The organism is Mycobacterium sp. DHQP2018-32-09 (assembly GCF_058148405.1).
This window is the reverse complement of record NZ_JBYVYK010000034.1, coordinates 4924-60620: the sequence shown is the minus strand read 5'-3', so window position 1 is coordinate 60620 and position 55697 is coordinate 4924. Positions and strand designations below refer to the sequence as shown.

Annotated in this window: 61 protein-coding genes (1 of these 61 running past the window's edge); 23 read left to right on the top strand and 38 right to left on the bottom strand. The window is 70.9% G+C overall.

The genetic code is table 11. The features are described from left to right. From AC30CM_RS17410 to AC30CM_RS17370, 9 genes are all read right to left on the bottom strand, one after another. Positions 1-962: the 5' portion of an FUSC family protein gene (locus AC30CM_RS17410; RefSeq protein WP_490118149.1), read on the bottom strand. It extends 112 nt beyond the left edge of the window; only the first 962 of its 1074 coding nucleotides appear in the window; its start codon is at positions 960-962; its stop codon lies beyond the left edge, outside the window. Continuing rightward, entirely contained in the window at positions 949-1458 is a 510-nt protein-coding gene (locus AC30CM_RS17405; protein ID WP_490118148.1) for a (2Fe-2S)-binding protein, read from the bottom strand. Before AC30CM_RS17405 ends, AC30CM_RS17410 begins: the two co-directional genes overlap by 14 nt. After that, positions 1451-2335 carry an FAD binding domain-containing protein gene (locus tag AC30CM_RS17400; RefSeq protein WP_490118147.1) on the bottom strand — a complete coding sequence of 295 codons (885 nt, stop codon included), beginning with the start codon at positions 2333-2335 and terminating at the stop codon, positions 1451-1453. The genes AC30CM_RS17405 and AC30CM_RS17400 overlap by 8 nt, the downstream gene beginning before the upstream one ends. Then, positions 2332-4680, bottom strand: coding sequence for a xanthine dehydrogenase family protein molybdopterin-binding subunit (locus tag AC30CM_RS17395; RefSeq protein ID WP_490118146.1), 2349 nt, complete (start codon positions 4678-4680; stop codon positions 2332-2334). Before AC30CM_RS17395 ends, AC30CM_RS17400 begins: the two co-directional genes overlap by 4 nt. Beyond that, a complete protein-coding gene (locus tag AC30CM_RS17390) occupies positions 4677-5468 on the bottom strand; it encodes an ABC transporter permease (RefSeq protein ID WP_490118145.1) in 792 nt (263 codons plus the stop codon). The genes AC30CM_RS17395 and AC30CM_RS17390 overlap by 4 nt, the downstream gene beginning before the upstream one ends. Next, positions 5465-6307 (bottom strand): ABC transporter permease, encoded by an 843-nt coding sequence (locus tag AC30CM_RS17385; protein ID WP_490118144.1) that lies wholly within the window; start codon positions 6305-6307, stop codon positions 5465-5467. The genes AC30CM_RS17390 and AC30CM_RS17385 overlap by 4 nt, the downstream gene beginning before the upstream one ends. Then, on the bottom strand, positions 6304-7104 hold the full coding sequence (locus AC30CM_RS17380; protein ID WP_490118143.1) for an ABC transporter ATP-binding protein: 801 nt from the start codon (positions 7102-7104) through the stop codon (positions 6304-6306). The genes AC30CM_RS17385 and AC30CM_RS17380 overlap by 4 nt, the downstream gene beginning before the upstream one ends. A gap of 52 nt (positions 7105-7156) precedes the next feature. Beyond that, complete coding sequence (locus AC30CM_RS17375) at positions 7157-8161, bottom strand: ABC transporter substrate-binding protein (protein WP_490118142.1); 1005 nt, start codon at positions 8159-8161, stop codon at positions 7157-7159. Between the two features lie 354 nt (positions 8162-8515). Beyond that, positions 8516-9568 carry an LLM class flavin-dependent oxidoreductase gene (locus tag AC30CM_RS17370; protein WP_490118141.1) on the bottom strand — a complete coding sequence of 351 codons (1053 nt, stop codon included), beginning with the start codon at positions 9566-9568 and terminating at the stop codon, positions 8516-8518. 104 nt (positions 9569-9672) lie between these two features. Between AC30CM_RS17370 and AC30CM_RS17365 the strand changes: the two genes are divergently transcribed. Beyond that, positions 9673-10293: an SRPBCC family protein gene (locus AC30CM_RS17365; protein WP_490118140.1), complete on the top strand. Its 621-nt coding sequence runs from the start codon at positions 9673-9675 to the stop codon at positions 10291-10293. On the opposite strand, the gene AC30CM_RS17360 is transcribed toward AC30CM_RS17365, so the two are convergent. After that, the gene (locus tag AC30CM_RS17360) at positions 10268-10762 is read right to left on the bottom strand and encodes a RidA family protein (RefSeq protein WP_490118139.1); all 495 of its coding nucleotides are present in this window, start codon (positions 10760-10762) and stop codon (positions 10268-10270) included. The two genes, AC30CM_RS17365 and AC30CM_RS17360, sit on opposite strands and share 26 nt — an antisense overlap. Further along, complete coding sequence (locus AC30CM_RS17355; RefSeq protein WP_490118138.1) at positions 10759-11481, bottom strand: GntR family transcriptional regulator; 723 nt, start codon at positions 11479-11481, stop codon at positions 10759-10761. The genes AC30CM_RS17360 and AC30CM_RS17355 overlap by 4 nt, the downstream gene beginning before the upstream one ends. 197 nt (positions 11482-11678) lie before the next feature. Between AC30CM_RS17355 and AC30CM_RS17350 the strand changes: the two genes are divergently transcribed. Next, entirely contained in the window at positions 11679-12644 is a 966-nt protein-coding gene (locus AC30CM_RS17350; RefSeq protein ID WP_490118137.1) for a hypothetical protein, read from the top strand. A gap of 27 nt (positions 12645-12671) precedes the next feature. Here the strand turns inward: AC30CM_RS17350 and AC30CM_RS17345 are convergent, their stop codons facing one another. The 3 genes from AC30CM_RS17345 to AC30CM_RS17335 all read right to left on the bottom strand — a co-directional run bounded on the left by AC30CM_RS17345 (position 12672) and on the right by AC30CM_RS17335 (position 16105). Then, the gene (locus AC30CM_RS17345) at positions 12672-14360 is read right to left on the bottom strand and encodes a ribonuclease J (RefSeq protein WP_490118136.1); all 1689 of its coding nucleotides are present in this window, start codon (positions 14358-14360) and stop codon (positions 12672-12674) included. Next, positions 14357-15205: a 4-hydroxy-tetrahydrodipicolinate synthase gene (dapA, locus tag AC30CM_RS17340; protein WP_490118158.1), complete on the bottom strand. Its 849-nt coding sequence runs from the start codon at positions 15203-15205 to the stop codon at positions 14357-14359. The genes AC30CM_RS17345 and dapA overlap by 4 nt, the downstream gene beginning before the upstream one ends. 123 nt (positions 15206-15328) lie before the next feature. Then, complete coding sequence (locus AC30CM_RS17335) at positions 15329-16105, bottom strand: FadR/GntR family transcriptional regulator (protein ID WP_490118135.1); 777 nt, start codon at positions 16103-16105, stop codon at positions 15329-15331. Between the two features lie 87 nt (positions 16106-16192). Between AC30CM_RS17335 and AC30CM_RS17330 the strand changes: the two genes are divergently transcribed. The 3 genes from AC30CM_RS17330 (at position 16193) to AC30CM_RS17320 (ending at position 18894) form a co-directional block, all read left to right on the top strand. Continuing rightward, positions 16193-17101 (top strand): proline iminopeptidase-family hydrolase, encoded by a 909-nt coding sequence (locus AC30CM_RS17330; RefSeq protein WP_490118134.1) that lies wholly within the window; start codon positions 16193-16195, stop codon positions 17099-17101. Further along, positions 17098-18480, top strand: coding sequence for an APC family permease (locus AC30CM_RS17325; RefSeq protein ID WP_490118133.1), 1383 nt, complete (start codon positions 17098-17100; stop codon positions 18478-18480). Before AC30CM_RS17330 ends, AC30CM_RS17325 begins: the two co-directional genes overlap by 4 nt. 159 nt (positions 18481-18639) lie before the next feature. Next, entirely contained in the window at positions 18640-18894 is a 255-nt protein-coding gene (locus AC30CM_RS17320; protein ID WP_490118132.1) for a hypothetical protein, read from the top strand. Positions 18895-18898: 4 nt separating this feature from the next. Here AC30CM_RS17320 and AC30CM_RS17315 read toward each other — a convergent pair whose 3' ends face one another. The 3 genes from AC30CM_RS17315 to AC30CM_RS17305 are packed head-to-tail and all read right to left on the bottom strand — an operon-like array spanning position 18899 to position 21400. Further along, positions 18899-20107, bottom strand: coding sequence for a winged helix-turn-helix domain-containing protein (locus AC30CM_RS17315; RefSeq protein WP_490118131.1), 1209 nt, complete (start codon positions 20105-20107; stop codon positions 18899-18901). Next, positions 20104-20589 (bottom strand): dihydrofolate reductase, encoded by a 486-nt coding sequence (locus tag AC30CM_RS17310; RefSeq protein ID WP_490118130.1) that lies wholly within the window; start codon positions 20587-20589, stop codon positions 20104-20106. The genes AC30CM_RS17315 and AC30CM_RS17310 overlap by 4 nt, the downstream gene beginning before the upstream one ends. Before the next feature lie 10 nt (positions 20590-20599). After that, a complete protein-coding gene (locus AC30CM_RS17305; protein WP_490118129.1) occupies positions 20600-21400 on the bottom strand; it encodes a thymidylate synthase in 801 nt (266 codons plus the stop codon). A gap of 41 nt (positions 21401-21441) precedes the next feature. On the opposite strand from AC30CM_RS17305, the gene AC30CM_RS17300 reads away from it, so the two are divergent. Together AC30CM_RS17300 and AC30CM_RS17295 are read left to right on the top strand one after the other, a co-directional pair. After that, positions 21442-22179: a dienelactone hydrolase family protein gene (locus AC30CM_RS17300; RefSeq protein ID WP_490118128.1), complete on the top strand. Its 738-nt coding sequence runs from the start codon at positions 21442-21444 to the stop codon at positions 22177-22179. Between the two features lie 62 nt (positions 22180-22241). Further along, positions 22242-23159 (top strand): HpcH/HpaI aldolase/citrate lyase family protein, encoded by a 918-nt coding sequence (locus tag AC30CM_RS17295; RefSeq protein ID WP_490118127.1) that lies wholly within the window; start codon positions 22242-22244, stop codon positions 23157-23159. A gap of 110 nt (positions 23160-23269) precedes the next feature. On the opposite strand, the gene AC30CM_RS17290 is transcribed toward AC30CM_RS17295, so the two are convergent. The 4 genes from AC30CM_RS17290 to dapB are packed head-to-tail and all read right to left on the bottom strand — an operon-like array spanning position 23270 to position 25454. Next, the gene (locus tag AC30CM_RS17290) at positions 23270-23737 is read right to left on the bottom strand and encodes a hypothetical protein (protein ID WP_490118126.1); all 468 of its coding nucleotides are present in this window, start codon (positions 23735-23737) and stop codon (positions 23270-23272) included. A 49-nt stretch (positions 23738-23786) separates the two neighbouring features. Then, the gene (locus tag AC30CM_RS17285; RefSeq protein WP_490118157.1) at positions 23787-24188 is read right to left on the bottom strand and encodes a flavodoxin family protein; all 402 of its coding nucleotides are present in this window, start codon (positions 24186-24188) and stop codon (positions 23787-23789) included. Positions 24189-24235: 47 nt separating this feature from the next. Then, positions 24236-24715, bottom strand: coding sequence for a hypothetical protein (locus AC30CM_RS17280; RefSeq protein ID WP_490118125.1), 480 nt, complete (start codon positions 24713-24715; stop codon positions 24236-24238). A gap of 4 nt (positions 24716-24719) precedes the next feature. Further along, positions 24720-25454 (bottom strand): 4-hydroxy-tetrahydrodipicolinate reductase, encoded by a 735-nt coding sequence (gene dapB, locus AC30CM_RS17275; protein ID WP_490118124.1) that lies wholly within the window; start codon positions 25452-25454, stop codon positions 24720-24722. Positions 25455-25569: 115 nt separating this feature from the next. Between dapB and AC30CM_RS17270 the strand changes: the two genes are divergently transcribed. Continuing rightward, positions 25570-26478 carry an NAD-dependent epimerase/dehydratase family protein gene (locus AC30CM_RS17270; protein ID WP_490118123.1) on the top strand — a complete coding sequence of 303 codons (909 nt, stop codon included), beginning with the start codon at positions 25570-25572 and terminating at the stop codon, positions 26476-26478. A gap of 13 nt (positions 26479-26491) precedes the next feature. Here the strand turns inward: AC30CM_RS17270 and AC30CM_RS17265 are convergent, their stop codons facing one another. Together AC30CM_RS17265 and aldR are read right to left on the bottom strand one after the other, a co-directional pair. Next, positions 26492-27295: a hypothetical protein gene (locus AC30CM_RS17265; protein ID WP_490118122.1), complete on the bottom strand. Its 804-nt coding sequence runs from the start codon at positions 27293-27295 to the stop codon at positions 26492-26494. Continuing rightward, a complete protein-coding gene (aldR, locus tag AC30CM_RS17260; protein WP_490118121.1) occupies positions 27292-27807 on the bottom strand; it encodes an HTH-type transcriptional regulator AldR in 516 nt (171 codons plus the stop codon). Before aldR ends, AC30CM_RS17265 begins: the two co-directional genes overlap by 4 nt. 95 nt (positions 27808-27902) lie before the next feature. On the opposite strand from aldR, the gene ald reads away from it, so the two are divergent. From ald to AC30CM_RS17245, 3 genes are all read left to right on the top strand, one after another. Further along, a complete protein-coding gene (gene ald, locus AC30CM_RS17255; protein WP_490118120.1) occupies positions 27903-29018 on the top strand; it encodes an alanine dehydrogenase in 1116 nt (371 codons plus the stop codon). Positions 29019-29123: 105 nt separating this feature from the next. After that, the gene (locus tag AC30CM_RS17250) at positions 29124-29681 is read left to right on the top strand and encodes a DUF4334 domain-containing protein (RefSeq protein ID WP_490118119.1); all 558 of its coding nucleotides are present in this window, start codon (positions 29124-29126) and stop codon (positions 29679-29681) included. 22 nt (positions 29682-29703) lie between these two features. Further along, the gene (locus AC30CM_RS17245; protein WP_490118118.1) at positions 29704-31395 is read left to right on the top strand and encodes an MOSC domain-containing protein; all 1692 of its coding nucleotides are present in this window, start codon (positions 29704-29706) and stop codon (positions 31393-31395) included. A 4-nt stretch (positions 31396-31399) separates the two neighbouring features. On the opposite strand, the gene bla is transcribed toward AC30CM_RS17245, so the two are convergent. From bla to AC30CM_RS17215, 6 genes are all read right to left on the bottom strand, one after another. Continuing rightward, complete coding sequence (gene bla / locus AC30CM_RS17240; RefSeq protein ID WP_490118117.1) at positions 31400-32296, bottom strand: class A beta-lactamase; 897 nt, start codon at positions 32294-32296, stop codon at positions 31400-31402. After that, entirely contained in the window at positions 32293-33594 is a 1302-nt protein-coding gene (locus AC30CM_RS17235; protein ID WP_490118156.1) for a M16 family metallopeptidase, read from the bottom strand. Before AC30CM_RS17235 ends, bla begins: the two co-directional genes overlap by 4 nt. Beyond that, positions 33572-35869, bottom strand: a complete 2298-nt coding sequence (locus AC30CM_RS17230) for a polyribonucleotide nucleotidyltransferase (protein ID WP_490118116.1) — start codon at positions 35867-35869, stop codon at positions 33572-33574. Before AC30CM_RS17230 ends, AC30CM_RS17235 begins: the two co-directional genes overlap by 23 nt. 263 nt (positions 35870-36132) lie before the next feature. Beyond that, positions 36133-36630, bottom strand: coding sequence for an LppU family putative lipoprotein (lppU, locus tag AC30CM_RS17225; protein ID WP_490118115.1), 498 nt, complete (start codon positions 36628-36630; stop codon positions 36133-36135). A 52-nt stretch (positions 36631-36682) separates the two neighbouring features. Next, positions 36683-36952 (bottom strand): 30S ribosomal protein S15, encoded by a 270-nt coding sequence (gene rpsO / locus AC30CM_RS17220; RefSeq protein ID WP_490118114.1) that lies wholly within the window; start codon positions 36950-36952, stop codon positions 36683-36685. Between the two features lie 131 nt (positions 36953-37083). After that, positions 37084-38061 (bottom strand): bifunctional riboflavin kinase/FAD synthetase, encoded by a 978-nt coding sequence (locus AC30CM_RS17215; RefSeq protein WP_490118113.1) that lies wholly within the window; start codon positions 38059-38061, stop codon positions 37084-37086. 80 nt (positions 38062-38141) lie between these two features. Between AC30CM_RS17215 and mntR the strand changes: the two genes are divergently transcribed. Continuing rightward, on the top strand, positions 38142-38834 hold the full coding sequence (gene mntR / locus AC30CM_RS17210) for a manganese-binding transcriptional regulator MntR (RefSeq protein ID WP_490118112.1): 693 nt from the start codon (positions 38142-38144) through the stop codon (positions 38832-38834). A gap of 7 nt (positions 38835-38841) precedes the next feature. On the opposite strand, the gene AC30CM_RS17205 is transcribed toward mntR, so the two are convergent. Then, the gene (locus tag AC30CM_RS17205) at positions 38842-39282 is read right to left on the bottom strand and encodes a type II toxin-antitoxin system Rv0910 family toxin (protein WP_490118111.1); all 441 of its coding nucleotides are present in this window, start codon (positions 39280-39282) and stop codon (positions 38842-38844) included. 100 nt (positions 39283-39382) lie between these two features. Here AC30CM_RS17205 and AC30CM_RS17200 point away from each other — a divergent pair, with 100 nt between their 5' ends. Continuing rightward, on the top strand, positions 39383-39820 hold the full coding sequence (locus AC30CM_RS17200) for a type II toxin-antitoxin system Rv0910 family toxin (RefSeq protein ID WP_490118110.1): 438 nt from the start codon (positions 39383-39385) through the stop codon (positions 39818-39820). A gap of 10 nt (positions 39821-39830) precedes the next feature. On the opposite strand, the gene truB is transcribed toward AC30CM_RS17200, so the two are convergent. The 3 genes from truB to pptH are packed head-to-tail and all read right to left on the bottom strand — an operon-like array spanning position 39831 to position 42348. After that, the gene (gene truB, locus AC30CM_RS17195) at positions 39831-40733 is read right to left on the bottom strand and encodes a tRNA pseudouridine(55) synthase TruB (protein ID WP_490118109.1); all 903 of its coding nucleotides are present in this window, start codon (positions 40731-40733) and stop codon (positions 39831-39833) included. Continuing rightward, the gene (gene pptT, locus AC30CM_RS17190) at positions 40730-41389 is read right to left on the bottom strand and encodes a 4'-phosphopantetheinyl transferase PptT (protein WP_490118108.1); all 660 of its coding nucleotides are present in this window, start codon (positions 41387-41389) and stop codon (positions 40730-40732) included. The genes truB and pptT overlap by 4 nt, the downstream gene beginning before the upstream one ends. Beyond that, entirely contained in the window at positions 41386-42348 is a 963-nt protein-coding gene (pptH, locus tag AC30CM_RS17185; RefSeq protein WP_490118107.1) for an ACP phosphodiesterase PptH, read from the bottom strand. Before pptH ends, pptT begins: the two co-directional genes overlap by 4 nt. Positions 42349-42452: 104 nt before the next feature. Between pptH and AC30CM_RS17180 the strand changes: the two genes are divergently transcribed. From AC30CM_RS17180 to AC30CM_RS17170, 3 genes are read left to right on the top strand one after another with little or no spacing between them, the layout of a single operon-like run. Continuing rightward, positions 42453-43040: a DUF3558 domain-containing protein gene (locus tag AC30CM_RS17180; RefSeq protein ID WP_490118106.1), complete on the top strand. Its 588-nt coding sequence runs from the start codon at positions 42453-42455 to the stop codon at positions 43038-43040. A 51-nt stretch (positions 43041-43091) separates the two neighbouring features. Continuing rightward, a complete protein-coding gene (locus tag AC30CM_RS17175; RefSeq protein ID WP_490118105.1) occupies positions 43092-44807 on the top strand; it encodes a CocE/NonD family hydrolase in 1716 nt (571 codons plus the stop codon). Further along, positions 44797-45162 carry an MmcQ/YjbR family DNA-binding protein gene (locus AC30CM_RS17170; protein ID WP_490118104.1) on the top strand — a complete coding sequence of 122 codons (366 nt, stop codon included), beginning with the start codon at positions 44797-44799 and terminating at the stop codon, positions 45160-45162. Before AC30CM_RS17175 ends, AC30CM_RS17170 begins: the two co-directional genes overlap by 11 nt. Before the next feature lie 9 nt (positions 45163-45171). Here AC30CM_RS17170 and AC30CM_RS17165 read toward each other — a convergent pair whose 3' ends face one another. Both AC30CM_RS17165 and AC30CM_RS17160 read right to left on the bottom strand, forming a co-directional pair. Then, the gene (locus AC30CM_RS17165; RefSeq protein WP_490118103.1) at positions 45172-45732 is read right to left on the bottom strand and encodes a DUF1802 family protein; all 561 of its coding nucleotides are present in this window, start codon (positions 45730-45732) and stop codon (positions 45172-45174) included. Continuing rightward, on the bottom strand, positions 45729-46010 hold the full coding sequence (locus AC30CM_RS17160; RefSeq protein ID WP_490118102.1) for a DUF2277 domain-containing protein: 282 nt from the start codon (positions 46008-46010) through the stop codon (positions 45729-45731). The genes AC30CM_RS17165 and AC30CM_RS17160 overlap by 4 nt, the downstream gene beginning before the upstream one ends. 45 nt (positions 46011-46055) lie before the next feature. On the opposite strand from AC30CM_RS17160, the gene AC30CM_RS17155 reads away from it, so the two are divergent. Beyond that, positions 46056-46811 carry an enoyl-CoA hydratase gene (locus tag AC30CM_RS17155; RefSeq protein WP_490118101.1) on the top strand — a complete coding sequence of 252 codons (756 nt, stop codon included), beginning with the start codon at positions 46056-46058 and terminating at the stop codon, positions 46809-46811. Between the two features lie 17 nt (positions 46812-46828). Next, positions 46829-47185, top strand: a complete 357-nt coding sequence (locus AC30CM_RS17150) for a hypothetical protein (RefSeq protein ID WP_490118100.1) — start codon at positions 46829-46831, stop codon at positions 47183-47185. On the opposite strand, the gene AC30CM_RS17145 is transcribed toward AC30CM_RS17150, so the two are convergent. Genes AC30CM_RS17145 through AC30CM_RS17135 form a run of 3 tightly spaced genes read right to left on the bottom strand, consistent with a single transcriptional unit; the run spans position 47169 to position 50394 of the window. Then, a complete protein-coding gene (locus AC30CM_RS17145; RefSeq protein ID WP_490118155.1) occupies positions 47169-48020 on the bottom strand; it encodes a sugar phosphate isomerase/epimerase family protein in 852 nt (283 codons plus the stop codon). The genes AC30CM_RS17150 and AC30CM_RS17145 overlap by 17 nt on opposite strands. A gap of 17 nt (positions 48021-48037) precedes the next feature. Beyond that, positions 48038-49246 carry a dihydrodipicolinate synthase family protein gene (locus AC30CM_RS17140; RefSeq protein WP_490118099.1) on the bottom strand — a complete coding sequence of 403 codons (1209 nt, stop codon included), beginning with the start codon at positions 49244-49246 and terminating at the stop codon, positions 48038-48040. After that, entirely contained in the window at positions 49243-50394 is a 1152-nt protein-coding gene (locus AC30CM_RS17135; protein ID WP_490118098.1) for a Gfo/Idh/MocA family protein, read from the bottom strand. The genes AC30CM_RS17140 and AC30CM_RS17135 overlap by 4 nt, the downstream gene beginning before the upstream one ends. 170 nt (positions 50395-50564) lie before the next feature. Here AC30CM_RS17135 and AC30CM_RS17130 point away from each other — a divergent pair, with 170 nt between their 5' ends. The 5 genes from AC30CM_RS17130 (at position 50565) to AC30CM_RS17110 (ending at position 55649) form a co-directional block, all read left to right on the top strand. Beyond that, a complete protein-coding gene (locus AC30CM_RS17130; protein WP_490118097.1) occupies positions 50565-51590 on the top strand; it encodes a LacI family DNA-binding transcriptional regulator in 1026 nt (341 codons plus the stop codon). 130 nt (positions 51591-51720) lie between these two features. Continuing rightward, entirely contained in the window at positions 51721-52623 is a 903-nt protein-coding gene (locus AC30CM_RS17125) for an ABC transporter permease (RefSeq protein ID WP_490118096.1), read from the top strand. 19 nt (positions 52624-52642) lie between these two features. After that, complete coding sequence (locus AC30CM_RS17120; protein ID WP_490118095.1) at positions 52643-53680, top strand: ABC transporter substrate-binding protein; 1038 nt, start codon at positions 52643-52645, stop codon at positions 53678-53680. A 9-nt stretch (positions 53681-53689) separates the two neighbouring features. Then, entirely contained in the window at positions 53690-54499 is an 810-nt protein-coding gene (locus tag AC30CM_RS17115; RefSeq protein WP_490118094.1) for an ABC transporter ATP-binding protein, read from the top strand. 190 nt (positions 54500-54689) lie between these two features. Then, the gene (locus tag AC30CM_RS17110; protein ID WP_490118093.1) at positions 54690-55649 is read left to right on the top strand and encodes an alpha/beta hydrolase; all 960 of its coding nucleotides are present in this window, start codon (positions 54690-54692) and stop codon (positions 55647-55649) included. The last annotated feature ends 48 nt before the right edge of the window (positions 55650-55697 follow it).

The following is a 55697-nucleotide window of genomic DNA, read 5'->3' as shown; positions in this document are numbered from 1 at the left end:
ATCACGGCGCCTGCCAGGTTCATCGCGAGCCGCACCCCACCCTCGTACCAGGGGAACAGGTCCGGGTACTCGCCGATCACCAGCAGTACCGGCGGACCGGTGACGGCCCACCACGTGTAGTTCACCGGACGCAGCGCCATCGCCGCCGCGAACAACGCCACCGACACCCCGGCGACGACCGGCAGCCCCGGGTGCGCCCCCAGCAGCACCGCGGCGATCAGCGCGCCGACGGCGTTGCCGAGCAGTCGCTGCGCCATGCGCAGTCCGGTGTCGACGGCGTGGGGTTGCACCGTCAGCAGGACACTGGTCACCAACCAGTGACCACCCACCCAGTCGCCCGGCAGCGCCCCCGCCAGCAGGACGGCGGCCCCGACGGCCACGCCCACGCGCCCTGCGTGAGCACCCCTGGCCGGCACCGGGTCCGGGACCGGTTGCGCACCGGAACCGTCCGCGCCGCGACGCACCGCACGGGCGCCCAGGTACCAGAACACCCACGCGACGCCGACGGTCAGCGCACCCGCCACATACGGCATCACGGCCGCCGCCGACGGCTGACCCGCAGGCACGTCGATCGACACCAGTACCACCGCCAGGGCCGCCGTGGGGCCCACCCGCTCGACGTACGCGCCCACGACCGCCGCGACGACCGTGACCGCACCCAGCACCACGAGGTGGTCGACGACGGCCATCGCGACCGCCGCACCCAGCACCACGGTGACGCCGCGCGTCAGCATGGTGGCCGACGCCGGCCGCCACGTCTGCGGGAGCGCGGGCACGGCCGTCAGGACCACCGAAAGCGCCATCGCCGAACCCCATTCGGGATGACCCGCTGCCGCGCCGCCGGCCAGCACGCCACCGAGACCCGCTGCCAGACACGCCGCCATCCCCCAGCGGCTGCGGCCCACCGGGCGCAACACGTCGGCCGCCCGCCACCCTCCGGCGGCAGGCTCAGACGTCGTCACCGTCGGAATCGTCGAGAGGTTTCGCGGCGTCGAGGACCGCCTCGACGATGCCCTGGTATCCCGTGCAGCGACAAATGTTGCCGGACAGGGCCTCCCGCACGACGTCGGCGGTCAGCGGCTTGGAGTCGGGATCGCGCAGCAGTTCGGTGGCGCTCACCAGGAACCCGGGCGTGCAGAAACCGCACTGCAGTCCCCCGCGTTCGGACAGCGCCCGACGCAGCCGCGCGGCTTCGTCGAACTGGTCGAGGCCCTCGACGGTGTCGACGCGCGATCCGTCGACCTGGACCGCCAAGGTCAGGCAGGCGCGCCCCGACCGACCGTCGACGAACACCGTGCACGCCCCGCACACACCGTGCTCACAGCCCAGATGCGTGCCGGTGAGCCCCAGTTCGTCGCGCAGGAAGTCCGCCAGCAGCAGGCGCGGGGGCACCGATCGCCGCACCGGCGTGCCGTTCACCGTCACGGTGATCGACACCCGAGGCACACCGTCAGTCACGAGGTCCTCCTGCTCTGCTTCCGGCCCGCCGAGCGGCGTCGCCCATCGCCTCGGCCAGCGCTGCCGCACACAGCAGGCGGGCATGGTCGGCGTCGTCGGCGGCGGGCTCGGTGGTGCGGGCCCACCGCTGCGCCAGATCCGTGAACAGCCGCTCCGACGGCACCTGCCCCACCACACCGCCTGCCTCGTCGTCGCCGGTGAACAGCAGTGGCCGGTCGGCGACGCTCAGCACACCGGCGCGCAGGGCGCCGATGCGGCCGTCGGCGCGTAGCGTCAGCAGGCATCCCGCTCCGGCCAGACCGTAATCACCGTGCTGATGGGCGTATTCGACGAAACCCCAGCCCTGGTCGGGTTGGATGGCCGGCACCGAGACCCACGTGATCAGCTCACCGGGATGCAGCCCGCTGGTGTAGAACGACACGAACATCTCCTCGGCGGGCACCTGGCGCCTGCCCGTGGCCGACTCCACGTGGAACGTCGCCCCGGCCACCAGGGTGGCCAGGGGCAGCTCCGCCGCGGGATCGGCGTGCGCCACCGAGCCCCCGAGCGTGCCGCGGTTGCGGATGCCGACGTGGCCGATGTGACGCGCCGCGTCGGCGAGCAGGGGGGCGCGGGCGGCGATCAGCGGATCCACCTCGAGGGTGCGGTGCGTCACCAGCGCGCCCAGGACGAGGTCGTCGGTGTCGTCGAAGATGCGGGTCAGCTCGCCGAGCCCACCGATGTCGACGAGCGCCGACGGCCGCGCCAGCCGCAGGTTCATCAGCGTGAGCAGCGACTGCCCGCCCGCAAGCACCTTGGCGTCGGGGTCGGCGGCCAGCAGCGTCAACGCCTCGGCCACCGATTTCGGCCGGTGATAGTCGAATTCGGCGGGTTTCACGACGCGGACCTCGCCAATGCCCGGCACAGGTCACCGGTGTCGATGGGCGTCGAGGTCACGTGGTGGTCGCCGCCGAGGGCGTCGTCGACCGCGGCGGCGACGGCCGCGTACACCGCGATGGTGCCGCTCTCCCCCGCCCCACGGACGCCGATCGGGTTGGCGGGCGTGTCGACGTGCAGATGGTTCACCACGACGGCGGGCACGTCGGTGGTCAGCGGCAGGTGGTAGGCCGCGAACGTGGTCGACGTGGGCTCCCCGGTGTCGGAGTACCGCCACGCCTCGAACAGCGCCCCGCCGATGCCCTGGGCCACGCCACCGATGATCTGGCCCTCGACGATCTTCGGGTTGATCTCGCGGCCCCCTTCGTGAGAGACCGCGTATCGCAACACCTTCACGATCCCGGTGCGGCGGTGCACGCCGAGGATCACCGCGTGCACGCCCATGGTCCAGGTGACGGTGTCCACGGAGAAGACGGTCGAGACGTCCAGCGCCGCACCGTGTCTGGTGGTGGCGGCGACGTCGTCCCATCCCGTGGAGCGCGAGCCGGCGGTGAACCGGCCTGCGGCGTAGTCCAGCTCGTCGGCGTCGGGGTGCAATCCGAGCAGCTCGGCCGCGCGACGGCGCGCCAGCGCCACCAACTCGCGGCAGGCCTGGTGGACGGCGGACCCGGCGAGGATGGCCGACCGACTGGCGAACGTGCCGATGCCCTCGGGCAGTCGCTCGGTGTCGGCGGCCACGTAGCGGACCCGGGCCAGCGGCAGGTCCAGCGCCTCGGCGGCCACCTGCGCGAACGCGGTCTCGTGACCCTGACCCGCCGACGCCGCACCCGCGGTGACCTCGAAGGTGCCGTCGGCGAGCAGACGTACGCGGGCGGTTTCGTGCGGGCCGCGGCCGGTCGCCTCGAGGTAGGCCGACAGGCCGTAACCGATGCGGTAGTCGGGATGTCCGGCAGCGCACGCCGCGACCTCGCCGGGAGGCAGCGCCGTGACCACCGACTCCAGGCAGGCCCGGTAGTCGCCGCCGTCGTAGCGGATCGCGACGCCGTCGCGGTACGGGATGGGCCGGTCGTACGGCAGGTCGGCGGCGGTGAGCAGGTTGCGCCTGCGGATCTCGGCGGGCGTCAGTCCCAGCGCCGCCGCGGCGGCGTCGAGGCTGCGCTCCAGCGCGAAGGTGGCCTCTGGCCTGCCCGCGCCGCGGTACTGCGCCACCAGTGTCTTGTTGGTCAGCGCGGCCCGACCGCGCACGCGCATGGCCGGGATGCGGTAGGGCCCCATCAGGTGCACCGCGGTGTTGGCGACGATGCCGGCCACCCACAGGCTGCCCGCGCCGATGTCGACCACGAAGTCGTCGGCCCACGCGAGGATCCTGCCGTCGGCGTCGACGGCGAGCCTGCTCCGATGGATCTGGTCACGCGCCTGGGCGGCGGCGACGAGGTGCTCGGCGCGGTCTTCGACCCAGACGACGCGTACGCCGACGTGGCGGGCGAGGGCGGCCATCACGACCTCTTCGCCGTACACGTTGGCCTTGGTACCGAAGCCACCGCCGACGTCGGGCACCGCAACCTTGAGCTGGGCGTGCGTCCATCCCAGCACCGTGCAGATCGCGTTGCGCACCATGTGCGGCACCTGGGTCGAGGTGTGGACGTCGACGCGTCCGCGGCCGGTGTCGAACTCCGCGAGCACGCCGCGGCACTCCAGCGGCACGGCGCCGTGGCGCTCCATCCGGTAGGTGTTCTCCACGACGCGGTGAGCCCGGGCGAAGGCGGCGTCGGGATCGCCGAAGGCGTAGTGCAGCCGGGCGGCCTCGTTGCCCGGGAGGTGGTCGAAGAGCGTGGGACTCGACGGGTCCAGCGCCCGTTCGGGATCGACGACCACGGGCAGGGCCGCGTACCCCACCTCGACCCGCTCGGCGGCGTCCTCGGCGAGGTAGCGGTCGTCGGCCACCACCACCGCGATGGGCTGCCCGACGTAGTGCACGCGCTCGGATGCCAGCACGTCGAGCCGTTGCTCGGCGAGCACGCACGAGGTGGCGGCCGCGAAGTCGGGATTGGGCGTGGTGAGGGCGGGGATGTGGGCGCCCGCCAGGCCCAGATCCGCGGCCAGGTACACCCCGTGCACGCCGGGCATGCCCGCGGCGGCGGAGGTGTCGACGGCGGTCACGCGCGCGTGCGCCTGCGTGGAGCGCACGAACACGACGTGCTTGGCGCCCGCTGCCAGGTCGGCCAGGAAACGGCCCCGGCCGCCCAGCAGGCGGTCGTCCTCGCGCCGCCGGACGGAGCTGCCGATCCAGCCGTCGGCGGCGGGCGCGGGCGCACCCGTCTGCGACGGTCTCTGGGTCGAACTCAATGGAGCCGCTTCTCCCACTGCCACAGGGCGATCGAGATGCCGAAGGAGATCGTGATCAGCAGCATGATGGTCGCGACCATGGACGGGTAGTCACCGTGGCTGTACGCCTGCAGCACCACGCGGCCCAAACCCCTTCGCGTGGCGAAGAACTCGGACAGCACCACGCCCACCACGGCGAGGCTGACGGCCAGCCGGATGCCGGTGAGCAACGGCCGGCGGATGGCGGGCAGGATCACGTGAACCAGCGTCTGCCAGGCATTCGCCTGCACCGAGCGGGCCAACTTCCAGTAGACCTTGGGGATTTCCTGCACCCCGGTCGACACGTTGATCAACACCGGAAACAGCGCGAACAGCACGCCCATGACGATCTTGGAGCCCGACAGGCTGAAGATGGGCAGCAAGACCGGGTACAGCACGATCTTCGGGATGCCGTTGAGCATGATGAGGAGCGGCTCGAAGATCGTGCGCAGCCGCTGCGACAACCCGAGCACCAGCCCGGTGGCCCCGCCGACGGCGGTACCGACCACGAACGCGATGAGCACCGACTGTCCGGTGACGCGCAGATCGAACAGGTAGGCCGGGTCGGACAAATTGGCGAACAGGACCCGGAGGGTCTCCCACGGCGACGGGATGACGAACGTCAGGCCCGACATCACCTGCCAGGCGACGACGACCAGCACGCCCAGCACGACGGCGCCGAAGGCCTGGCTGCGCAGGGCCGCGCCGAGCCTGCGCCGCGGGCGGGGCGACGCGGCGGTGGTGGTGGCCGGCGGCAGCGTGGCGGTCACGTGTTCCTCCCTCGCAGCAGGGCCCGCTCGACGGCGGCCAAGGCGACGGTCAGCAGGCACGACAGCACCAGCACCACGACGATGTAGGCGAACATCTGGATGTTGTCGAAGATCTCGTAGAGGTATCGGATGCGGTAGCCGAGTCCGGCCTGAGCGGTGGTGAACTCCATGGCGATGGTGCCGATGAGCGCGTACACCACGGCCAGCCGCAACCCCGCGACGATGTAGGGGCCCGCCGCCGGAATCGCGATCGCGAACAGGGTTTGGCGCGGCGAAGCCTTCAACGAGCGGGCGAGCTTGAGGTAGACCGGCGGCATCTGGTTCAAGCCCACCGCGGTGTTCAGTGCCATGGGGATGGCCGCCATGATCGTGGCAAGGATGATCACCGACATCGCGTTGATGCCCACCAGCACGATCATCACCGGGTAGAACAGCACCAGCGGCACGGCGTAGAACGAGACCAGATACGGCTCGAACACCCGTCCCAACAGGGGGATCTTCCAGAACAGCAGTCCCGCACCGAATCCCAGCAGCGCGCCGAAGACGATCGAGACGGCCACCTCGACGCCGGTGCGCTGGGCATCGGTCCAGAACTGCCCCTCGGTGAGCAGCGTGCCCAACTCGGCGAGGACCACCGACGGTGCGGGCAGCACGTGGTCGTTCCACCACCCGACGCGGGAGCCGAGTTCGGCGAAGGCGGTGAACAGCACCACCAGCGCCACGGTGGCGCCCACGCTGATCACCGCGGACGGGAGTCGCCTGCGGGTGGGCCGGGGAGCGTCGTCGTGGGGCATGGTGTCGGCGGGCATGTCGTCGGTGGCGGCGAACGAGGTGCTCACGTGGCCGCCGCCTCCTGCTGCTGGAACCCACGCATCGATTCCGCCTGCAGCGAGCCCCAGATGCGATTGTGCAACTCGTTGAACGCGGGCGTGGACACCACGCCGGGGTCGCGCTCGCTGGGCAGGTCGATGTCGACGACGTCGATGATGGTGCCGGGGCGGTAGGACATCACCCACACCTGCTGTGACAGCAGGATGGCCTCGGAGATGTCGTGCGTGACGAACATGATGGTCTGCTTGGTCCTGGCCCAGATGCGGCGCACCTCGGCGCCCAGGAACAGCCGCGTCTGTTGGTCGAGCGCGGCGAACGGTTCGTCCATCAGCACCACCTCCGGCTGCACCGCCAGCGTGCGGGCCAGCGCGACGCGCTGCCGCATGCCGCCGGACAGCTGTGCCGGATGGGACTTCTCGAACCCGCGCAGCCCCACCAGTTCGATGGCGTCGCGGGCGCGTGCGCGGCGCTCGTCCTTGGCCACGCCGATCATCTCCATGGCGAAGGCGACGTTCTCCTCGACGGTGCGCCACGGCAACGTCGAGTCCTCTTGGAACACCACGCCGATCTTCGGATCGGGGCCCGTGACCGGCGTGCCGCCCACGCTGACGGTGCCGGTGGTGGCCTTCTGCAGCCCGGACACCACCGCCAGCAGCGTCGACTTGCCGCACCCACTGGGGCCGACGATGGAGACGAAGCTGGAGTGCGGGATGGTCCGGTCGATCCCGGTGACCGCGGTGACCTTGCGTGCCGGCGTGTCGAACACCACCGACACGTTCGTCATCTCGATGCCCTGGGGGTCCACGGCGCTACCTTCCGTCGGTTGGCTCGGTACTGGGGAACGGCGTCGGGTCGCCTCAGAACGAGGCCCTGGCGTCCTCGGGCAGGTACTGCTGGTCGAGCACGGTGCCCCAGTCGACCGGCTGCTGGATCTGGCCTGCGCCGACCATCAGTTCGGACAGGTTCTTCAGCCCCTCGGGGTCGACCTTCAGCGAATACCCCTTCGCAAGGTCGGGCGAGGCCTTCAGGGCCGCCTTCATGACCTCGGGCGTGGTGCCGACCAGCGGCGCGATCTCGGTGGCCGCCTCGTCCGGATTGCCGACGATCCATTCGTTGAGCCGCTGCGCGACGGTGAAGAACTTCTTGAGGTTCTCGGGATTGGCCTGGGCGTAGTCGGTGTTGACGGCGACCAGGTCGGCGGGCAGGTCACCCAGGACGTCACGCGAGTTGATGAGCACCTCGGCGCCGTCGGAGGCCTGCTTCTCGGCGATGAACGGCTGCATGGCCCACCCCGCGGTGATCTGGTTGGCCTTCGCGGCGGTCCAGTTGTCACCCATCTGGCCCACGGCCTGACTCTTGATGCCCTGTCCCAGTTCGCGTTCCAGACCCTTGACCAACAGTTCGGTGGACGAGCCCGCCGAGGAGAAGCCCAGCGTGGCGCCGTCGACGGTACGTCCCGGCGGGCTGATCCAGGAGAAGTCGTTCATCTGAAACCACGGCGCGATGACCTTGAGCTTCGAATTCGGTTGCTGCGCAGCCAAGAGCACCGACGAGTTGCCCGCGATGGCCATGTCGGCGTCGCCACTGGTCACGACGCGCAGCGTGTTGCCACCGCCACCGCCGGAGAACAGGTCGACCTTGAGCCCCTCCTCCTCGAACCACTTCTTGTCGATGCCGGCCTGCAGGATCGCCATGAAGGGCAGGCTGTCGACCCCCGTCGCGGAGATGCTCAGCTCGTCGGTACCCGAGCCGGCGCCGCCGCCCTGCGCCGGGGGCGCGGATTCGTCGGCGCACGCCGTGGTGCCGATGAGCAGGGCCGACGCGGCGAAGATCGCGCCGATGAGCGTGGGGAACCGTGACATCTGAGAGGCCTCCGGGAGGTCGATGAATATTGGATACACTATACGAACGAGGTGTGATCTACGTCAACATTCTCCGCCGACGTCGTCCAGCCCACACACCGGCCATCTCGAGTCCGACGGCCACCCCCAGCATGGCAGCCGCAGCCGCCAGCCGCGACCCCAGCGGCCGAGAATTAACATACGAAACATGTTGCGCTGCAACAGGTTCCACTTCCGAAAGCGACGACACCCCGCCATCGACCGTCGCCGGCTGCACCACGCCGTCGGCCGGCGTCAACGCCCGCCGCAGCGCCGGCGGCGCCCCCGGCACCGCGCTTCCCGGCGCGGGGAACGTGGGCGCGTCGGGTGCCACCGTCAGGCCAGGCTCTCGCTCGCGACCGGACCGCGGGCGTCGTCCGCCCGGCCGACCGTCGGCGTACCCGCCGCCACGATGTCGGCGAACGCCCTGATCGTGCCCTCGCGGCTCTGACCCGGCCGCACGAACGGCACGATCGACACCTGGTCCACGCCAAGCGATTCGATGTCGGCCAGCCGCCGGGCGCATTCCTCGCGGGTGCCGGCGAGCGCGAACAGGTCGACCAGTTCGTCGGGCACCAGGTCGGCGTGCGCGGCCTCGGTGTTCATGTGCTCGTAGTAGTCGTAGGAGTCGCGGATGCGGTCGATGACCCGCTCCAACGCCGGGTCCACCTTGGCGGGCAACGGCCGGATGGCCACGCGCGACACGTGCGCCCGCACCAGGTCACGCGCCTCGGTGCTGTCCTCCCCGATCGCCGTCGGCGTCCACAGCACGATGTGCAGGTCGTCGAGCGTGCGGCCGCCGGCAGCGGCGCCCTTCGCGATGGTGTCCAGTGCGGCCTGGATGAAATGCGGTGCGGTGCCGACCAACACGATGACACCGTCGGCGATGCGCCCCGACATCTCGAGGATCTTGGGTGCCGACGCGGCGACGTAGATGGGCACGTCCACCGGGCCGGACAGGTAGTTCAGGTGGTATTCGGCACCGCTGGTGGGCTCGGCGACGCTCTCGCCGCGGAACAGCGCCCGCAGATCGGCGATGGACCGTTCCAACTCGGCGAGCTTGAGCGGTTTGAGCCCCATGGTGCGCAGCGACGAGTCACCGGTGCCGATGCCCAACGCCACGCGTCCGCCCGTGAACTCGGCCAGCGTCGCCCACGTCGAGGCCAGCAGCGAGGGATGCCGGGTCACGGCGTTGGTGACGCCGGTGCCGAACGTGATCCGCGACGTGCCGACCGCGGCGGCCCCCATCACCGTCGACGACTCGCGCCAGATGTTCTGGGAGTCGCCGAACCACACGTGGTCGTAACCCAGGTCCTCGCACAGCCGGACGTAGTCGCACATCACCCCCGTCGGTTCGGTGGGGAACAATCCGACGCCCTTGCTCAACATCCGGGGGACCTCCTCGACAGGCGGTGCTGTTGTATATCGTATCCAATCGTAGTTGGATGTGTCCTGGTCCACAACCGCTGCACGACGAATGAAGGGCCTCGCGAATGCAATTGGTCAACGAGTTCTCCGTCGACGCCCCGGTGGACGTCGCCTGGGCGGTCTTGCGCGACATTCCCACGGTGGTCGACTGCGTCCCCGGCGCGGGCCTGGACCACGTCGACGGCGACGACTACCACGCGCACGTACGCGTGAAGGTGGGTCCGGTGGGAATGACCTTGACGGGCAAGGCAACCCTGGTGACCCGGGACGACGAGGCCCGCCAGATGGTGGTGCGCGGCAGCGCACGCGATCGTCGGGGCAACGGTTCCACCGACGCGGAGGTGCGCATGGTCGCGCGCGACCACGGCGGCCGATCCGTGGTCACCGTCACCACCGATCTCGAGATGCGCGGGCGCATGGCCCAATTCGGTCAGGGAGTCATCACCCAGGTGGGCAACCGGATCATCGCCCAGTTCGTCGAACGCCTCAACCAGGAGATCGCCGGCGACACCACCGCCTTCGACACCTTCGACACCACCGACACCGCGGCCGCGCCGGCGACGGCCGCGCCGCACCCCGTCGAGGACTGGATCTCGATGGCGGCGACGGCGATCGCAGGCGTCGCCCTGGGGCTTGCCCTCGGGCGCTGGGCGGACCGACTCAGCCGGCCGCAGCCGCGAGGCTGACCACCAGATCCACTTCCACGCACGCCCCACCCGGCAGCGAGGCCACGCCGATCGCGGTCCTGGCGTGCCTGCCCGCGTCGGCGCCGAACGCCTCCAGCAGCACGTCCGACGCACCGTCGAGCACCGCGGGGTGATCCTCGAAATCTGGTGTCCCGCGCACGTATCCGCGCAGCTGCAGCACGGCGGCCACGTCCTCGAGGGCGGCAGCACCGGCGATGGCCGCCAGCAGGTTCAGCGCCGCCAGACCGGCCTGTTCACGGGCGACCTCCACCGTCACGTCGGCGCCCACGACGCCGCGCAGGGCGGGTGCCTCCGGGCGGCGCGCGGTGGCACCGGAGATCCAGAGCTGATCACCCCAACGGCGAGCGGCCAGGTAGGCGCCCTTCGGCGGTGGCGCAGGGGGCAATTCGAGGCCCCGCGCGGCCAGCCGAGCGGCCAGCCGGGGAGCCGGCCGGGGAGGCGTGGTCACGTCGACGGTTCCGAGGCGAAGATCCGGCGGACCGGCTCGAGGGCGTGCGAACGGTGTTCGTGGTTCAGCGCGACCATGCGCTCGACGTCGCGCGCAGCCATGGCATCGAGCATCGCCACGTGCTCGTGGCAGACCTTCACCATGTCCAGCAGCGGCGAATACAGCGGCCGGTAGGCATCCGCGGTGTTCCACAGCTGGTTGACGATGCGCTTGGTCCGCGCCATCTTGCTCGGCTGGAACGCCAACGTGTGGAACTGCCGGTTGAAGACGCCCACGGCGATCGTGTCCCCCGCCGCGAGCGCCGCGTCCATGTCGGCGTTGCACGACCGCATGTCCTCGACGATCTGATCCGTGACGCCCGGCATCGCGTCGCGCAGCAGGGTCTCCTCCAGGATCGCCCGCAGCGTGAACACCTCCACGAGGTCGTCGAGGCTCAGCTTGGTGACGCGATACCCGCTGTGGGGCACGTAGGTGACGTACTCCTCGGCCTCGAGCGTCTTGAGCGCTTCGCGCACGGGAATGCGGGACATGCCGAACTGCTCGGCAAGGGTCTCCTGGACGATCCAGCTGCCGGGCGCCAGGGCGCCGGTGGTGATGTCGTGGCGCAGGGCCTCGGCGACCGCCTGCTGCGCGGTCTTCGGCCGGGTGAAGTCCGACCGCGGGTTGCCGGAGTCGGCGTTCCTGGCACCAGAGCGCTTGGTGGCAGTGCGCGGAGCCATCGACCCTCCCTTCCCGAGACATTGGATACTCTATGCGATCGACACCAGGACCGGTCAACACCGGCGCGGTGGGCACCGTCGCCCCCCTCTAGGGTTTCCCCCGATTCCTCGCCGCCCCCCGACTCGTAATGTCCCACGAAGGGGGTCGGCTCGTGGTGAACCAGGGGGAATCGACACGTCGTCGCGACGAGCGTGCGGTGCCATCCACCGCACGCTTCGACGCGGTCACCGGCGCCACTGCCACGCAGGTGCGCACGGTCGCCGCCGCCTCGGGTGCGGCCCTTGGGACATCGGTCACCGTCCCCGGCGCCCTGCACCATCCCGTCGTGACGAGCGCCGACGGCACCCGGCTGCTGGTCACGACCGTCGCCCACGACCGCGACGTCACCCACGTCACCGTCGTCGACGCGACCGGCGACGACCGCGCCGACGCAGCGCTGGCCGGACGACCCGGCCCGTCGGCGCTCAGCGGTGACGGCAGACGCGCCGTCCAAGCCACCAGCGTCGTCGACGCCACCTCCACCGACACCCACCTGACCGTCCTCGACAGCGTCACCGGCGCCGTCGTGGGTGCACCCCTGGTGCTCGTCGGTGAGATCGCAGGCGGCGTCACGGTGGACCCGACCGGCACCCGGTTCGCCACCTGGTCGTATGCCGCCGACTCCGACGTCACTCGGCTGACCGTCGCCGACATCGGCACCGGGGACCCCGTCGGCAGCCCCGTCGTGATCGACGGCGCACCCGTGGGCGCCGCCACCGCCGACGACGGCGCGTGGGTGGCCCTGCTGGTGAGTTCTCCCGGCGCAGCAGGCGTGATCACCCGACTCGTCGTCGCCGACACGGCCACCGCGGCGGTCCTGGGCGGGCACGCGGTCGTCTCCCCCACCGCGGCGCAGGTGGTCGTCGTCGACGGGCTGGACCGGGCCGTCCTGGTGCGCGACGGTCCGGCACCGGAGACCACGAGCGTGACGGTGCTGGACACCGCCCGCGGCGCGGTCGTGGGCACCGACATCGTGATGGCCGGCGTGCTCGAACGGGTCTCGGCCGCAGCCGATTCCACGCACGTGACCGTGACGAGCTACGCCGTGCAGTCGGCGACCGGCCGGGTGCTCACCCACCGCACCGTGGTCGACGCGGTCACGGGGGCTCGCGTCACCGCGTGAGTCAGCCCACCTCGATCACCGTGGGCGTCAGCCCACCTCGATCACCGTGGGCACGATCATCGGCTGCCTGCGGTAGGTCTCGCCCACCCACTTGCCGACGGCACGCCGCACCGCCTGCGCGATCCGGCCGGGGTCGGTGATCCGATCCGCGGCCAGCGCGCGCAGCGCCTCCTCGACCTTCTCGGCGGCCGGCTCCAGCGCCTTGGGGTCCTCGGAGAAACCCCGCGAGTGCAGTAGCGGCGGACCGGCGGGCGCGCCCGTGCCCCGTCGCACCGCCACCGTGATCGCGACGAAACCCGAAGCGAGCGTGAGCCGTTCGCCCACGGTGGTCTCCCCGACGTCGCCGGTGACCAGGCCGTCGACGAACATCTTGCCCACCGGCACCGCACCCGAGATGGTCGCGACGCCGTTGACCAGGTCGACGCTGGTGCCGTTCTCGGCAAGCACCACCTGATCTTCGGGCACCCCACTGAGCACCGCGAGCTTGGCGTTGGCACGCAGGTGCCGCCACGTGCCGTGCACCGGCATGACGTTGCTCGGGCGCACCCCGTTGTAGAGGAACATCAGCTCGCCGGCGTAGGCGTGCCCCGTCACGTGCACGCGCGCCTGGGCGTTGGTCACCACGCGCGCGCCGATCTTGGCGAGCGCGTCGATGACGCCGTACACGGCTTCCTCGTTCCCGGGGATCAGCGACGACGACAGGATGATCAGGTCACCGGCCGTCAGCGTGATGCTGCGATGCTCACCGCGCGACATGCGCGACAGCGCCGCCATGGGCTCGCCCTGCGTGCCGGTGGTGATCAGCACGACGCGGTCGGGTGGAAGCATCTCCGCGGCGCCGATGTCGATGACGTCGTCGGCGGCGACGGTCAGGTAGCCCAGGTCCCGGGCGATGCCCATGTTGCGCACCATCGACCGCCCGACGAACGAGACCTTGCGCCCCAGCGCCACCGAGGCGTCGATGATCTGTTGCACGCGATCGACGTTCGACGCGAAGCAGGCCACGATGACCCTGCCGTCGGCGCCGCGGATCAGGCGGTGCAGCGTGGGGCCGATCTCGCTCTCCGACGGGCTGACCCCCGGGTGCTCGGCATTGGTGGAGTCACACAGGAACAGGTCGACCCCGGCGTCGCCGAGGCGGGACATGCCGGGCAGGTCGGTGGGCCGGCCGTCCAGCGGCATCTGGTCGAGCTTGATGTCGCCGGTCGCCAGGACGGTGCCGGCCCCGGTGTGCACCGCCACGGCCAGACACCCGGGAATCGAGTGGTTGACGGCGAAGTACTGGCACTCGAACACGCCGTGCGTGCTGCGCCCCTCCTCGGCCACCTCCACCAGGTTGGGTTTGATGCGGTGTTCGCGGCACTTCTCGGTGACCAGCGCGAGCGTGAACTTGGACCCGACGATCGGGATGTCGCGCCGCAGCTTCAGCAGGTGCGGAATGGCGCCGATGTGGTCTTCGTGGCCGTGGGTGATGACGACGGCCTCGACCTCGTCGAGCCGGTCCTGGATGAGCCGCAGGTCGGGCAGGATCAGGTCGACGCCGGGCTCGTCGTGGTTGGGGAACAGCACGCCGCAGTCGATGACGAGCAGCCTGCCGAGGTGCTCGAACACCGTCATGTTGCGCCCGATCTCACCGATGCCGCCGAGTGCGGTGATGCGCAGCCCTCCGGGCGCGAGCGGCTTCGGCGGTGTCAGTCCAGCGGCGGGAACGGTCATCTCAGCACCGCGGCCGCACGCATGTCGGCGGCCAGCTCCTCGAGTTGGGCCGGGGTGGCGGGCACCTGGGGTAGACGTGGTTCGCCGACGTCGATGCCCAGCAGGCGCAAGCCGGCCTTGGCCATCGTGACGCCGCCCAGGCGATTCTGCGCGTCGTTGAGGCGCCCCAGCGCCACGTGACACTTGCGCGCGGTGGCGACGTCGCCGCCGACGAACGCCGAGTGCATCTCGCGCAGTTGGCTGGCCGCGACGTGGCCCCACACGCTGATGAACCCGGTGGCCCCCATCGCCAGCCACGGCAGGTTCAGCGAGTCGTCGCCCGAGTAGTAGGCCAGCCCGGTCTCGGCCATGATCATGGCCGCGCCGTGCAGGTCCGCCTTGGCGTCCTTCACCGCGGCGACGTTGGGATGCGCCGCCAGGGCACGCAGGGTGTCCCAGGCGATCGGGACGACCGACCGCGGCGGGATGTCGTAGAGCACGTTGGGCAGGGCGGTCGCATCGGCGACGGCGCGGAAGTGCGCCAGCACGCCGTCCTGCGGCGGCCGCGAGTAGTAGGGCGTCACGACCAGCAGGGCGTGGGCGCCCTCGGCCTCGCACGCCTTGGCGAGCCGCACGCTGTGCGCGGTGTCGTACGTGCCGGCCCCGGCGATGATGCGGGCACGGTCACCAACGGCGTCGAGCACGGCGCCCAGCAGGGCGATCTTCTCGTCGTCGGTGGTGGTGGGCGATTCCCCGGTGGTGCCGGAGACCACCAGGCCGTCGCAACCCGCGTCGACGAGGTACTTGGCGACCTTCTTGGCGGTGGCCACGTCGAGGGAGCCGTCCGAGTCGAACGGCGTCACCATGGCAGTCAGCACGGTGCCCAGTCGCGTGTGGGCGTCGATTCCGCTGGCGGTCACGGCGCCAAGATTACCCGGCGGGTGCCGACGATCCGGGCGTGCGGTGCCCGGTGGGGCCCGTCACGGGGGTCAATCGGGGATCGCGGCGTGCTGGCCTGCGCGGCGCAGCGCCGTCGCGATGTGCTCGAAGTCGATCGCGACGTGCGCGCGGGCCAGCGCGTCGGCGTCGTCACCGCGGCCGTCGGCGATGGCGGCGATCAGCTCGGCATGCTCGCGCCCCGAACGCTCCTCCATCGCGCGCATGGTCGACGGCTCGCCCCAGAGGTGCGCGGGGGCACCGATGCTCACCGAGGCCTCCAGGTCCAGCAACACCCGCTTGAGCACGTCGTTGTGCGCGGCGTCCATGATCGCCAGGTGCAGCCGGCTGTCGGCCTGCTGGGCGTGCAACCCGCTGGACGCCACGCGATAGTCCTCCAGCAGCGTCCGCAGCGTCGCCACGTCGGCGGGGGTGCGCGCCTCGGCCGCCGCCCGACACACGGCCCCGTGCAGTCGGCAGATCGCATCGCAGCGGTCGCGCAGCTCACCCATCCGCATGGCCAGCGTGCGCCCGACGACGTCGGTCGACGACTCGGGCCACTGCTCCACGACGTACGAGCCGCCGCCGCGCCCCCTGCGGGTCTCGAGCAGTCCGCGGTCGACCAACCGTGCCAGCGCCGCACGCACGGTCATGCGGCCCACGCCAAGGGCTGCGGCCAGGTCGCGTTCGACGGGGAGGCGCGCGCCGGGGAGGTATTCGCCGATGGCGATCGCGGTGACCAGCCGGTCGGTGATCTCGTCGACGCGCGACGACGTCTCGATCTGGGTGCTGAGCAGTCCAGATCCCCGTGCGGCACCGGCCCCGGCCATCTGTCGGCGACCCTCCCTTCGCTACCGAGATGTTAAATCCTCCGATTTGGTCTTGCTGTGAGACCTTTCAGGGTTCATGCTGTCGCAATGCCCGTGACCGAGCACGAGATTCCGTTCGGCGACCATCGGACGTGGGTCCAGGTGACCACGCCCGACACGCCGCGCCCCGGCGCACTGCCCCTGGTGGTCCTGCACGGCGGACCCGGCATGGCCCACGACTACGTCCGCAACATCGCCACACTGGCCGACGAGACCGGACGCGTCGTCGTGCACTACGACCAGGTGGGCTGCGGGCGCAGCACCCACCTGCCCGACGCGCCCCGCGAATACTGGACCCCGGAGCTGTTCGTCGACGAATTCCACGCGGTACGAAGCGCTTTGGGCCTACGGCGCTACCACGTGCTGGGCCAGTCCTGGGGCGGCATGCTCGGTGCGGAGATCGCCGTGCGCCGACCCGAGGGACTGGCGGCGCTGGCCATCTGCAACTCCCCCGCGTCGATGCAGCTGTGGGTGGCCGCCGCCGCGCAGCTGCGCGCCCAACTCCCCGAGGCCGCCCGCGCGGCGCTCGACCGGCACGAGGCCGACGGCACCGTCACCGACCCCGAGTACCTGGCCGCGACCGAGGAGTTCTACGTCCGGCACGTGTGCCGCGTGACGCCCATGCCCCCGGACTTCGCCGACAGCGTGGCGCAGATGGAAGCCGAACCGACGGTGTACCACACCATGAACGGCCCCAACGAGTTCCACGTCGTCGGCACCCTGCGCAACTGGAGCATCGTCGACCGTCTCGACGCCGTCACCGCCCCCACCCTGGTGGTCGCCGGCGAGTTCGACGAGGCCACCCCGGACACGTGGGCCCCGTTCGTCGAACGCATCCCCGGCGCCCGCAGCCACGTCTTCGCCGGCGCCAGCCACTGCACCCACCTCGAACAGCCAGCAGCCTTCCGGGAGGTCGTCGCCGACTTCCTGGCCAGCCACGACGGGACCGCCGCATGAGTGACACCGACATCCAGGCCAAGCAGCACGAACTCGAATCCTTCGGCTACACCCAGGAATTGAAACGGTCGGTGTCGACCGTCGACCTCCTGGTCTACGGGCTGGTCTTCATGGTGCCCATCGCCCCGTGGACCATCTTCGGCACGGTCTACAACAGCTCGTCGGGCATGGTGCCGCTGGTCTACCTCATCGGCCTGATCGCGATGGTGTTCACCGCGCTGTCGTACTCGCAGATGGCCAAGTCGTTCCCGCTGGCCGGCTCGGTGTTCTCCTACGTCGGCCGCGGCATCCACCCGGGGGCGGGCTTCTTCGCCGGCTGGGCCATGCTGCTGGACTACCTGCTGGTCCCCACGCTGCTCTACGTCTTCGCCGCCGAGTCGATGATCGGCCTATTCCCCGATACGCCGCGATGGTTGTGGGCCGTCGTGTTCGTGGTGGTGAACACGCTGATCAACCTCGCTGGCGTCGGCACCCTGAAGATCGCCAACCGCGTCTTCCTGGCCGTCGAGCTGGTGTTCGTCGTGGTGTTCGTCGTCATCGCGGTGCGGGCCATCAACGGCCAGTCGCTGCCGAACGTCGGGTGGAGCACCACGCCCATCTGGAATTCCGAGGCCGTCAGCGCACCGCTGCTCGCGGCCGCGCTGTCCATCGCGGTGCTGAGCTTCTTGGGCTTCGACGGCATCTCGACACTCGCCGAGGAGTCGACCGGCCGCAAGAACCCGGCGGGCCGCGCCATGATCATGGCGTTGTTCATCGTCGCGGGCCTGTTCATCGTGCAGACCTGGCTCGCCAGCCTGCTCGCCGGCGGCCGCGAGGCGTTCGGCGACGACGAGATGGGCAACGCGTTCTTCACCCTGGTGCAGGCCGCCTCGAGCACCGGCTGGATGAACGCGTTCTTCGTGGTGAACGTCATCGCGGTGGGCTTCGCCAACGCCATGGCGGCCCAGGCGGCGACCAGCCGCCTGCTGTTCTCGATGAGCCGCGACGGCCAACTGCCGGCATTCCTGTCGAAGATCAGCAGCCGCAAGGTGCCCATGGCCGCCCTGCTGTTCGTCAGCGCGATCAGCCTGGTCCTGGTGCTGTTCTTCGTCGGCCAGATCGGGCTGATCTCGTCGCTGGTGAACTTCGGCGCACTGTTCGGCTTCTGCCTGCTGCACGCCTCGGTCGTCTACTACTACCTGGTCAAGCAGAAGTCCAAGAACTACCTGATGCACCTGGTCGTGCCCACGCTGGGCTTCGTCATCATCGGTTACGTGCTGTTCAACGCCGACGCGCTGGCCAAGATCGGCGGCGCCGTGTGGCTGGTGATCGGCGCGGTGATCTTCGTGGTGAACCTGGTGCGCGGCAAGGCGATCCCGGAGTTCAGCGAGCACGGGTAGCCGCTCGGCACCCCATCGAGCGTCGCGACTTCTGCGCCAAGGTCGTGGCACGGCGTCATGGCACGACCCTGGAGCAGAATTCGACGCGAGATCCGCGAGTTCTGCGTCAGGGTCGTGGCGGCCCTCGCCTCGCACGATCAGACGTAGTAGGCAGGAACGGTGAATCACGACGCAGCGACGTTCGGCCCGTCGTACGAGACCGCCGACGGCGCCACCATCATCGCCGTCACCCGCCCGCCCGGGGTCTTCGTCGTCAAGGACGGGCGACCGAGGTGGGAGCCGGCGACCGACGCCACCCGCATCGCCCTGTTCGGCATCCTGGTGGGCCTGGTGGCGACCGTCCTGGCGGGCATCACCATGGTGCGGCGCCCACCGTGGCCCGAGCTCTACGGCGACGTGAGCACGCGGGCCTGAGTTCCTACAGCACCGCGCGCAAGGCCCCCACCAGGTCGCCGCGATCCCCCACCGTCACGTCGCCGAGGCCCAACCACGTGGCCATCGACCGCAATTCCGCGGCCAGCGCCGCCGCCACGCGAGCGTGCTCCTGATCCGGTTCGGCGAACGCGCCGACGACGTTGAGCGCCCCGGCGGCGCGATCGGCCTTCAGGTCGACGCGCCCCACCAGTCGACCGTCGAGCAGGAACGGCCACACGTAGTAGCCGTACTGCCGCTTGGGCTGCGGCACGTAGATCTCGATGCGGTAGCGGAAGTCGAACATCCGCTGCACCCGCGGCCGGAAGAAGATCAGCGGATCGAACGGACACAGCAGCGCAGTACCCCGGTCGCGGCGCGCGATGGTCTGACCGGCCGGCAGATACGCCGGCGCGCCCCAGCCGTCCACGTCGACCTCGTCGAGTTGCCCGGCGGCCACCAGCGCCGCGACGGCGGGCTTGCTCTGCTTGGGGCTCAGCCGGAAGTAGTCGCGCAGGTCCGCCTCGGTGGCCACCCCCAACGCCCCCGCCGCCCGCAGGATCAGCTCCCGCACCGCCTCGTCGTCGTCCACCTCACGGGCCAGCACCTCGGGCGGCAGCACGCGTTCGGTGAGGTCGTAGTGCCTGGCGAAGCCGACACGCGTCGCCGTCGTCAACACCCCCGCCGACCACAGCGCCTCGGCCACCCACTTGGTCTCGCTGCGATCCCACCACGGCCCCTTGCGGCCCCGCGGCTCCGTCTCCAGATGCGCCTCGATCTGGCCTGCCGTCGACGGCCCCAGCTCGGCCACGGCCGCCACCACGTCCTCGGCGAGTTTGCCGTTCTTGCGCACGATCTCGCGGCCCCACCGGCCGTGCTGATACTCGCGCATCCGCCAGCGCAGCAGCGGCCAGTCCTCCACCGACATCAGCGCCGCCTCGTGCGCCCAGTACTCGACCAGCAGGCGCGGCGAGCGCGCGGAGTGCGTCCACGCCGCCGCGTCCACCACGTCGCGGTCATAGCAGCCGAGGCGGCTGAACACCGGCGCGTAGTGCGCGCGCACGGCCACCGACACCGAGTCCAGCTGCAACACCTGGATGCGGGACAGCAAACGCCGCAGGTGCGCCCGGGTCACCGCCCCCTTCGGCCTGGGCTCGGCGAAACCCTGTGCGGCCACCGCCGTCCGACGTGCCGCGTCGGCCGTGAGCCGGGTCATGCCCGGACGTACGTCGAGAACCGGTAACGCAGCCCCGAGGCGCTGGTCCGCCACTGGCCGTCGGTGGCGATCCAGCCCTCGTCGAGGACCGGGGCCACCACGTCGTCGTCCTCGCGACGGACGTCCACGTCGATCTCGGTGACCTCGCAACGCGTCGCCCGCGGCAGCGCCAGCACGTACACCTGCCCGCCGCCGATCACCCACGTCACGTCGTCGGTGAGGGCCTCGTCCAGGCCCGCCACCACCGTTGCACCCGTTGCCACGTAGTCAGCCTGCCTCGTGACCACGACATTCCTGCGACCCGGCAGCGGGCGCACCTTCGCCGGCAGCGACTCCCACGTCAGCCTGCCCATCACGACGGTGTGTCCCATGGTGACGTCCTTGAAGTGCGCCTGGTCCTCGGGCAGCCGCCACGGGATGCCGTTGTCGCGACCGATCACCCCCGACGTGGACTGCGCCCAGATCAGCCCGACCTCCGTCACCGCGTGCCCGTCACACCGCCACCGGGGCCTTGATGCCCGGGTGCGGGTGGTAGTCGACGATCTCGACGTCGTCGTAGACGTAGTCGAAGATCGAATCACGATGTGCGAGAACGAGTTTGGGATACGGTCGAGGCTCGCGACTCAGCTGCAGTCGCACCTGCTCCACGTGGTTGTCATAGACGTGGCAGTCGCCTCCGGTCCAGACGAACTCGCCGACGGCCAGACCGGCCTGGGCGGCCATCATGTGGGTCAGCAGCGCGTAGCTGGCGATGTTGAACGGCACCCCGAGGAACAGGTCGGCGCTGCGTTGGTACAGCTGGCAACTCAGCTTGCCATCGGCGACGTAGAACTGGAAGAACGCGTGGCACGGCGGCAGCGCCATCTGCGGGATCTCCCCGACGTTCCAGGCCGACACCACGTTGCGCCGCGAGTCGGGGTCGCGCCTGAGCAACTCCAGCGCCGCGCTGATCTGGTCGACGTGCTCTCCCGACGGCGTGGGCCACGACCGCCACTGCACTCCGTACACGGGGCCCAGATCGCCCGTGGGAGAGGCCCATTCGTCCCAGATCGTGACGCCGTGCTCCTGCAGCCAGCGGACGTTCGAGTCGCCGCGCAAGAACCACAGCAGCTCGTAGACCACCGACTTCAGGTGCACCTTCTTGGTGGTGATCAGCGGGAAGCCCGCCGCCAGGTCGTAGCGCAACTGGTGACCGAACAGGCTGCGGGTACCGGTACCCGTCCGGTCCGACTTGGGGGTGCCGGTCTCCAACACCAGCCGCAGCAGATCCTCGTACGGGGTTGCGATGGGCACCCGGTCAGCTTACGACGTGCGCTGGGAGTAGAACGGAGGTCATGCCCACCATCACCGACTCGATCACCACCGCCGACGGCACCTGTCCCGTCACGCTCAGCACCCCCGAGGGCTCGGGGCCGTGGCCGGGCGTCGTGATGTATCCGGACGCCGGCGGCACGCGGCAGGCGTTCGTCGACATGGCCGAGCGACTCGCCGGGCTCGGGTACGCCGTCCTGGTGCCCGACGTGTACTACCGCGACGCCGGCTGGCAGCCCTTCGACATGGCGACGGTGTTCTCCGACGAGGACGAGCGCGCCCGGCTGTTCTCGACGATGAGGAAGGTGACACCCGAGGTGATGGTGCGCGACGCCGCGGCGTTCTTCGACTACCTGGAGCGCCGCCCGGAGGTGTCGGGCACCGCGTTCGGCACCACCGGCTACTGCATGGGCGGGCGCACGTCACTGGTGGTGGCCGGGCACCTCGGTGACCGCGTGGCCGCGGCCATGTCCTTCCACGGCGGCGGTCTGGCCACCGACGACGCCGACAGCCCGCACCTGCGCGCCGACGCCATCCGCGCCTACGTCTACGTCGCCGGGGCCGAGAACGACCGGTCGTTCACCGCCGAGCAGGCCCAGACCCTCGACCAGGCGTTGACCGCCGCACACGTGGACCACGTCGTGGAGTTCTACGACGCCGAACACGGCTTCGCGGTGCCCGACAACGCCCCCTACGACGAGGCCGCCGCCGAGCGGCACTGGCAGGCCATGGAACGCGTGTTCGGCGACCGACTGGGCTGAGGCCCGGGGCGCAAGATCACCCCAAGCTGGCCTCGCAGGGACCGGTAGGCGACGATGGGCGCGTGTACGACCAGACCTTCTCCGCCGACGCCGACACCGCCGACCCGGGCTTCCGCATCGACCCCGTGCTGGCGCGGTCCTGGCTGCTGGTCAACGGCGCGCAGTTCGACCGCTTCGCTCCGGCGGCGCGGTCGCGCGCCGACATCGTGGTCCTGGACATCGAGGACGCCGTGGCGCCCAAGGACAAGGTGGCCGCACGCGACAACGTGCTGCGCTGGCTGGCCGACGGCAACTCCGACTGGGTGCGCATCAACGGGTTCGGCACGCCGTGGTGGGCCGACGACCTGGAGCAGCTCAAGGACACGTCGCTGGGCGGGGTGATGCTGGCGATGGTCGAGTCGGTGGACCACGTCACCGAGACCGCCAAGCGGCTGCCCGGCGTGCCGATCGTCGCGCTGGTGGAGACCGCGCGCGGCCTGGAACGCATCACCGAGATCGCGGCGGCCAAGGGCACGTTCCGGCTGGCGTTCGGCATCGGCGACTTCCGGCGCGACACCGGATTCGGCGAGAATCCCGCGACGTTGGCCTACACCCGGTCGCGTTTCACCATCGCCGCGAAGGCCGCCCACCTACCGGGCGCCATCGACGGACCCACCGTCGGCTCGAGCGCGCTCAAGCTCTCCGAGGCCACGGCCGTCTCCGCGGAGTTCGGCATGACCGGCAAGATCTGCCTGCTGCCCGACCAGTGCGGTCCGGTCAACGAGGGTCTGTCGCCCTCGCAGGAGGAGATCACCTGGGCCAAGGAGTTCTTCGCCGAGTTCGAGCGCGACGGCGGCGAGATCCGCAACGGCTCCGACCTGCCGCGCATCGCCCGCGCGAACAAGATCCTGGACCTCGCCAAGGCGTACGGCATCCACGAGTCCGAGTTCGGCGACGACCCCGACCACGTGCCCGCGCCGTCGGACACCTACCACTACTAGACCCGACCCACCACGGGACCCGACCCACCACGGGACCCGACCCACCACGGGACCCGACCCACCACGAGACCCGACCGGTCCCGCAACGTCCGCCGGGAGAGCCCGCCGGGCTACTCCTCCGACGCGTCGCGCGAGCCCAGGAACGTGCGCACCGCGCGCAGGATGCCGCGCAACGCGTAGCCGCCGGCGACGACGCTCGCCACGATCAGCACGACGAGCATCAGCCAGTAGTTCGACCGCTTGCTCGCATCGACGGCGGTGGCCCACACGATGGTGAACAGCACCGCGCACAGGAAGACGACGATGTCGCGCCAGTTGCCCTGGTAGGACAGGGCGGCCTCGCGCATCGACCGGTTCTTGTCCACCCCGGCGACGATGTCGTCGATGCGCAGGTCGATGACACGCTGCAGCTCGGCACGGCGCTCCACCTGCTCCGGTGGCAGTTTCTCCAGCAGTTCCATGTCGGCCTTGATGGTGGCGCGCAGGTCCGGGGGCCGCAGGTTGCCCGCGGCGATCCCGAGCAGGGCGCCGCCCGCGATGGGCGCACCGGCGAGGGCGAGTTCGGCGATACCGGGCATGGCTCCTCCATCACTAGACGCCAGCAGACGGTATCGAAACGCCGGCCGGTCAGGCCGTCAACTGCGCAGCCACGCCGGCGCCGAGTTCCCAGCACGCCTGCACGTCGTCCCGAGTGGGTCTGCCGGACACCACGACGTCCGCGGCGGCCTTGACCCAACCAAGCCCGGTCGTGATGCCGGCCAGCGCCCGCTGCGCCCCCTCGGTGCCGTCGTTGCCGTGCAGGTAGAGCCCGAACGGACGGCCGCGGGTCGCGTCGAGCAGCTGGTAGTAGGACACGTCGAAGGCGTGCTTGAGCGCCCCGCTCACGTACCCCAGGTTCACCGGGGTGCCCAGCACGTACCCGTCGGCCTCGAGCATCTCGACCGGGGAGACCACCAGCGCCGGGCGGGCCAGCACCTGCACGCCCTCGATCTCGGGATCGGTGGCGCCGGCGAGGACGGCCTCGAACATCTCCCGACAGTGCGGTGACGGCGTGTGGTGCACGATCAGCAGCGTCGTCACGACCGGTCCTTGCGCTGCGCGCGCTCCAGGTCGACGGCCTTGCGCATGGCGTCGCGGGCGCGCCTGCGGTCCCCGGCGTAGTCGTAGGCCCGTGCGATCCGGTACCAGCTGCGCCAGTCGTCGGGAGCGGCCTCCAACTCCGCCCTGACGTCGTCGAAGAGGGTGTCCGCGGCGTCGCGCGCGATGCGTCCCGACGGCCTCCGGGGCAGCCCGCTGACGTCGAGTTCGCGGCCCTGCTCCCGCATCTGGCGGGCCAGCCGCTGGTGGGTGAACCCGTCGCGCAGCGTCGCCACCATGGCCCACAGCCCGATGAACGGCATGATCAGGATCGCCGCGCCCAGACCGGTGGCCGCGGGCTCGCCCGAGCGCACCAGCAGCACGCCGGTACGTCCCAGCAGGACGAAGTACGCGACCATGGCCGCACACATCAACCCGATGAGGATCTGGATGCGCAGGGCGCGCCGATCGTCCGTCACGAGGTCACAGGTCGAGCAGCGGTTCGATGCCGACGGTCAGCCCGCGGCGTTCGGCCACGTGGCGCACGGCCAGCAGCACGCCCGGCACGAACGAGGTGCGGTCGATGCTGTCGTGCCGGATGGTCAGCGTCTCTCCCTGCGTGCCGAACAGCACCTCCTGGTGGGCGACCAGGCCGGCCACCCGCACCGAGTGCACCGGGATGCCGTCGACGCTGGCACCGCGGGCACCGTCGAGCCCCGTGCTGGTGGCATCGGGGTTGGGCGGCATGCCCTTTCGCGCCTCGGCGATGAGCGCGGCGGTACGCGCCGCGGTACCCGACGGGGCGTCGGCCTTCTGCGGATGGTGCAGCTCGATGACCTCGACGGACTCGAAGAACCGCGCCGCCTGCTTGGCGAACTGCATCGACAGCACCGCGCCGATCGCGAAGTTGGGGGCGATGATCACGCCGACGCCGGGTGCCGCGGCCAGCCACTCGCGCACCTGGGCGATGCGGTCGTCGGTGAAGCCCGTGGTGCCGACGACGGCGTGAATGCCGTTGTCGACGAGGAACTTCAGGTTGTCCATCACGACGCTCGGGTGGGTGAAGTCGACGACGACCTGCGTCTGGCTCTCGACGAAACGCTGCAGCGGGTCACCCGCGTCGACGCCGACCGTGAAGGTCAGGTCCTGCGCGGCCTCCACCCCGGCGACGATCGTCGCTCCGACCTTGCCCTTGGCACCCAGGACTCCCACTCGCATGGGCCCAGCGTAACGAAGGCCCCACGGCGTCTCGCGGCGCCGGTGACCAGCCGATCCGAGGCCACCCGAGCCGAATCGCCGTGGCGCTCGCATCCGCCTGGTTAGCATCGCGGCCATGCGCGACGCCAAGATCCTCGTCACCGGACCCACGGGCCAGGTGGCCGAGCCCATCGCCACGGCGCTGGCCCAGCACAACGAGGTGTGGGGCATCGCCCGGTTCACCGATGCCGCGGCGCGAGAGCGCTTGGAACGGGCGGGGATCCGCTGCCAGACGGTGAACCTCGCCGCAGGCGACTTCAGTGCGCTGCCGTCGGACTTCGACTACGTGCTGAACCTCGCGGTGGCCAAGAGCGGCCGGTGGGACAAGGACCTGGCCGCCAACGCCGAATCGGTCGGCCTGCTCATGGCGCACTGTGCCGACGCCAGGGCGTTCCTGCACTGCTCGTCGGCCGCGGTCTACGACCCGCCCGACGACGAGCCCCGCACCGAGTCCGCCGCACTCGGCGACAACCACCGCTCGATGTTCCCGACGTACTCCATCTCCAAGATCGCCGGGGAGGTGGTCGCCCGCACCATGGCGCGTGCGCTCGGGGTGCCGACCGTGATCGCCCGGCTCAACGTCCCCTACGGCGACAACGGCGGGTGGCCCTTCTTCCACATGGAGATGATGTTGGCCGGCATGCCCATCCCCGTGCCGCCGGGCGGCCCCGCGCGCTACAACCCGATCCACGAGGACGACGTCATCGCGACGCTGCCGCGGCTGCTGGAGGCGGCGGCGGTGCCCGCCGTCACCGTCAACTGGTGCGGCGAGCAGACGACGAGCCTGCAGGAGTGGTGCACCTACATCGGTGAACTCGTGGACCGCGAACCGGTGTTCGAGGTGAGCGACCACGCGCTGCGCGGTGGCCCGACGGACGCGACCCGGCTGCGCGAGCTGACCGGGGGGACGCGCGTCGACTGGCGCGACGGCATCCGCCGGATGGTCGCGACCTTCCACCCCGAGCTGGTCGCACCGTCGCGCTGACATCCCCGACGGGTCAGGACGACGGGTCGCCGATCCCCCGCAGAGCCGAATCGGCCCGCGCCAGTTCGGCTTCGGCCCGTTCCACGGCGACGACGGCATCGTCGATTGCCTGCTCGGCGGCGGCCAGCCCGGCGAGGAGCTGCTCGTAGCGTCGTCGTGCGCTGGCCACCGCGGCCCGGCATTCGTCGACCCGCTCGCGCGCACGATCGCGGGCGGCGGAGGCTGCCGCGCGGCGGCGTTGCGCGGCCCGCGTGTCCCGCGGGCGGACCGACCGCGGCGGTGACTTCTCGGGCACGGGAGCTTGGGGCACCGGAGCTTGGGGCACCGCGAAGTCCCCGAAGCCGGACCACCGCTGCGCCGCGCTCAACCGGCCCAGCCGGGCCGCGACGTCGGCATCGGCCACCGCCGCCTGGAACGTGCCCGAGACGTCCTCGAGCAGCGCAGGCGACGGTGTCTCGAGACCGGCCGCCGCCATGGCCGCACGGGTCAGCTCGTCGACGAGCAGGCGCTGCGCGCGGGTCAGCTCCCGGATGCGGGCGCCGTCCATGGCGGTGTGCGCGGCCTGCAACGCGGCGCGCACCGCGGCGAGCCGGGTGCGTACCGAGGGGTCGGCGCGCACCAGCACGTTGACCGCCCACGCCGCCACCGTCGGCCGGCGTGCCGCGCCGATGGCCCGGGCCGCGTCGGCGTCGCCGCTGCGGCGCGCCGCGGCGACCAGTTCCTTGCGCCGCGCCGTGAAGCCCTCGGGCCGCAGGCCGAAGAGTTCGTGAAGCGCCGCGTCCACGGCGCGCCCCGGCTCGTCGGCGCCCTCGCTCACAGGGGTGACGCCCCGCGCAGGTGCTCGAAGATCAGCGACGTCTGCGTGCCCGCGACGTCGGCGTCGGCGTTGAGGTTCTGCACGACGAACGATCGCAGGTCGTCGGTGTCGCGGGCGGCGACGTGCAGGATGAAGTCGTCGGTGCCCGCCAGGAAGTACACGTCCATCACCTGGGGGCGACGGCGGATCTGCCCGATGAAGCTGTCGATCTTGCCGCGGGCGTGCGATTGCAGGCTCACCGAGATCATGGCCTGCAACGACAATCCGATGGCCGCCGGATCGATGTCGGCGTAGAAGCCCCGGATGACCCCCAGATCCTGCAGTCGGCGCACGCGGCCGTGACAGGTCGACGGCGCGATGCCCACCAGCTCGGCCAGCGCGGTGTTGGACATCCGCGCATCGGCGTGCAGCGCGGTCAGGATGCGGCGGTCGACGTCGTCGAGGTCGACCGCTCGAACATTCTTCGACGACGACCCGACAGGAGCCAGCAATTCCGACGATTTGGGAGCCACAGGCGAACTATAACGAATCTTCGTCGTAGTAATTGCCATCTTCTCGACGTTTCTTCACACTTTTCAGCAGAACGCCATACACCCGAGGAGTAGCAGTGCGCGTCGGCATCCCCACCGAGATCAAGAACAACGAATACCGCGTCGCCATCACGCCCGCCGGCGTGGCAGAACTGACCCGGCGCGGCCACGACGTGCTGGTGCAGGCCGGCGCCGGCGCCGGCTCGGCGATCACCGACAACGACTTCAAGGCCGCCGGCGCCCAGCTGGTCAACGGCGCCGACGAGGTCTGGGCCGAGGCCGACCTGCTGCTCAAGGTCAAGGAGCCCATCGAGGCCGAGTACGGCCGCATGCGCAAGGGCCAGACCCTGTTCACCTACCTGCACCTGGCCGCATCGAAGCCGTGCACCGACGCCCTGATGACCTCGGGCACCACGTCGATCGCCTACGAGACCGTGCAGACCGCCGACGGTGCCTTGCCGCTGCTGGCGCCGATGAGCGAGGTCGCCGGACGGCTCTCGGCACAGGTCGGCGCCTACCACCTGATGCGCACCCAGGGCGGCCGCGGCGTGCTGATGGGCGGCGTGCCCGGCGTCGCCCCGGCCAAGGTCGTCGTGATCGGCGGCGGCATGGCCGGCGACAACGCCGCGGCCGTGGCCTGGGGCATGGGCGCCCACGTCACCGTGTTCGACCTCAACGTCAACACGCTGCGCAAGATCGACGCCGAGTACGGCGGCGCCATCGAGACCCGCTACTCGTCGTCGCTGGAACTCGAGGAGGCCGTCAAGCAGGCCGACCTGGTGATCGGCGCCGTGCTCATCCCGGGCGCCAAGGCCCCCAAGCTGGTCACCAATTCGACCGTCGCACAGATGAAGTCGGGTTCGGTGCTCGTCGACATCGCCATCGACCAGGGCGGTTGCTTCGAGGACTCGCGGCCGACCACCCACGACGACCCGACGTTCGCGGTGCACGACACCGTGTTCTACTGCGTGGCCAACATGCCCGGCGCGGTGCCGCGGACGTCGACGTTCGCGCTGACCAACGCCACCATGCCCTACGTGCTCAAGCTCGCCGACAAGGGCTGGCAGGCGGCGTGCCGGTCCGACGCCGCGCTGGCCAAGGGCCTGTCCACGCACGAAGGCGCGCTGCTCAGCGAGCAGGTCGCCAAGGATCTGGACCTGCCCTTCACCGATCCCGCCGGCGTGCTGGCCTAAGACCGCTCTCCCCTCGCCCGGTCGGCTGCCCTCGCGGCGCCGGCCGGGCGATGCCGTTTCCGGACCCGCCGCCGTTCTTGACACCTGTCAAGTATGCTCTCCGGCATGACGCTCGCCGACGTGCTACCCGACGCACCCACCACCACGGCCGACGCCCTCGCGCTGTTCGACGCCGCCCCCGCCGTCGAGCCCGACGCCATGATCGGCACCTGGCGCGGCGCCGAACTGCCCACCGGACACCCACTCGACGGCATGCTGGCCGCCAGCGGCTGGTGGGGCAAGCAGTTCGTCGACGCCGAGACCGTGCACCCGCTGCTGTTCCCCACCCGCACCCGCGATGCGCTGTGGGCGCTGAACCCGATGCTCGCGTTCGGCGGCCTGGGCATCGCCACCAAGCTGCCCGCGGTCCACCGGCTCGATCTCGGCGGCGTCATCACGACGCTGCGGCCCGTGCTGCGCGCCCGCACCGCCAAGGCCCGGCTGCGCACCACGCGCTACCGCGGCGTGGACAGCGCCACCATGATCTACGACCAACTGCCCATCAACGACGTCTTCCACCGCCTCGACGACGACTCGGTCATCGGCGCCATGGACCTACGCGGCCTGCGCGCGCCATACTTCTTCGTGCTCACCCGCGACGACTCACTGCCGGTGCGCCGCTGATCCCCACGACGCAGGAGGCCAGATGGCCGAGCTGGTCTCCGTCAACGTCGGCCTGCCCAAGGACGTGCCCTGGCAGCACCGCACCGTGCACACCGGCATCTGGAAGACGCCCGTCGACGGGCCCGTCATGGCCCGCACGCTCAACCTCGACGGTGACGGGCAGGGCGACCTCGGCGGTCACGGCGGCCCGAACCGCGCGGTGCTCGTCTACCAGGTGGAGTCCTACGACCACTGGGCCACCGTCCTGAACCGAGACGACCTGCGCCCCGGCCACTTCGGCGAGAACTTCACCGTCTCCGGGCTGGCCGACGACGAGGTCTGCATCGGCGATCGCCTCCGAATCGGCGACGCCGAGTTCGAGGTGACCCAGCCCCGCGTGACGTGCTTCCGCATCGGACTGCGGCTGGGGGTTCCCGAGATGCCCAACCTCCTCGTCGCACACCATCGCCCCGGCTTCTACCTCCGGGTGCTGCGGGAAGGACACGTTCGGGCCGGCGACACGATCGCCGTGACGGCGCGCGGTCCCCACCGACTGTCCGTGGCCGAGGTCGACGCGCTGCTCTACCTGCCGGGCCGGGACGACGACCGGATGCGCGACGCCCTCGACGTTCCCGCACTGAGCCCCGGATGGCAGGGGTCGTTCCGCGAATTGCTCGACGCCCCCGCCGGCACCGACACCGTGCCTCCCACGCCCGTCGGTCCCGCGTGGTCGGGCTTCCGCCCGCTGCGCGTCGCCGGCGTGCACACCGAGACCCCGGAGGTGATGTCGGTGCGGCTGCAGGCGCTCGACGGCAGCGCGCTCCCCGCCCCGCGCCCCGGCCAATACCTGACGATCCGCGTCGCGGCGGCCGACCCCGCCCCGGTGCGCAACTACTCGGTGTCGGACGCCGACGCGACGAGTTACCGAATCAGCGTCAAACGTGAACCCCGGGGTCTGGTGAGCACCTGGCTGCACGGCCGGCTCCGCGCCGGCGCGACCGTCGACGTCGCCGCCCCACGCGGTGACTTCCAGCTGGTCGAGGGCACCGGCCCGGTGCTGCTCGTCTCCGCGGGCATCGGCGTGACGCCGGTGCTCGCCATGCTGCGGGCACTGGCGGACCACCCCCGCGAGGTGTGGTGGATCCACACCACCCGAGACGCCACCACGCACGCCTTCAAGGCCGAGGTCGAGCAGCTCCTGGGCCGGCTGCCCCACGGGCACCGCCACATCAGGTACACCGGCAGTGACGGTCGCCTCGACGCCCGCGCCGTCGCCGCGCTGGGCCTGCCCGCCGACGCCGACGCCTACGTGTGCGGCCCCACGGCGTTCATGCGCGACGTGGGCGATCTGCTCACCGACGCCGGCGTGGACCCCGCCCGCATCCACACCGAGACCTTCGGAACGCTGACCGCCGTCAACCCCGGCGTCGTGGGCGCCGAGCACCCCGCCCCGCACCCGCCACCGGGAGCGCCGGGCGACGGGCCCGCGGTGACGTTCGCGCGCAGCGCGATCACCGTCGACTGGTCGAACGGATACGACAGCCTGCTGGACTTCGCCGAGGCATGCGACGTGCCCACCCGGTTCTCCTGCCGGTCCGGGGTCTGCCACGTGTGCACCACCCGGATCCTCGACGGCGCGGTGACCTACGCGGCGCCGCCGCTGGATCCGCCGCCCGACGGCGACGTGCTGGTGTGCAGCGCGGTGCCCGACGGACCCGTGATCCTGGACCTGTGACGCGTCAGCCGTCGCGCCCCAGCAGGTAGGGCACCACCGCCGCCGTCAGCTCGCCGACCACCGGGCGCAGCGTCGGGGCGTCGGGACCGCCCGCGGCGGTGCGCAGCATCACCGCCAGCAGCAGTCGCTCGCCGCCGGGACCGTAGGCGATGCCGACGTCGTTGGCCGTCGCATAGTCTCCCGCGCCGGTCTTGTCGGCGCTGGTCCACCCGTCCGGAAGCCCCGCGCGCATGCTGGAGGTCTGGTTCGCCCGCATCCACGCGTCGAGCTGGTTGCGCTGCGGCGGCGCCAGCACGTCCCCGGTGAGGATGCGGACGTACCCCGAACCGAGCGCCCGCGGGGAGCTGGTGTCCCGGGGATCGCCGGGGATCGCGGTGTTCAGCTCGACCTCCCACCGATCCAGGCGAGTGCGGTCGTCGCCGATGCCGCGAGCGAACTCGGTGATGCGCGAGGGTCCCCCGATGATGCGCAACAGCCCGTTGGCCGCGGCGTTGTCGCTGCGCTGCAACGCGGCGGCGCACAGTTCGCCGATGGTCATCGTGTCGTCCACGCGGGTCTCGGTGACCGGGGAGTTGGGGAGGATGTCGTCGGCCGTGATCGGCACGCGATCGTCGAGGCGAAGCCGGCCCGCCGCGTCCAGTTGCAGCACCCGCGCGGCGGCGTACGCCTTGAACGTCGAACACATCGCGGACGGCTCGTCGGCGCGATGGGCGACCACCCGATCGGAGTCCAGATTGGTCGCATACAGCCCCACCAGTGCGCCGTGCTCGCGTTCGACGTCGGCGATGCGCCGAGCCAGCTGATCTGCCAGCGGATCCGCCGGTGCCGCGGCGGCCCGCGGCGCGGCCGCCAAGACGGCCAACGCCGCCCCGCCGAGGACGAACCCGCGACGGCCGATCAACTCGCCAACGCCTTCAACGTGGCGGGCAGCGACCGCTTGGACCGGTGCGGCCCCAGCACCGCTGCGCCGAACGGACGCGACAACAGCTGCCGGGCAACCATGTTCACCTCGTCGACGGTGACGGCATCGATCAACTCGAGGGTCTTGGCGATGCTGCGGTGGCTGCCGTAGTTCAACTCGCTGCGGCCCAGTCGGTGCATCCGCGACGCGGAGTCCTCCAGACCGAGGACCAACCCGCCCCGCATCGACCCCTTGGCGATGCGGCACTCGGTCTCGGTGATGCCGTTGGCGGCAACGTCTTCCAGCACGCTGCTGGTCACCCGGACCACCTCGTCGAACCGCTCGGGCAAGCACCCGGCGTAGACCGAGAGCGCACCTGCGTCGGCGAACGTGTCGACCGTCGAATACACCGAGTACGCCAACCCTCGCGCCTCCCGAATCTGTTGGAACAGACGTGAACTCAGCCCACCACCGAGCGCACCGTTGAGCACCGACAGCGCCCAGCGATGCTCCCAGTGCCTGCCCGGGGTGCGCACGCCGAGGAACATGTGGGTCTGCTCGGTGTCCCGGTTGAGGAATTCCAACGTGGGCTCACCGGGCACCCGACCCGCACCGCGGCGCGGATCCACCGGCCGCCGGCCACGTTCCAGATGACCGCGAAAGTAGCGGCGCGCCAGGCGCACCACCTCGTCGTGGTCGACGTTGCCTGCCACCGCGAGCACCATGCGCTCCGGGGTGTAACGGCGGACGTGGAACGAATGCAGTTGGGCGCGCGTCATCCCCGAGACCGACTCGACGCTGCCGATCACCGGCCTGCCCACCGGGTGGCCGCCGAACATCGCGGACAGGAACACGTCGGACAGGGTGTCCTCGGGATCGTCGTCGCGCATGGCGATCTCCTCGAGCACCACGTCACGCTCCACCTCGACGTCGTCGACCGCACAGCGGCCGCGCAACACCACGTCGGCGACCAGGTCGACCGCCAATTCGAGGTCGGCGTCCAAGACGTGGGCGTAGTAGCACGTGTGCTCGCGTGCGGTGAACGCGTTCAACTCGCCGCCGACGGCGTCGACCGCCTGCGCGATCTCGACGGCCGACCGCGTGGGTGTCGACTTGAACAGCAGGTGCTCGAGGAAGTGCGCGGCACCGGCCACCGTGGGTCCCTCGTCGCGCGATCCGACGCCGACCCACAACCCGACCGAAGCCGAGTGCACCGACGGGATGTACTCCGTGACGACGCGCAACCCCCCGGGGAGGGTTGCGCGCCGTACCGAGTCAGCTGTCGACGTTCGCGGCATCGGCAGGTGCAGCAGCGGCATCCGACGACGCACCGTCGGCCGGGGCACCGTCGGTCGCCGCGGCCCCCGCCGCGTCCTCCTCGGCCACCAGGACCAGGGAGATCTTGCCGCGGTTGTCGATGTCGGCGATCTCGACCCGCAGCTTGTCGCCGACCTTGACCACGTCCTCGACCTTGGCGATGCGCTTGCCGCGCCCCAACTTCGAGATGTGGACCAGGCCGTCACGACCCGGCAGCAGCGACACGAATGCGCCGAAGTCGGTGGTCTTGACCACCGTGCCGAGGAACCGCTCACCCACCTTGGGCAGCTGCGGGTTGGCGATGGCGTTGATCTTGTCGATCGCCGCCTGCGCCGCCTCGCCGTTGGACGCACCGACGAACACCGTGCCGTCGTCCTCGATGGAGATCGACGCGCCGGTCTCCTCGGTGATCGAGTTGATCATCTTGCCCTTGGGCCCGATGACCTCGCCGATCTTGTCGACCGGCACCTTGATGGTGGTGATGCGCGGCGCGTACGGGCTCATCTCGTCGGGGGCGTCGATGGCCTCGGCCATCACCTCGAGGATGGTGATGCGCGCGTCCTTGGCCTGCGCGAGCGCGCCGGCCAGGACCTGGGACGGGATGCCGTCGAGCTTGGTGTCCAGCTGCAGGGCGGTGACGAAGTCCTTGGTGCCCGCGCACTTGAAGTCCATGTCGCCGAAGGCATCCTCGGCGCCCAGGATGTCGGTCAGCGCGACGAAGCGACGCTCGGTCTTGCCGTCCCCGACTTCGACGTCGTCGGACACCAGGCCCATCGCGATGCCCGCCACCGGCGCCTTCAGCGGCACGCCGGCGTTGAGCAGCGACAGCGTGGACGCACACACCGAACCCATCGACGTGGAGCCGTTGGAGCCCAACGCCTCCGACACCTGACGGATGGCGTACGGGAACTCCTCGACACTGGGAAGCACCGGCATCAGCGCCCGCTCGGCCAGCGCGCCGTGGCCGATCTCGCGACGCTTCGGCGAGCCCACGCGACCGGTCTCACCGGTCGAGTACGGCGGGAAGTTGTAGTGGTGCATGTAGCGCTTGCTGGTCTCGGGGCCCAGCGAGTCGATCTGCTGGGCCATCTTCACCATGTCGAGGGTGGTGACGCCCATGATCTGGGTCTCGCCGCGCTCGAACAGCGCGCTGCCGTGCGCCCGCGGGATCACCGCGACCTCCGCCGACAGGGCGCGGATGTCGGTGATGCCGCGGCCGTCGATGCGGAAGTGGTCGGTGAGGATGCGCTGGCGCACCAGCTTCTTGGTCAGCGACCGGAACGCGGCGCCGATCTCCTTCTCGCGACCCGCGTAGGTCTCGGCGAGCCGGTTGAGCACCTCGACCTTGATCTCGTCGGTGCGCTCCTCGCGCTCCTGCTTGCCGGCGATGGTCAGCGCCTTGGCCAGCTCGTCGGTCGCCACGGACGCCACCGAGTAGTAGACGTCGTCCTGGTAGTCGGGGAACACCGGGTAGTCGCCGGTCTCCTTCGCCGCCGCATCGGCCAGCTCCTGCTGGGCCTTGCACAGCGCCGCGATGAAGGGCTTGGCGGCCTCGAGGCCCTCGGCCACGACGGCCTCGGTGGGGGCGCCCGCGCCGCCGGCCACCAGCTCGATGACGTTCTCGGTGGCCTCGGCCTCGACCATCATGATCGCGACGTCCCCGCCCTCGACCACGCGACCCGCCACCACCATGTCGAACACGGCGTTCTCGAGCTGTTCGTTGGTCGGGAACGCGACCCACTGCGAGTCGATCAGCGCGACGCGCACGCCACCGACGGGGCCGGAGAAGGGCAACCCGGCGAGCTGCGTCGACGCCGACGCGGCGTTGATGGCCACGACGTCGTACAGGTCCTTCGGATCCAGGCTCAGCACCGTCACCACGACCTGGATCTCGTTGCGCAGACCCGAGACGAACGACGGGCGCAGCGGCCGGTCGATGAGTCGGCAGGTGAGGATGGCGTCGGTGGACGGCCGGCCCTCGCGGCGGAAGAACGAGCCGGGGATGCGGCCCGCGGCGTACATGCGCTCCTCGACGTCGACCGTCAGCGGGAAGAAGTCGAAGTGGTCCTTGGGGTTCTTGGAGGCCGTGGTGGCCGACAACAGCATGGTCTCGTCGTCGAGGTACGCGACGACGGACCCGGCGGCCTGACGCGCCAGGCGCCCGGTCTCGAAACGGATGGTGCGGGAGCCCAGGCTCCCGTTGTCGATGACGGCGGTCGATTCGTAGACGCCGTCTTCAATCTCTACTGCAGACATGACTCTTGTCAGGCCTCTCTGATTCTCGTGCGTGCTCGCACCCTCTTTCGTGCGCCCTGCGAAATCCCGGGGATGTCCTGACGGCCGTCGATCGAAGCGGCCGGATGCCAGCCCCGGCAGCCACTACCGAAGACCGCCCATGCGATACCGGGCTCTTTCGGTGACACACTGGAACGGTCGGGCGGACATGCGCCAACCGCACCAAACGTCTTGACCTACTGGTTCAAAACGTGTCCATGCTACATGCCGGCCGACGACCGACTTCACGTGACGCCCTCGACGCACACCGTGAAGCGGCGCTCGTCGTAGGGATAACCCATCCCACTGCCGCACTGGTTCGGGTCGGCGACGTGCCGGAGGATCTGCGTGGCGCGCTGCCGATGCGGGGCCGCGGCGTCGGCGCAGTCGACGCGGTAGGGATCGGCCGCGCCGCCCGGGTCGACGCTCATGCAGCCGCCGACCACCCAGTCGACGTCCAGGCACACCGTCCGGGTGGACCCGTCGAACGCGCTCGTGGAGTACGACGAATCGACGTCGGAGGGGCACTCGTCGGCCCCCTGCGCCACCTCGACGACCTTGAAGCTGGACTCGGGGCTGCCGCACGCGGCGCCGACGACGTCGAGTCGGTCGGGTGGGCCCCCCACCCGCAGACAGTCACCCACCTGCATGGTCGTGGCGGCGGTCGACGAGCAACCGGAGGATCCGGTGATCACGACCGCCGCCACGATCGCGAGCGGGAACACCGCACGCAGGTTCGGCACGACCGCGCCGGCTACCGAGCCGGCAACGCCCGACGAGGCCCCGTCGACGAGATCAGCGACGCAGGCCCAGACGCTCGATCAGCGAGCGGTACCGCGCGACGTCGACGGCTGCGACGTACTTGAGCAACCGCCGCCGACGACCGACCAGCAGCAGCAGGCCACGACGCGAGTGGTGGTCGTGCTTGTGCTGCTTGAGGTGCTCGGTGAGGTCGGAGATGCGCTTGGTGAGCAGCGCGACCTGAGCCTCCGGCGAGCCGGTGTCGGTGTCGTGCAGGCCGTACTGGCCCAGGATTTCCTTCTTCTGTTCGGCGGTGAGCGCCACGGAATTACTCCATCCATCGGTCCGCGAGGAAAACGAGACCCGCGGGGCGGCCACCGCGAACTACAGCACGCCCCAGGTCGGCGGCGAGCATAGCAGTCGCCGCCTGCCCGCTGCGAATCCGACGACGCAGCTCAGAGGGATTCGCGCAGGATGCCGCGGGCCCGAGCGGTGTCGCCCTCCATGGCGGCGATGAGGTCGTCCACCGAGTCGAACTTCTCCTGGCCGCGCACGCGCGCCACGAAGTCGACGGCCACGTGCTGCCCGTAGAGGTCGGCCTCGTTGTCGAGCACGAACGCCTCGACGGTCCGGGTCCGCCCCGAGAACGTCGGGTTGGTGCCCACCGACACCGCGGCCTGGTAGCGCTCCCCCGGCGTGACGGTGCCCATCACCGGGCCGTGCCCCAGCACCGTGAACCATGCGGCGTACACGCCGTCGGCGGGGATGGCCGAATGCATCGGAGGAGCGACGTTGGCGGTCGGGAAGCCCAGCCCGCGGCCGCGCCCGTCGCCGCGCACCACCACGCCCTCGACGCGGTGCGGCCGACCCAGCGCCTCGGTCGCGGCGACCATGTCACCGGCGTCGACGCAGGCGCGGATGTAGGTCGACGAGAACGTCACGGTCTCGGCGGAGTGGTGGTCGGCGACCAGCGACATCGACTCGACGGCGAACCCCAGCCGCTCGCCTGCCTTGCGCAACATGGCGACGTTGCCCGCCGCCTTCTTGCCGAACGTGAAGTTCTCGCCCACCACGACCTCCAGGACGTGCAACCGCTCGACCAGCAGTTCGTGGATGTAGCGCTCGGGGGTGAGCTTCATGAAGTCGGTGGTGAACGGCATCACCAGGAAGACGTCGACACCCAGTTCCTCGACCAGTTCCGCCCGCCGCGTCAGCGTCGTGAGCTGCGCGGGGTGACTGCCGGGGAACACCACTTCCATCGGGTGCGGGTCGAACGTCATGAGGACCGTCGGCACGCCGCGCGTCCGACCCGCCTTCACGGCATGGTTGATCAACTCGGCATGTCCTCGGTGCACACCATCGAACACACCGATGGTGACGACGCACCTGCCCCAGTCCGTGGGGATCTCGTCCTGGCCCCGCCAGCGCTGCACACCGCCACCCTACGACGCACACCCCGGCGCGGGCTCGCCGGATCCCCGGATGCGGTGATGATTGCCTAAACTCTGAGAACGTGAGCCCCGCCGAGAGCACTCGAGACCTGTCGTCCGTGGCTCAGGACTATCTCAAGGTCATCTGGACCGCGCAGGAGTGGTCACCCGACAAGGTGAGCACCAAGATGCTCGCCGAACGCATCGGCGTGTCCGCGAGCACCGCGTCGGAATCGATCCGCAAACTCGCCGACCAGGGCCTGGTGAACCACGAGAAATACGGTGCGGTGACGCTCACCGACGCCGGCCGCCGCGCGGCGCTGGCCATGGTGCGTCGACACCGGCTGATGGAGACCTTCCTGGTCAACGAACTGGGCTACGGCTGGGACGAGGTGCACGACGAGGCCGAGATCCTCGAGCACGCGGTGTCCGACCGCATGCTCGACCGCATCGACGCCAAGCTGGGCCACCCCACGCGCGACCCCCACGGCGATCCGATCCCGGCCGCCGACGGCCAGGTGCCCACCCCGGACGCCCGGCAACTGTCGGCCTGCCACGACGGCGACGCCGGCGTGGTGGCCCGCATCTCCGACGCCGACCCCGAGATGCTGCGCTACTTCGACAGCGTGGGCATCAGCCTGGACTCGCAGCTGCGCGTGGTCGCCCGCCGCGACTTCGCCGGCATGATCTCCGTCGCCGTCGACAGGGCGGGCTCCGAGGCCATCACGGTGGACCTCGGCAGCCCCGCGGCCGACGCGATCTGGGTCGTCGGCTGACCGTCCCTCACGCCGTCGCCGCGGCCAACGCGTCGAGCGCCTCCAGGCTGCGGTCGAGCTGCCGCCTGCCGTCGGTCTCGACGTCGTGCGCCAGCGCACCCTCGGCCACCTCGCCCTCGAAGTCGCCGGAAACCGTGATGCGCGAATGGATCTCGGCCCTCTCGATCGTGAAGGTGAACCTCGCCCGCACGCCGGCCATGCCCGTACCGCTGACCACCAGGCGGTGCGGAGCGTCCGCGGCCTCGACCGTCCACTCGATCTTGTTGACCATCCCGAGCATGTGGATCTTCGCCGACAGGTGCGCGCCCGCACCGAGGTACTCCGGCGGCTCCTCGACCCACTCGTCGTGGATGGTGAACCACTCACCCCACGATGCCGGGGTCGCGACCCGCGCCCACAGCGCCTCCGGGCTGGCCGTCAGTACCCGCGTCGCCTCGATGTGTCCCATGTCGTGACGGTCCTCTCCCTGCCTGGCTGCGAACTCCCGACGCCCGGATAACCCGAATCCGGTGGCCGTAACCCGGACGGTCGCGCCCTACCATCCGTGCATGGCGAAACTCGAGCTGTCCCGCACGCTGGCGCTCTCCCCCGACGAGGCGTGGGCGCACGTGTCCGAGCTGTCGACCCTCGGCGACTGGCTGTGCATGCACCAGGGGTGGCGTTCGGAGCTGCCCGAGGAACTGGCGGTCGGCTCGACCATCGTCGGCGTCGCGGGCGCCAAGGGCATGCGCAACCGCGTCACGTGGACCGTCCGCGCATTCGAGCCGCCCGCTCGGCTGGAGATCACCGGCGACGGCGTGGGCGGTGCCAAGTACGCGCTCACCATGACCGTGCGACCGGCCAAGGCGGGCTGCGCGTTCACCGTCAAGGTCGACCTGGGCGGTGCGCCGCTGTTCGGGCCCATCGGCATGGCCGCCGCCCGCGCCGTGAAGGGCGACATCGAACGCTCGATCAAGACGTTCGAGCAGCTCTACGCCCCGGCCTAGATGTCGCGACCTAGAGCGTCGCGGGCCGGATCACCACCACCGACCGGGTGCGCGCTCCCTCGTCGCGCAGCAAGGCGACGACCTCGCCGGACGGCGCCGTGGCGGCGTAGGTCCCGGCGTGCCCCTGCGCGGGCAGCGACCGTCCGTGCCGCGCGGACTCGGCGTCGGCGGCGGACAGCTCCTGGCGCGGGAACGACGCCAGACACGCCTCGTCCAGCGACAGGCTCAGCGTCGGGGCCTCGGCCAGCCGATCCAGGGTGCGCGCCCGGTCCAGGGTGAAGCCGCCGACCCGGGTGCGCCGCAACGCCGTCAGGTGCCCGCCGACGCCCAGCGCGGCTCCGACGTCGCGGGCCAGCGCGCGCACGTAGGTGCCCGACGAGCAGTCGACCACCACGTCGACGTCCACCAGATCGGCGCCGTCGACGTGGATGCGGCGTACCGCCAGCACGTCGAACCGGTCGATGCGCACGGGTCGCGCGGGCAGGTCCACCGCCTTGCCCTCGCGGGCGAGCTTGTAGGCGCGCTCGCCGCCGACCTTGATGGCGCTGACCGTCGACGGCACCTGGGCGATGTCGCCGCGCAGTGCGGCCACCGCGCGCTCGACGTCGGACTCGGTGACGTGCGCCGCCGAGACCGTGTGCAGCACGTCGCCTTCGGCGTCCTCCGTGGACGTCGTCCGACCGAGCCGCATGGTCGCGGCGTAGGACTTGTCGGTGGCGGTGAGCAGGCCGAGGATCTTCGTGGCCCGCTCGATGCCGACCACCAGCACGCCCGTCGCCATCGGGTCGAGCGTGCCCGCGTGGCCGACCTTGCGGGTGCCGAACGCGCGCCGGCACCGACCCACGACGTCGTGACTGGTCATCCCGGCGGGCTTGTCGACGACGACGATGCCGGGCTGCGGCGGGGTGCTCACAGCACGATCGCCGTCAGCGCCAACCCGTCGCGAACCGTCCACCGGCCGCGCAGCACCTCGAGCGGCGGGCCGTGCTCGGCGGCCGGGTCGATCAGGATGCGCGACGTGAACGTGCCGGCCCGCCCGGTCTCGTCGGGGGTGAACGCGATGTGGGCGTCTTCGAACCCCAGCCAGCGATGCGTCAGCGGGAACCAGGCCTTGTACGTCGCCTCCTTGGCGCAGAACAGGATTCGATCCCAGTGCAGTCCGCCGCCGAGTTCGCCGATGGCCGCGCGCTCGGCCGGGAGACTGATCGCGTCCAGGACGCCCTTGGGCAGCACGTCGTGTGGTTCGGCGTCGATGCCCACCGATCGCACGTCGGTCGCCCGGCCCACCACCGCGCCGCGGAAGCCCTCGCAGTGGGTGAGGCTGCCGACGACCCCGTCGGGCCAGCACGGTTCGCCCTTGTCGCCCTTGAGGATCGGCACCGGTCCGATGCCGAGTTCACCGAGCGCCCGACGGGCGCAATGACGCACCGTCACGAACTCGTTGCGCCGCTTGGCCACCGCGCGCGCGATGAGCGGCTCCTCCTCCGGCAACGGCGTCAGCCCCTCGGGGTCGGCGTACACCTCCGAGGTCACCACGACGTCGGGCACCACACTCGTCAGCAGACTCACCGCAACCGCCTGTCCTTGATCCGCTGCTGCACCTTCTGCGCGCTCTCGCGCATCTCCGGCGTGATCTCGAAGTGCCCGCCGAACTCGTTGAGGTATCCCGGCGGGTACTGCGGGTCGGGCAGGATCTGGCGCAGCCAGCGATACGGCTTGCGGCGCCGCCACTCCCGCGGATAACCGACCGACACCTCTTCGAAGCGCACGCCGTCGTACCACGTGGTGCGCGGGATGTGCAGGTGGCCGTACACCGAACAGACGGCGTTGTACCGGGTGTGCCAGTCCGCGGTGGCGGTGGTGCCGCACCACAGCGAGAACTCCGGGTAGAACAGCGCATCGCAGGGCTCACGCACCATCGGGAAGTGGTTCACCAGCACCGACGGCGTCATCCAGTCGAGGTCCTCGAGGCGCTTGCGGGTCTGCACCACGCGGTCGTGCGACCAGGCGTCGCGCGTGGCGTACGGCTCCGCCGACAGCAGGAACTCGTCGGTGGCCACCACGTTGCGCTCCCGCGCCACCGCCAGACCTTCGGCCTTGGTGGCCGTGCCGTCGGGCAGGAACGAGTAGTCGTAGAGCAGGAACATCGGCACGATGGTGGCCGGACCGCCCTCCTCCGTCCACACCGGATAGGGGTGCTCGGGGGTCACCACGCCCATCTGGTCGCACATGTCGACCAGGTAGTCGTAGCGCGCGCGCCCGAAGATCTGCATCGGGTCCTTGGTGGTGGTCCACAGCTCGTGGTTGCCGGGCACCCAGATGACCTTGGCGAACCGCTTGCGCAGCAGATCCAGTGACCAGCGAATGTCGTCGGTGCGTTCGGCGACGTCGCCCGCGACGATCAGCCAGTCGTCGGGCGTGGCGGGATACAGCGATTCGGTGACCGGCTTGTTGCCGGTGTGACCGATGTGCAGGTCGCTGACCGCCCACAGGGTCGGGTGCCGATGTTCCCGTGATGGTGCAGACACAACCGTCCAGCCTACTCGTGCGTCGGCGGCACTCCGTCCCGGCAACTAGAACATGTTCTGATTTCCTCGCCTCGCGGGCGCCGCCGACTTGTACACTCCTGTCGATGAGAATCGCCCGACTCCGCCTGCTGACGGGAGTCAGTGCGCTCCTCGCCGCCGCGGTCGTGGTGTGCCAGACCAACCCGATCGGCGGCCTCGGCGCCGATTCCGTGGACCTGCGCTCGACGGCCATCCCGCTGCCCGCGGTGTCCTCCAGCATCAAGTGGCCCGTCATCGAGACCGTCGACCCGCGCCCCTTCGACCCGTGCGCCGACATCCCGCTCGACGTGGTGCAGCGGCTGGGCCTGGCGTTCACGCCGCCCATCCCCGAGGACGGGTTGCGCTGCCACTACGACGCGGGCAACTACCAGATGGCGGTCGAGGCCTTCGTCTGGCGCACCTACGAGCAGACGCTGCCCGCCGACGCCGTCGAACTCGAGATCGGCGGCCACCGCGCCGCCCAGTTCTGGATCATGAAGCCCACCGACTGGAACAACCGGTGGTGGGTCACCTGCATGATCGCCTTCAAGACCAGCTACGGCGTCCTGCAGCAGTCGATCTTCTACTCCCCCACCTACTCCGCCAACGACGTCGACTGCCTGCAGACCAACCTGGACCGCGCCAACCAACTGGTCCCGTACTACAAGTTCTGAGCGCGACGGGTGCGCCCGGACGATCGGTACGACGGTCAGTAGCCTGCAGACGTGCCCTCCGACGTCCGCACGCCCCCGCTGAAGAACCGGGCGCTGGCGCGCCTGCTCTCGGTGCCGCCACCCACCACCACCTACACCGTGCACCGTGCCGTGCGCGTGCCGATGCGCGACGGCGTGGAGTTGCTCGCCGACGTCTACCACCCCGACACCGCGCGCCCCGACACCGCGCGCCCCGACGACCGGGCGGCGGGCACCATCCTGGTGCGCGCACCCTACGGGCGGCGCTTCCCGTTCGCCACCACGTTCGGCTCGGCCTACGCCGCCCGTGGTTACCACGTGGTGCTGCAGAGCGTGCGCGGCACGTTCGGCTCGGGCGGCGAGTTCGCGCCGATGGTCCACGAGGTCGACGACGGCGCCGACACCGTCGCCTGGCTGCGCGAGCAGCCCTGGTTCACCGGCACGTTCGCCACCATGGGGCTGTCCTATCTGGGCTACACGCAGTGGGCGCTGATGGTCGATCCGCCGCCGGAACTACGCGCGGCCATCGTCACCGTGGGCCCGCACGACTTCCGCGCCGCCACGTGGGGCACCGGCGCCTTCACGGTCAACGACTTCCTCGGCTGGACCGACATGGTGAGCCACCAGGAAGAGCCCGGCCGGCTGCGCATGCTCGTCCGCCAGGCCAGGGCCAACCGCGTCGTCGGACGCACCGCGGGGCAGCTGCCGCTGGGCGAGGCCGGGCGCACGCTGCTCGGCGAGGGCGGGCCGTGGTGGGAGTCGTGGATCGCCGACCCCGAACTCGATCCCCCGTTCTGGGACGCCATCTCGCTGGGCACCGCCCTGGATCGCGTCGACGTTCCCGTGCTGCTGATCGGTGGCTGGCAGGACCTCTTCCTCGAACAGACCCTCGCCCAGTACGCGGCCTTGCGCGAGCGCGGCGTGCCCACCGCGCTGACCGTCGGCTCCTGGACGCACGCCCAGGTCATGTCCAGAGGCGGCGCCGCCGTGCTGCGGGAGTCGCTGCACTGGCTCGCCGAGCACCTCGCCGACGGGCAGGCGCCGCCTCGGCCCCCGGTGCGCGCTCACGTCCATCAGAGCGGGTGGCTGGACCTGCCGCAGTGGCCGCCCGCCACGAGCGACCTCGTGCTGTACCTGCAGCCCGCCCACGGACTCGCCGAGGTGGCACCGCCGGCCGACGCCGCCCCGTCGACGTTCACCTACGACCCCGCCGACCCCACCCCCACCATCGGCGGCCGGCTGCTCTCCCCGCAGGGCGGCTACCGGGACGACGCGGCGTTGGCACTGCGGGCCGACGTCGCCGACTTCACCGGCGCACCCCTGACCGCCGACCTCTACGTGCTGGGCGCCCCGGTCGTCGAACTGGCACACTCCTGCGACAACCCCCACCGTGACGTCTTCGTGCGGATCAGCGAGGTCGACCCCGACGGACGTTCGCGCAACGTCACCGACGGCTTCCGCAGGCCCGCACCGGACGCCCACGCCGGCACGGTGCGTCTGGAACTCGATGCCACCGCGCACCGATTCCGCGCGGGCTCACGCATCCGGGTGCTGGTCGCAGGCGGCTCGCACCCGCGCTACGCGCGCAATCTCGGTACCGGCGAACCGCTGGCCACCGGCCGTCGGCTCGCGACTGCCACGCACGCCATCCACCACGGTGCCGGCGGCATCTCGTCGGTCGTGCTGCCGGTGGGTGATCCGGAGACCCATCCGGAGACCCATCCGGAGAACCATCGCCATGCCCACTAGCCGGCCGGGCTGCGGCGTCGCCGACGTCGAGGATCTGATGAGCCAGCTCGACGAGGTGGTACGCACCGACCACGACGCCTACGCGAAGTTCGCGGTGTCGGGGCGCACGCTCGGCTACCTGTGGCCGCGCACCGACACCGTCGGACTGCGGCAGACCCACGACGAGCAGCGGGCGCTCGTCGCCGAGCGGCCGGAGGTGTTCGAGGTGCAGTTCACCACGGCCACCTTCGGCTGGGTGGTGGTGCACCTGGGGGGCGTGGCGCGCGACGAGCTGGCCGAACTCGTCTTCGAGGCGTGGCGCCTGACGGCGGCCGACGCACTGGTGGCACGGCGCTCCGACCGGCTGCCGGTCTAACCCCGGCGGTCACCCCACCGCGGCGGCGACGCGCGCCGCGACGTCACGCAGGTGGTCCTCGCCGTGCACCGGCGGGCCCCACGTCGGCGTCACCGGCAGGTCCACCCAGCTGGTGCATCCGCGGTAGGCGGGCGTACGGGCCAGGGTGACCGGTTCCACGAGCGGGTGCACCGCCACCACCAGCGCCGTCAGCCGATGCCGCGGCCGGAAGTCCAGCCGGTCCTCGCGCACCGAGGCGGCGGTCCACACGTGGGTGTCGGCGATGGCGTGCAGCTCCTCGGGTCGCTCGACGGCGACGGCGGCGACCACCCTGGCCCCCGCCCGCACGGTCACGGCCTCCTCGGTGCTGTCTGCCGCGCCGGCCGCCACGAGGTCGCGGTGCTCGGGGCGCACCCGCTCGGCGTGCGCGTGCGCCACCGTCGGGAACAGCACGAACCGGTCGGCCGTCACGTCGAAGCGCTTCTCGTGGATGCCGCCCTTGCGCAACAACACCGTCTGCCTGCCGTCGAGCATGGCGTGTACCGCGGCGCCCCACTCCTTGAGCGCCGGGACGAGCGCCGGGGCGCTCACCGGGTGCGCAGGTCGGCCGCGGCGAGCCGCGCGCGGACCTCGGGACGGCGCAGCGGCGGCACCGTCTTGGGCGGCTGCCTGCGGGCGGGCAGCGCGGCCAGCAGCCGCATCGTGGTCGCGGTGACCTCGGCGACGGCGGCCTCGAAGGCATCGGCGTTGGCAGCGGTGGGGCGCGTGACGCCGCTGACCTTGCGGACGTACTGCCGGGCGGCGGCCTCGATCTCCTCGTCGGTGGCTGCGGGTTCCAGACCTCGCAACTCGGTGATGTTGCGGCACATGCGTCCACGATAAGCCGGATACGGTGGGCCCGATACGGTGTCGGCATGACCGACGACGTTCTGCTCATCGACACCACCGACCGCGTCCGCACCCTGGTGCTCAACCGGCCCCAGGCGCGCAACGCGCTGTCGGCCGAGCTGCGCACGCGGCTGTTCGGGGCGCTGCGCGACGCCGAGGCGGACGCCGACGTCGACGCGGTGATCCTCACCGGCTCGGATCCGGTGTTCTGCGCGGGCCTGGACCTCAAGGAACTCGGCGACACCACCGAGCTGCCCGACATCTCCCCCAAGTGGCCGGCCATGGGCACGCCCGTGATCGGGGCGATCAACGGCGCCGCCGTCACCGGCGGCCTGGAGATCGCGCTGTACTGCGACATCCTGATCGCCTCCGAGCACGCGCGCTTCGCCGACACCCATGCCCGCGTGGGTCTGCTCCCGACGTGGGGCCTCTCGGTGCGGCTGCCGCAGAAGGTGGGCATCGGCATGGCGCGCCGGATGAGCCTCACCGGCGACTATCTGTCGGCCGAGGACGCGCTGCGCGCCGGTCTGGTCACCGAGGTGGTCCCTCACGACGAGCTGCTGCCCACCGCCCGGCGCGTGGCGGCGTCGATCGTGGGCAACAACCCCAAGTCCGTGCGCGCGCTGCTGGAGTCCTACCACCGCATCGACGAGCAGCAGACCGCCGCCGGGCTGTGGCTGGAGGCGCAGGCCGCCACGCAGTGGATGCGCGTGACCACCGGGGACGACATCGCCGCCAGCCGCGCCGCGGTCGTCGAACGCGGCCGCCAACAGGTGCGCTGACCGCTAGGGTCGTCGGCATGTACGACCCGGCACCGCCGCAGAAGCGACCGTTCACCACGCTCGACCTGGTGCTCACGCCGCTGTTCTCGGTGCTGCTGGTGGTGCTGTGCGGCGTCGCCCTGGTGGTGTCGATGTTCGCCGTCATGGGCTTGGACAGCTGCGGCACCACCCACCAGTGCAACGCGGCGACCATCGCCCTGGCCTACGCGTGCGCCTGGGGCGGCATCGGCGCGAGTGTGCTGGTGGCGCTGGTCGGCGTGCTGGTGGCGGCGCGCAAACGCACCACGATGTTCGGGTGGCCGTTGGCGGGCATCGCCGTGCTCGTCCTGGGCAACCTGCTCGGCGGGATCCTGCTGGTCAGCTCCGCGACGTGAGCCGCGGGGAGAGCGATGGCGCGATCAACTCCCGGTAACGCCGCGTCATGGTGGCGAGCACCTCGGCCGGATCGGCCGCCCACACGTCGGCGTTGAAGATCTCCACCTCCACGTCGCCGCGGTAGCCGGCGTCGGCCACCATCGCACCGATCGCGGCGAAGTCGATGACGCCGTCGCCCATCATGCCGCGCGACAGCAGCGGGTCGGCCGTCATCGGCACCAGCCAGTCGCAGACCTGATAGCTGCTGATGCGCCCCTGCCGACCGGCCGCGGCGATCCCGGCCGCCAGCTCGGGGTCCCACCACACGTGGAAGGTGTCGACCACGACGCCGACGACCTCGGCCGGATGCGGGGCGGCGAGCGCCAGGGCCTGCGCCAGCGTGGAGATGACGGCGCGGTCGGCGCAGTACATCGGGTGCAGGGGCTCCAGCGCCAGCCGCACCCGACGCTGCTCGGCGTACGGCGCCAGCATCGCCAGCCGCTCGGCCACGCGTGCCCGCGCACCCGCCAGATCCCGATCGGGAACGCCGCCCACCACCATCACCAGCTCGGGGGCGCCCAGCGCGGCCGCCTCGTCGATGGCCCGCCGATTGTCGTCCAGCACCGCCGAGGCGTCGTCGATCCCGGTCAGGAAGCCGCCCCGGCAGAGGCTCGACGCGCGGATGCCGTTGTCGGACAGGATGCGTGCGGCGTCGGCGAGGCCCGCCTCGGCCACGCGGTCGCGCCACAGCCCCACGGCGCCCACCCCGGCGGCCGCCGCACCCTCCACCGCCTCGCGCAGGGTCCACGAGTTGGTGGTCTTGGTGTTCAGCGACAGCCTGGCACAGCCGGACATTCCGGGATCGGCACCCGTCACTGGTCGATCCCGTTGACGCTCAACAACATTCGCATGCGATGTGCCGCCAGTCCGGGATCGAGCAGCAGCCCGGCCGCGTCGGCGAGGACGAACACGCGCGACAGGTGCGTGATCGACCGACCCGACGCCAGCCCCCCCACCAGCGCGAACGCGGGTTGGTGTCCGTTGAGCCAGGCCAGGAACGCGATGCCGGTCTTGTAGTAGTACGTCGGCGCCTCGAACACCAGCCGGCCCAGCGCCCGCGTGGACTCCAAGATCTCGCGGGCCCGCGCCGGGCGCCCGGCGTCGAGCTCCTGCAGCGCCGTCGACGCCGCGGGGTGAATCGCGGCGAAGATGCCCAACAGGGCGTCGGAGTGCGCGACGCCGTCGCCCACCACGAGTTCGGGATAGTTGAAGTCGTCACCGGTGTACAGCCGCACGCCCGGCGGCAACGCGCGTCGCAGCGCCACCTCGTGCGCGGCATCGAGCAGTGACACCTTCACGCCGTCGACGGCGTCGGCATGATCGGCGATGAGCGCCAGGAACGTCTCGGTCGCCGCGGCCACGTCGGTGCTGCCCCAGTAGCCGCGCAAGGCCGGGTCGAACATCTCACCCAGCCAGTGCAGGATCACCGGGCGGTCGACGGCGGCCAGCACGGCGTCGTAGACGGTCAGGTAGTCCTGCGGCGTCCGCGCCACCGCCGCCAGCGCGCGTGACGCCATCAGCACGACGTCGGCGCCGGCCTCGCGCACCACCGCGATCTGCTCCCGGTAGGCGTCGGCGACCATCGCCAGCCCGCGGGCGCCCGCGGGCACGTCGGCGACGTCGAGCTGATCGGTGCCCGCCCCGCACGCCAGTCGACCACCCACCGCGGCGGCCTCCCGCCCGCTCCTGCGGATCAGTTCGACGGTGGCCTGCCAGCTCATCCCCATGCCGCGCTGGGCGGTGTCCATGGCGTCGGCGACCCCGAGCCCGTAGGACCACAGGTCGTGGCGGAACGCGAGCGTGGCGTCCCAGTCCAGGTCGGCGGGCGCCCCGGGGGTCGTGTCGGCGGTGACCCGCGGGACGACGTGTGCGGCGGCGTAGGCGATGCGGCTCACGATGGGGCGTTCGGGCCGCCGCCAGGGGCCTGGCGACCCGAGCCGGTGACGTCGCAGGGTGCCGTCGAGCGGCAGCACCACCTCGGTGTCGGTGTGCCCGGCGGTGCTGACGTCGAGGCCGGTCACAGCACGATCTCCGGGACCTCGACGCGCACGCCGTCGACCGAACTGCGCAACCCCAGCTGCGCCAGCTGGACGCCGCGCGCCGCGGACAGCAGGCCGAAGCGGTGCGGGCGGCCCGCCACCACGTCACGCAGGAACTCCTCCCACTGCAGCTTGAACCCGTTGTCCAGGTCTGCGTTGGCTGGCACCTCGAGCCACTGGTCGCGGAACCGCTCGGTGACCGGGAGGTCGGGGTTCCACACCGGCTTGGGCGTGTGGGCGCGTTGCTGCGCCACGCAGCGCCGCAGCCCCGCGACGGCCGACCCGTGGGTGCCGTCGATCTGGAATTCGACGAGTTCGTCGCGGTAGACGCGCACCGCCCACGACGAGTTGATCTGGGCGATGATGCCGCCGTCGATCTCGAAGATGCCGTAGGCGGCGTCGTCGGCCGTGGCCTCGTAGGGGTCGCCGGCCTCGTCCCACCGCGTGGGGATGTGGGTGACGGCCTTGGCGGTGACCGCCCGCACCGGGCCCAGCAGACCCTCCATCACGTAGTTCCAGTGGCAGAACATGTCGACGGTGATGCCACCCCCGTCCTCGGCGCGGTAGTTCCAGCTGGGCCGCTGCGCGGCCTGGCCGTCACCCTCGAACACCCAGTAGCCGAATTCGCCGCGCAGGGACAGGATCCGACCGAAGAATCCCTCGTCGACCAGGCGGCGCAGCTTGACCAGACCGGGCAAATAGAGCTTGTCGTGGACGACCCCCGCCACCACGCCGGCGTTCTGCGCCATGCGGGCGAGTTCGATGGCGTCGGTGAGGGTTTCGGCCGTCGGCTTCTCGGTGTAGACGTGCTTGCCCGCCTTGATGGCGGCGGTCAGCGCCTCGACGCGACGGGAGGTGAGCTGCGCGTCGAAGTAGACGTCGACGTCCGGGTCGGCGATCACCGCGGCCACGTCGGTGGTCCAGTGTTCGACGCCGTGCTGGGCGGCCATGTCGGCGAGCCGGTCGGCGTTGCGGCCCACCAGGATCGGTTCGACGTGAACCGTGCTGCCGTCGGGCAGGGCGAGGCCGGTGTCGCGCAGCGGCAGGATGGACCGCAGCAGGTGCTGGCGGTATCCCATGCGTCCGGTGACGCCGTTCATGGCGATGCGCAGCGTCGTGTGTCGTGACATGTGTGCTCCGTGGGTTGGCGCGGCCGTCGACGACGCCGCGCGAGTGCGGACGATTGCACTTCGGAATGCGCTTTCCACGGTAAGCTGATCTCCGGCTGCCGGTCAAGCAGCGCAACCGATCGGCAGGTCCCGGAGGGTGAAGATGGCGGTGACCCCATGGCGGTGACCCCGTGGCGGTGACCCTGCAGGACGTCGCGACCCTGGCCGGCGTGTCCCAGGCCACCGCGTCGCGGGTGCTCAACGGGTCGGCCCGCGTTCCCGGCGAACACGTCGCCGACCGCGTCCGCGCGGCGGCCCGCGAACTCGGATACGTCCCGAACGCGCAGGCCCAGGCCTTGGCGCGAGCCTCGACGGGGTTGCTCGGCCTCATCGTGCACGACATCGCCGACCCGTACTTCTCCTCGATCGCCCGCGGGGTCCAGGCCGCCGCGCGCACCGCGTCCAAGCAGGTGCTGCTGGCCAGCACCGATCGCGACTTCGACATCGAACGCGACGCCGTGAGCACGTTCATCGCACACCGCGCCGACGCCATCCTGCTGGCCGGCTCCCGCCAGAGCGGTCACCTCGACCGGGACATCGAGACCGAGTTCGGTCGTTACCGCGCCAACGGCGGGCAGGTGGTGGTGATCGGCCAGCCGCTGGCCTTCGGCGGCGCCGTCGAGCCCGAGAACCACGTCGCCTCGGGACGATTGGCCCAGAGCCTGGTCGCCGCGGGCCACCGCCAGTTCGCCGTGATCGGCGGCCCCGCGAACATCCGCACGTCGGTCGACCGCCGCAACGGCTTCGTGGAGGCGCTCGCCGCGCTGGGCCTTACCCCGCTGGTCGAGGTGTCGGGCGGGTTCACCCGCGACGGAGGGCATGCGGCGGCGCACCGGTTGGCCGCCGCGCTGCACCTCACGCCCGGGTCGGACGCCCCACCGGTATGCGTCTTCGCGGTCACCGACGTGATGGCCATCGGAGCCATCGCCGCCTGGCGCGAGTTGGGCCTCGAGGTGCCCCGCGACGTGTGCGTCGCCGGGTTCGACGACATTCCCACGCTGCGCGACTTCACTCCCAGCCTGTCCACGGTGGCGTTGCCGCTCGAGGAAATCGGAAGGCACGCAGTCGAATTGGCGCTGTGCCCCGAGCCCGACGCCGACGACCTGCGCCGTCGCGTCCCCGGGAGGGTCATCCTGCGCGACAGCACCCGGATCTGAGCCGCGGCCGACGTGCCGCGCGACCGGAGTCGTTGACAGTGTGCGCTGCATCACGTTAGGGTCGGACGAGCTTCGGAAAGCGCATTCCCAGGGCGGTGCTCCCGCCCGCACCTTCGACCCGAGGACCTTGATGGCCGTATCCGCTCCGGCCGGGCCGCCCGACACCGCGCGACCGGCGTCGAAGCCGGCGCCAGCCCGACCCCGCCGAACCCCATCCCTGCGCGCCGCCCTCGCCGGGCTGTGGCGTCCCGCCCTGCTGCTGGTCGTACTGCTCGCCGCGTGGTGGGCCGTCACGGCGGCCGAACTGGTGGCGCCCTACGTGTTGCCGTCGCCCGCCGACACCTGGCACACCGCGACCGACAACGCCGCCTACCTGGCGCAGAACACCTGGGTCACCACCTGGGAGACCGTGATCGGCTTCCTCATCGCCGCGGTGGTCGGCGAACTGGTCGCCGTGCTCATGGTCTACTCGTCGAACGTCGAGAAGACCGTCTACCCGCTCATCCTGTTCGCCCAGGTGATCCCGAAGATCGCCATCGCCCCGCTGTTCATCGTCTGGCTCGGCTTCGGCACGTCGCCGAAGATCCTCGTCGCCGTGCTCATGGCGTTCTTCCCCATCGTGATCTCCGGCCTGGCCGGGCTGCGTTCGGTGGATCCCGAGATCCTCGAACTCACCTCCACCATGGGCGCCAGCAAGGTCAAGACGTTCCTCAAGATCCGGCTCCCCGCCTCGCTACCGCAGCTGATGTCCGGCCTCAAGGTCGCGGCCACCCTGGCCGTCACCGGCGCCGTCGTCGGCGAGTTCGTGGGCTCCAACGAGGGACTGGGTTACGTCATCCTGCAGGCCAACGGAAACGTCGACACCGCAATGCTGTTCGCCGCGCTGATCATCATGTCGGCGCTGGGCATCGTCCTGTTCGCGATCATCGAGATCGCCGAGAAGTTGCTCATCCCATGGCATTCCTCGCGCCGCACCACCTCCTCGACCACCCCCTCCTCAAGCACGCCCTCCTCAACCACCCCAGCCGCCTGACCCACCAGGAGACCGCCAGATGACGTTCCTACGACGCGCCGCCACCATCGCCGCGGCCGCCACCGCCACCGTCGTGGCCCTGTCCGCCTGTGGCGGCAGCGAGCCCGAGAAGTCCACTGCCGCCGACGGTTCGGCGACCCAGGCCACGCTGATGCTCAACTGGTATCCCTACGGCGAACACGCCCCGTTCTACTACGGCGTACAGGAGGGCATCTTCGCCAAGCACGGCATCGACCTCACCATCGACGCCGGTCAGGGCTCCACCAAGACCGTGCAGGCCGTCGGGTCCGGCCAGGTCGACTTCGGCTGGGCCGACACGCCCGCGGTGCTCACCAACGTCGACAAGGGTGTCAAGGTCAAGAGCACCGGGGTGTTCCTGCAGACCACGCCGTCGGCAGTCCAGGTCTTCGCCGACTCCGGCATCGAGACCCCGCAGGACCTCGCCGGCCGCACCATCGCCGTGTCCGCAGGCGACGCCCCCACCACCACGTTCCCCATCTACCTCGACAAGGTGGGCGTGCCCGCCGACCAGGTCACGCAGCAGAGCCTCGACGCCGCGGGCAAGATGTCGGCCATGATGTCCGGCCGGGTCGACGGCCTCATCGGCTTCGCCCACGACCAGGGGCCCACCATCGCCGACAAGAGCGGACGCGAGGTGCGCTACCTGAAGTACTCCGACGCCGGGTTGAACTTCTACAGCAACGGGCTGATCGCAAGCACGCGCACCATCGACGACTCCCCGCAGCTGGTCCAGTCGATGCTCGACGCCACCAGCGAGGCCTTCGCCGCCGCGGCGGCCAACCCGGAGGCGGCCGTCGACGCCATGGCGGGCAAGGATCCGCAGATGCCCCCGCGCGGTGTGCTGCTGGAACAGTGGCGCGAGACCATCCCGCTGCTGACCACCCCGGCCACCGCGGGCCGCGCCCCGGGCGTGAACGCCGAGCAGGACTGGAGTTCCACCATCGCCACGCTGAACGAGGCCGGGCTGCTGCAGTCGGCCAAGGCCCCCGACGAGTACTGGGCATCGTCGTTCACGCCGCGCGGCGACCAGCAGTAGGCGACGGGCATGACCACCGCCACCGTCGACGCCGGCACCGGCGTCGCCCCCGCCGCCATCGCCATCTCCGACCTCGCGGTCACGTTCTCCTCCAAACGCGGCACCACCACCGCGCTCACCGACGTCGACCTGACCATCGCCGACGGCGAGTTCGTCACCATCGCCGGCCCCTCGGGCTGCGGCAAGTCCACCCTGCTCAAGGTGATCGCCGGGCTCACCGACTCGAGCCGCGGCGACGTCCGGTTGCGGGGTAGGACCGTCCGCGGCCCGCAACGCGAGATCGGCTACGTGTTCCAGCGAGCCGCGCTGCTGGAATGGCGCAACGTCCGCAAGAACATCCTGCTGCAAGCCGAGATGCGCGGCATGTCCCGGCAGGCCGCCGCCCGCCGCTGCGACCACCTGCTGGACATGACGGGCCTCACCGGGTTCGCCGACGCCATGCCCTACGAACTGTCCGGCGGCATGCAGCAACGCGTCTCGCTGTGCCGGGCGCTGCTGCACGAACCCGACGTCCTGCTCATGGACGAACCCTTCGGGGCCCTCGATGCGCTGACGCGGGAGAAGATGAACGTCGAGCTGCACCGCATCTGGCGCGAGACCCAGACCACCGTGGTGCTCGTCACGCACTCGGTGGCCGAGGCCGTCTACCTCGCCAACCGCGTCGTCGTGATGAGTCCCAGGCCCGGCCGCATCGTCGAGATCCTCGACGTCGACCTGCCCGCACAGCGCGACTACGGCGCCACCATGGAGCGTCCCGAGTTCATCTCCGTCGCCAACCGGGTGCGCGCCCTGCTGGGCAGCCCCGGCCCCGCGGACTGACCGCGGAGGCCGGCGGCGGGACCCGGGCCGCGGCGTAACGGATCGGGTCCGCGCAGCGACATGTCTGGCAGCGGCACCCACCCGCCGGGAGTGACCGCGACGCCCACGGCCGCGACGCTGCGCCCGGGTGCACGGACCTCCCTCGTACGCCGCGCCGCACGGCGCGCCAGATCGAACGGCTGCACACTCGATGACACCTCTGCGCCACGTACCGCGACGCCTGCTGGCGGTCGCCCTCGCGGCCATCCTGCTGCCCGGGCTGCTCGCCATCGCCGGCCAGACCGCGACGGCGTCGGCATTCTCCCGACCCGGCCTACCGGTGGAAACCCTGATGGTGCCCTCGCCCGCCATGGGCCGCGACATCCCCGTGCGATTCCAGGGCGGCGGCTCCAAGGCCGTGTACCTGCTCGACGGGCTGCGGGCCCGCGACGACAACAACGGCTGGGACATCGAGACCAACGCCTTCGAGACGTTCTTCGAATCCGGCGTCTCGGTGGTCATGCCGGTGGGCGGCATGTCGAGCTTCTACACCAACTGGCAGGGACCGGCCGTCGGCAACGGCACCACCTACAACTACCAGTGGGAGACGTTCCTCACCTCGGAACTGCCCGCCTACCTGGCCGCCAACAAGGGCATCTCGCCCAGCGGCAACGCCGTCGTCGGCCTGTCCATGTCGGGCAGCGCGGCCCTGACGCTCGGCGCCTACCACCCCGACCAGTTCCGCTACGCCGCATCGCTGTCGGGATACCTCAACCTCTCCCAGGGCCTGTGGCCCCTGCTGGTCACCGTGGCCATGGGTGACGCAGGCGGCTTCAACGCGCTGTCGATGTGGGGGCTGGGCGGCGGGCCGGCGTGGCAGCGCAACGACCCCACGGTCAACGTCGGCAGGCTGGTCGGCAACGGCACCCGCATCTGGGTGTACTGCGGCACCGGCATCCCCGGCGATCTGGGCGGCGGCGGCGACGTCGCCGGCCAGCTGCTCGAAGGCATCACCCTGGACAGCAACCGCAACTTCCAGCGGCAGTACGAAGCCGCGGGCGGCCGCAACGGCACCTTCAACTTCCCGCCCAACGGCACCCACGGATGGGGCTACTGGGGTGGACAGTTGGCCGCCATGAAGGGCGACATCCAGGCCACGCTGGGCGCCTGACGGGAGCCGCGCGACGACGGTCCGGCGGCGGGCACGGGGTGTGCACTC

Excerpts from the sequence above, each read along its gene's own strand:
- AC30CM_RS17375 (WP_490118142.1), bottom strand. The coding sequence starts at position 8,161 with ATGTCACGGTTCCCCACGCTCATCGGCGCGATCTTCGCCGCGTCGGCC.
- AC30CM_RS17370 (WP_490118141.1), bottom strand. The coding sequence starts at position 9,568 with ATGTTGAGCAAGGGCGTCGGATTGTTCCCCACCGAACCGACGGGGGTG.
- AC30CM_RS17365 (WP_490118140.1), top strand. The coding sequence starts at position 9,673 with ATGCAATTGGTCAACGAGTTCTCCGTCGACGCCCCGGTGGACGTCGCC.
- AC30CM_RS17355 (WP_490118138.1), bottom strand. The coding sequence starts at position 11,481 with ATGGCTCCGCGCACTGCCACCAAGCGCTCTGGTGCCAGGAACGCCGAC.
- AC30CM_RS17345 (WP_490118136.1), bottom strand. The coding sequence starts at position 14,360 with ATGACCGTTCCCGCCGCTGGACTGACACCGCCGAAGCCGCTCGCGCCC.
- dapA (WP_490118158.1), bottom strand. The coding sequence starts at position 15,205 with ATGGTGACGCCGTTCGACTCGGACGGCTCCCTCGACGTGGCCACCGCC.
- AC30CM_RS17335 (WP_490118135.1), bottom strand. The coding sequence starts at position 16,105 with ATGGCCGGGGCCGGTGCCGCACGGGGATCTGGACTGCTCAGCACCCAG.
- AC30CM_RS17330 (WP_490118134.1), top strand. The coding sequence starts at position 16,193 with ATGCCCGTGACCGAGCACGAGATTCCGTTCGGCGACCATCGGACGTGG.
- AC30CM_RS17325 (WP_490118133.1), top strand. The coding sequence starts at position 17,098 with ATGAGTGACACCGACATCCAGGCCAAGCAGCACGAACTCGAATCCTTC.
- AC30CM_RS17315 (WP_490118131.1), bottom strand. The coding sequence starts at position 20,107 with ATGACCCGGCTCACGGCCGACGCGGCACGTCGGACGGCGGTGGCCGCA.
- AC30CM_RS17300 (WP_490118128.1), top strand. The coding sequence starts at position 21,442 with ATGCCCACCATCACCGACTCGATCACCACCGCCGACGGCACCTGTCCC.
- AC30CM_RS17290 (WP_490118126.1), bottom strand. The coding sequence starts at position 23,737 with ATGCCCGGTATCGCCGAACTCGCCCTCGCCGGTGCGCCCATCGCGGGC.
- AC30CM_RS17285 (WP_490118157.1), bottom strand. The coding sequence starts at position 24,188 with ATGTTCGAGGCCGTCCTCGCCGGCGCCACCGATCCCGAGATCGAGGGC.
- dapB (WP_490118124.1), bottom strand. The coding sequence starts at position 25,454 with ATGCGAGTGGGAGTCCTGGGTGCCAAGGGCAAGGTCGGAGCGACGATC.
- AC30CM_RS17270 (WP_490118123.1), top strand. The coding sequence starts at position 25,570 with ATGCGCGACGCCAAGATCCTCGTCACCGGACCCACGGGCCAGGTGGCC.
- AC30CM_RS17250 (WP_490118119.1), top strand. The coding sequence starts at position 29,124 with ATGACGCTCGCCGACGTGCTACCCGACGCACCCACCACCACGGCCGAC.
- AC30CM_RS17245 (WP_490118118.1), top strand. The coding sequence starts at position 29,704 with ATGGCCGAGCTGGTCTCCGTCAACGTCGGCCTGCCCAAGGACGTGCCC.
- AC30CM_RS17235 (WP_490118156.1), bottom strand. The coding sequence starts at position 33,594 with ATGCCGCGAACGTCGACAGCTGACTCGGTACGGCGCGCAACCCTCCCC.
- AC30CM_RS17230 (WP_490118116.1), bottom strand. The coding sequence starts at position 35,869 with ATGTCTGCAGTAGAGATTGAAGACGGCGTCTACGAATCGACCGCCGTC.
- AC30CM_RS17205 (WP_490118111.1), bottom strand. The coding sequence starts at position 39,282 with ATGGGACACATCGAGGCGACGCGGGTACTGACGGCCAGCCCGGAGGCG.
- AC30CM_RS17200 (WP_490118110.1), top strand. The coding sequence starts at position 39,383 with ATGGCGAAACTCGAGCTGTCCCGCACGCTGGCGCTCTCCCCCGACGAG.
- AC30CM_RS17180 (WP_490118106.1), top strand. The coding sequence starts at position 42,453 with ATGAGAATCGCCCGACTCCGCCTGCTGACGGGAGTCAGTGCGCTCCTC.
- AC30CM_RS17170 (WP_490118104.1), top strand. The coding sequence starts at position 44,797 with ATGCCCACTAGCCGGCCGGGCTGCGGCGTCGCCGACGTCGAGGATCTG.
- AC30CM_RS17160 (WP_490118102.1), bottom strand. The coding sequence starts at position 46,010 with ATGTGCCGCAACATCACCGAGTTGCGAGGTCTGGAACCCGCAGCCACC.
- AC30CM_RS17155 (WP_490118101.1), top strand. The coding sequence starts at position 46,056 with ATGACCGACGACGTTCTGCTCATCGACACCACCGACCGCGTCCGCACC.
- AC30CM_RS17150 (WP_490118100.1), top strand. The coding sequence starts at position 46,829 with ATGTACGACCCGGCACCGCCGCAGAAGCGACCGTTCACCACGCTCGAC.
- AC30CM_RS17145 (WP_490118155.1), bottom strand. The coding sequence starts at position 48,020 with ATGTCCGGCTGTGCCAGGCTGTCGCTGAACACCAAGACCACCAACTCG.
- AC30CM_RS17135 (WP_490118098.1), bottom strand. The coding sequence starts at position 50,394 with ATGTCACGACACACGACGCTGCGCATCGCCATGAACGGCGTCACCGGA.
- AC30CM_RS17125 (WP_490118096.1), top strand. The coding sequence starts at position 51,721 with ATGGCCGTATCCGCTCCGGCCGGGCCGCCCGACACCGCGCGACCGGCG.
- AC30CM_RS17120 (WP_490118095.1), top strand. The coding sequence starts at position 52,643 with ATGACGTTCCTACGACGCGCCGCCACCATCGCCGCGGCCGCCACCGCC.
- AC30CM_RS17115 (WP_490118094.1), top strand. The coding sequence starts at position 53,690 with ATGACCACCGCCACCGTCGACGCCGGCACCGGCGTCGCCCCCGCCGCC.
- AC30CM_RS17110 (WP_490118093.1), top strand. The coding sequence starts at position 54,690 with ATGACACCTCTGCGCCACGTACCGCGACGCCTGCTGGCGGTCGCCCTC.